The sequence below is a fragment of the Paenibacillus sp. F411 genome (assembly GCF_017582705.1).
In the GTDB taxonomy this organism is placed as follows: Bacteria; Bacillota; Bacilli; order Paenibacillales; family Paenibacillaceae; genus Paenibacillus_AQ; species Paenibacillus_AQ algicola.
Window position 1 is genome coordinate 1 of the sequence record NZ_JAGFIP010000006.1, and the last position, 57,671, is coordinate 57,671.

General features: G+C 52.5%; 54 protein-coding genes, 2 tRNA genes and 1 rRNA gene (1 of these 57 running past the window's edge). 4 read left to right on the forward strand and 53 right to left on the reverse strand.

Translation table 11 applies throughout. The features are described 5' to 3' along the window. The 46 genes from JJQ72_RS08085 to JJQ72_RS08310 form a co-directional block, all read right to left on the reverse strand. Positions 1–109: ribosomal RNA gene (locus tag JJQ72_RS08085) — 16S ribosomal RNA — on the reverse strand; the annotation flags it as partial. Positions 110–491: 382 nt separating this feature from the next. Further along, complete coding sequence (locus JJQ72_RS08090) at positions 492–1,949, reverse strand: LysM peptidoglycan-binding domain-containing protein (protein WP_208203332.1); 1,458 nt, start codon at positions 1,947–1,949, stop codon at positions 492–494. Positions 1,950–2,095: 146 nt separating this feature from the next. Then, positions 2,096–2,986 carry a prephenate dehydratase gene (gene pheA / locus JJQ72_RS08095; protein WP_208203333.1) on the reverse strand — a complete coding sequence of 297 codons (891 nt, stop codon included), beginning with the start codon at positions 2,984–2,986 and terminating at the stop codon, positions 2,096–2,098. Next, positions 2,983–3,951: a homoserine kinase gene (thrB, locus tag JJQ72_RS08100; protein ID WP_208203334.1), complete on the reverse strand. Its 969-nt coding sequence runs from the start codon at positions 3,949–3,951 to the stop codon at positions 2,983–2,985. The genes pheA and thrB overlap by 4 nt, the downstream gene beginning before the upstream one ends. Further along, positions 3,948–5,021: a threonine synthase gene (gene thrC / locus JJQ72_RS08105; protein ID WP_138225083.1), complete on the reverse strand. Its 1,074-nt coding sequence runs from the start codon at positions 5,019–5,021 to the stop codon at positions 3,948–3,950. The genes thrB and thrC overlap by 4 nt, the downstream gene beginning before the upstream one ends. 73 nt (positions 5,022–5,094) lie before the next feature. Then, positions 5,095–6,381, reverse strand: coding sequence for a homoserine dehydrogenase (locus JJQ72_RS08110; protein ID WP_208203335.1), 1,287 nt, complete (start codon positions 6,379–6,381; stop codon positions 5,095–5,097). 62 nt (positions 6,382–6,443) lie between these two features. Further along, positions 6,444–6,881 (reverse strand): ACT domain-containing protein, encoded by a 438-nt coding sequence (locus tag JJQ72_RS08115; RefSeq protein ID WP_138225082.1) that lies wholly within the window; start codon positions 6,879–6,881, stop codon positions 6,444–6,446. Between the two features lie 223 nt (positions 6,882–7,104). Continuing rightward, positions 7,105–8,415, reverse strand: a complete 1,311-nt coding sequence (gene obgE, locus JJQ72_RS08120) for a GTPase ObgE (protein WP_138225081.1) — start codon at positions 8,413–8,415, stop codon at positions 7,105–7,107. Positions 8,416–8,433: 18 nt separating this feature from the next. Beyond that, positions 8,434–9,189, reverse strand: coding sequence for a Spo0B domain-containing protein (locus tag JJQ72_RS08125; protein WP_208203336.1), 756 nt, complete (start codon positions 9,187–9,189; stop codon positions 8,434–8,436). Between the two features lie 169 nt (positions 9,190–9,358). Then, positions 9,359–9,670 (reverse strand): 50S ribosomal protein L27, encoded by a 312-nt coding sequence (gene rpmA, locus JJQ72_RS08130; RefSeq protein ID WP_138225079.1) that lies wholly within the window; start codon positions 9,668–9,670, stop codon positions 9,359–9,361. Between the two features lie 6 nt (positions 9,671–9,676). Then, positions 9,677–10,021 carry a ribosomal-processing cysteine protease Prp gene (locus JJQ72_RS08135; protein ID WP_208203337.1) on the reverse strand — a complete coding sequence of 115 codons (345 nt, stop codon included), beginning with the start codon at positions 10,019–10,021 and terminating at the stop codon, positions 9,677–9,679. 13 nt (positions 10,022–10,034) lie between these two features. After that, positions 10,035–10,346 carry a 50S ribosomal protein L21 gene (gene rplU, locus JJQ72_RS08140; protein WP_138225077.1) on the reverse strand — a complete coding sequence of 104 codons (312 nt, stop codon included), beginning with the start codon at positions 10,344–10,346 and terminating at the stop codon, positions 10,035–10,037. Between the two features lie 166 nt (positions 10,347–10,512). Beyond that, positions 10,513–11,742 carry an Rne/Rng family ribonuclease gene (locus tag JJQ72_RS08145; protein WP_208203338.1) on the reverse strand — a complete coding sequence of 410 codons (1,230 nt, stop codon included), beginning with the start codon at positions 11,740–11,742 and terminating at the stop codon, positions 10,513–10,515. 100 nt (positions 11,743–11,842) lie between these two features. Further along, entirely contained in the window at positions 11,843–12,697 is an 855-nt protein-coding gene (locus JJQ72_RS08150) for a M50 family metallopeptidase (protein WP_208203339.1), read from the reverse strand. Continuing rightward, entirely contained in the window at positions 12,694–13,572 is an 879-nt protein-coding gene (locus JJQ72_RS08155; RefSeq protein ID WP_208203340.1) for a M23 family metallopeptidase, read from the reverse strand. The genes JJQ72_RS08150 and JJQ72_RS08155 overlap by 4 nt, the downstream gene beginning before the upstream one ends. A gap of 170 nt (positions 13,573–13,742) precedes the next feature. Then, positions 13,743–14,537: a septum site-determining protein MinD gene (minD, locus tag JJQ72_RS08160; protein ID WP_138225073.1), complete on the reverse strand. Its 795-nt coding sequence runs from the start codon at positions 14,535–14,537 to the stop codon at positions 13,743–13,745. Positions 14,538–14,540: 3 nt separating this feature from the next. Next, complete coding sequence (minC, locus tag JJQ72_RS08165; protein ID WP_138225072.1) at positions 14,541–15,203, reverse strand: septum site-determining protein MinC; 663 nt, start codon at positions 15,201–15,203, stop codon at positions 14,541–14,543. Between the two features lie 84 nt (positions 15,204–15,287). Beyond that, positions 15,288–15,815: a rod shape-determining protein MreD gene (mreD, locus tag JJQ72_RS08170; RefSeq protein WP_208203341.1), complete on the reverse strand. Its 528-nt coding sequence runs from the start codon at positions 15,813–15,815 to the stop codon at positions 15,288–15,290. Next, positions 15,812–16,639: a rod shape-determining protein MreC gene (gene mreC, locus JJQ72_RS08175; protein ID WP_138225070.1), complete on the reverse strand. Its 828-nt coding sequence runs from the start codon at positions 16,637–16,639 to the stop codon at positions 15,812–15,814. Before mreC ends, mreD begins: the two co-directional genes overlap by 4 nt. Positions 16,640–16,744: 105 nt before the next feature. Next, positions 16,745–17,779 (reverse strand): rod shape-determining protein, encoded by a 1,035-nt coding sequence (locus JJQ72_RS08180; RefSeq protein ID WP_138225069.1) that lies wholly within the window; start codon positions 17,777–17,779, stop codon positions 16,745–16,747. Positions 17,780–17,818: 39 nt separating this feature from the next. Continuing rightward, complete coding sequence (gene radC / locus JJQ72_RS08185) at positions 17,819–18,508, reverse strand: RadC family protein (RefSeq protein WP_138225068.1); 690 nt, start codon at positions 18,506–18,508, stop codon at positions 17,819–17,821. Between the two features lie 23 nt (positions 18,509–18,531). Further along, entirely contained in the window at positions 18,532–19,185 is a 654-nt protein-coding gene (locus JJQ72_RS08190) for a Maf family protein (RefSeq protein ID WP_208203342.1), read from the reverse strand. 16 nt (positions 19,186–19,201) lie between these two features. Beyond that, positions 19,202–19,444 carry a DUF4321 domain-containing protein gene (locus tag JJQ72_RS08195; protein WP_138225066.1) on the reverse strand — a complete coding sequence of 81 codons (243 nt, stop codon included), beginning with the start codon at positions 19,442–19,444 and terminating at the stop codon, positions 19,202–19,204. Between the two features lie 138 nt (positions 19,445–19,582). Then, entirely contained in the window at positions 19,583–20,545 is a 963-nt protein-coding gene (locus JJQ72_RS08200; RefSeq protein ID WP_208203343.1) for an SPOR domain-containing protein, read from the reverse strand. 151 nt (positions 20,546–20,696) lie between these two features. Next, on the reverse strand, positions 20,697–22,070 hold the full coding sequence (gene murC, locus JJQ72_RS08205) for a UDP-N-acetylmuramate--L-alanine ligase (RefSeq protein ID WP_138225064.1): 1,374 nt from the start codon (positions 22,068–22,070) through the stop codon (positions 20,697–20,699). Between the two features lie 6 nt (positions 22,071–22,076). Beyond that, positions 22,077–23,444 carry a bifunctional folylpolyglutamate synthase/dihydrofolate synthase gene (locus JJQ72_RS08210; RefSeq protein ID WP_208203344.1) on the reverse strand — a complete coding sequence of 456 codons (1,368 nt, stop codon included), beginning with the start codon at positions 23,442–23,444 and terminating at the stop codon, positions 22,077–22,079. A gap of 31 nt (positions 23,445–23,475) precedes the next feature. Further along, complete coding sequence (locus JJQ72_RS08215; protein WP_208203345.1) at positions 23,476–26,142, reverse strand: valine--tRNA ligase; 2,667 nt, start codon at positions 26,140–26,142, stop codon at positions 23,476–23,478. 636 nt (positions 26,143–26,778) lie between these two features. After that, entirely contained in the window at positions 26,779–28,014 is a 1,236-nt protein-coding gene (locus tag JJQ72_RS08220; RefSeq protein WP_208203346.1) for a LysM peptidoglycan-binding domain-containing protein, read from the reverse strand. Positions 28,015–28,182: 168 nt separating this feature from the next. After that, the gene (locus tag JJQ72_RS08225; RefSeq protein ID WP_208203347.1) at positions 28,183–29,091 is read right to left on the reverse strand and encodes an RluA family pseudouridine synthase; all 909 of its coding nucleotides are present in this window, start codon (positions 29,089–29,091) and stop codon (positions 28,183–28,185) included. Further along, complete coding sequence (gene hemL, locus JJQ72_RS08230) at positions 29,088–30,383, reverse strand: glutamate-1-semialdehyde 2,1-aminomutase (RefSeq protein WP_208203348.1); 1,296 nt, start codon at positions 30,381–30,383, stop codon at positions 29,088–29,090. The genes JJQ72_RS08225 and hemL overlap by 4 nt, the downstream gene beginning before the upstream one ends. Positions 30,384–30,437: 54 nt before the next feature. Continuing rightward, positions 30,438–31,439: a porphobilinogen synthase gene (gene hemB, locus JJQ72_RS08235; protein WP_208203349.1), complete on the reverse strand. Its 1,002-nt coding sequence runs from the start codon at positions 31,437–31,439 to the stop codon at positions 30,438–30,440. 24 nt (positions 31,440–31,463) lie between these two features. After that, positions 31,464–33,017, reverse strand: coding sequence for a uroporphyrinogen-III C-methyltransferase (cobA, locus tag JJQ72_RS08240; protein ID WP_208203350.1), 1,554 nt, complete (start codon positions 33,015–33,017; stop codon positions 31,464–31,466). A gap of 6 nt (positions 33,018–33,023) precedes the next feature. Then, positions 33,024–33,980, reverse strand: a complete 957-nt coding sequence (gene hemC / locus JJQ72_RS08245) for a hydroxymethylbilane synthase (RefSeq protein WP_208203444.1) — start codon at positions 33,978–33,980, stop codon at positions 33,024–33,026. Beyond that, positions 33,980–34,630 carry a precorrin-2 dehydrogenase/sirohydrochlorin ferrochelatase family protein gene (locus JJQ72_RS08250; RefSeq protein WP_243895958.1) on the reverse strand — a complete coding sequence of 217 codons (651 nt, stop codon included), beginning with the start codon at positions 34,628–34,630 and terminating at the stop codon, positions 33,980–33,982. Before JJQ72_RS08250 ends, hemC begins: the two co-directional genes overlap by 1 nt. Positions 34,631–34,636: 6 nt before the next feature. Beyond that, on the reverse strand, positions 34,637–35,470 hold the full coding sequence (gene ccsA / locus JJQ72_RS08255) for a cytochrome c biogenesis protein CcsA (protein ID WP_138225056.1): 834 nt from the start codon (positions 35,468–35,470) through the stop codon (positions 34,637–34,639). A 14-nt stretch (positions 35,471–35,484) separates the two neighbouring features. Further along, positions 35,485–36,894: a glutamyl-tRNA reductase gene (gene hemA, locus JJQ72_RS08260; protein WP_208203351.1), complete on the reverse strand. Its 1,410-nt coding sequence runs from the start codon at positions 36,892–36,894 to the stop codon at positions 35,485–35,487. A gap of 281 nt (positions 36,895–37,175) precedes the next feature. Next, positions 37,176–37,574 carry an adenosylmethionine decarboxylase gene (gene speD, locus JJQ72_RS08265; RefSeq protein ID WP_138225054.1) on the reverse strand — a complete coding sequence of 133 codons (399 nt, stop codon included), beginning with the start codon at positions 37,572–37,574 and terminating at the stop codon, positions 37,176–37,178. Positions 37,575–37,919: 345 nt separating this feature from the next. Further along, a complete protein-coding gene (locus JJQ72_RS08270; protein ID WP_243895959.1) occupies positions 37,920–38,366 on the reverse strand; it encodes a non-ribosomal peptide synthetase module in 447 nt (148 codons plus the stop codon). A gap of 323 nt (positions 38,367–38,689) precedes the next feature. Continuing rightward, positions 38,690–39,277, reverse strand: a complete 588-nt coding sequence (gene yihA / locus JJQ72_RS08275; RefSeq protein ID WP_138225052.1) for a ribosome biogenesis GTP-binding protein YihA/YsxC — start codon at positions 39,275–39,277, stop codon at positions 38,690–38,692. A gap of 17 nt (positions 39,278–39,294) precedes the next feature. Continuing rightward, entirely contained in the window at positions 39,295–41,631 is a 2,337-nt protein-coding gene (gene lon / locus JJQ72_RS08280; protein ID WP_138225051.1) for an endopeptidase La, read from the reverse strand. An 84-nt stretch (positions 41,632–41,715) separates the two neighbouring features. Beyond that, positions 41,716–43,443 carry an ATP-dependent protease LonB gene (gene lonB, locus JJQ72_RS08285; protein ID WP_208203352.1) on the reverse strand — a complete coding sequence of 576 codons (1,728 nt, stop codon included), beginning with the start codon at positions 43,441–43,443 and terminating at the stop codon, positions 41,716–41,718. Between the two features lie 156 nt (positions 43,444–43,599). Then, on the reverse strand, positions 43,600–44,709 hold the full coding sequence (ispG, locus tag JJQ72_RS08290; RefSeq protein ID WP_138225049.1) for a flavodoxin-dependent (E)-4-hydroxy-3-methylbut-2-enyl-diphosphate synthase: 1,110 nt from the start codon (positions 44,707–44,709) through the stop codon (positions 43,600–43,602). Between the two features lie 119 nt (positions 44,710–44,828). Then, positions 44,829–46,088 carry an ATP-dependent protease ATP-binding subunit ClpX gene (gene clpX, locus JJQ72_RS08295; RefSeq protein WP_138225048.1) on the reverse strand — a complete coding sequence of 420 codons (1,260 nt, stop codon included), beginning with the start codon at positions 46,086–46,088 and terminating at the stop codon, positions 44,829–44,831. A gap of 14 nt (positions 46,089–46,102) precedes the next feature. Continuing rightward, positions 46,103–46,693, reverse strand: coding sequence for an ATP-dependent Clp endopeptidase proteolytic subunit ClpP (gene clpP / locus JJQ72_RS08300; protein WP_138225047.1), 591 nt, complete (start codon positions 46,691–46,693; stop codon positions 46,103–46,105). 282 nt (positions 46,694–46,975) lie between these two features. Then, positions 46,976–48,301, reverse strand: coding sequence for a trigger factor (tig, locus tag JJQ72_RS08305; protein ID WP_138225046.1), 1,326 nt, complete (start codon positions 48,299–48,301; stop codon positions 46,976–46,978). A 140-nt stretch (positions 48,302–48,441) separates the two neighbouring features. Beyond that, the gene (locus JJQ72_RS08310) at positions 48,442–49,269 is read right to left on the reverse strand and encodes a hypothetical protein (protein WP_208203353.1); all 828 of its coding nucleotides are present in this window, start codon (positions 49,267–49,269) and stop codon (positions 48,442–48,444) included. A gap of 310 nt (positions 49,270–49,579) precedes the next feature. Between JJQ72_RS08310 and JJQ72_RS08315 the strand changes: the two genes are divergently transcribed. Further along, positions 49,580–49,653 (forward strand) — tRNA-Arg (locus JJQ72_RS08315). An 860-nt stretch (positions 49,654–50,513) separates the two neighbouring features. Then, on the forward strand, positions 50,514–51,284 hold the full coding sequence (locus tag JJQ72_RS08320) for a class I SAM-dependent methyltransferase (RefSeq protein ID WP_208203445.1): 771 nt from the start codon (positions 50,514–50,516) through the stop codon (positions 51,282–51,284). 206 nt (positions 51,285–51,490) lie between these two features. Here JJQ72_RS08320 and JJQ72_RS08325 read toward each other — a convergent pair whose 3' ends face one another. After that, positions 51,491–51,946 carry a hypothetical protein gene (locus JJQ72_RS08325; protein WP_138225043.1) on the reverse strand — a complete coding sequence of 152 codons (456 nt, stop codon included), beginning with the start codon at positions 51,944–51,946 and terminating at the stop codon, positions 51,491–51,493. 62 nt (positions 51,947–52,008) lie between these two features. Continuing rightward, positions 52,009–52,082 (reverse strand) — tRNA-Arg (locus JJQ72_RS08330). 175 nt (positions 52,083–52,257) lie between these two features. Here JJQ72_RS08330 and JJQ72_RS08335 point away from each other — a divergent pair. After that, a complete protein-coding gene (locus JJQ72_RS08335; RefSeq protein WP_208203354.1) occupies positions 52,258–52,545 on the forward strand; it encodes a magnetosome magnetite crystal formation protein family in 288 nt (95 codons plus the stop codon). A 104-nt stretch (positions 52,546–52,649) separates the two neighbouring features. Here JJQ72_RS08335 and JJQ72_RS08340 read toward each other — a convergent pair whose 3' ends face one another. Further along, positions 52,650–53,018, reverse strand: coding sequence for a hypothetical protein (locus JJQ72_RS08340; RefSeq protein ID WP_208203355.1), 369 nt, complete (start codon positions 53,016–53,018; stop codon positions 52,650–52,652). 65 nt (positions 53,019–53,083) lie between these two features. Beyond that, complete coding sequence (locus JJQ72_RS08345; RefSeq protein WP_138225040.1) at positions 53,084–53,413, reverse strand: hypothetical protein; 330 nt, start codon at positions 53,411–53,413, stop codon at positions 53,084–53,086. A gap of 157 nt (positions 53,414–53,570) precedes the next feature. Here JJQ72_RS08345 and asnB point away from each other — a divergent pair, with 157 nt between their 5' ends. Beyond that, positions 53,571–55,415, forward strand: coding sequence for an asparagine synthase (glutamine-hydrolyzing) (gene asnB, locus JJQ72_RS08350; protein WP_208203356.1), 1,845 nt, complete (start codon positions 53,571–53,573; stop codon positions 55,413–55,415). A gap of 75 nt (positions 55,416–55,490) precedes the next feature. On the opposite strand, the gene JJQ72_RS08355 is transcribed toward asnB, so the two are convergent. From JJQ72_RS08355 to JJQ72_RS08365, 3 genes are all read right to left on the reverse strand, one after another. After that, positions 55,491–56,123 carry an XTP/dITP diphosphatase gene (locus tag JJQ72_RS08355; RefSeq protein ID WP_208203357.1) on the reverse strand — a complete coding sequence of 211 codons (633 nt, stop codon included), beginning with the start codon at positions 56,121–56,123 and terminating at the stop codon, positions 55,491–55,493. 3 nt (positions 56,124–56,126) lie between these two features. Then, positions 56,127–56,885 (reverse strand): ribonuclease PH, encoded by a 759-nt coding sequence (gene rph, locus JJQ72_RS08360; RefSeq protein WP_208203358.1) that lies wholly within the window; start codon positions 56,883–56,885, stop codon positions 56,127–56,129. 82 nt (positions 56,886–56,967) lie between these two features. Continuing rightward, a protein-coding gene (locus JJQ72_RS08365) for a GerMN domain-containing protein (protein ID WP_208203359.1) crosses the window boundary here: on the reverse strand, positions 56,968–57,671 show its 3' portion. The gene runs 364 nt beyond the window's last position; only the last 704 of its 1,068 coding nucleotides appear in the window; the start codon falls outside the window, past its right edge; the stop codon is at positions 56,968–56,970.

Here is a 57,671-nt window from a genome sequence, read left to right on the forward strand (position 1 = left end):
TCCGCCGCTAACTTTCAGAGGAGCAAGCTCCTCATCAAGTCCGCTCGACTTGCATGTATTAGGCACGCCGCCAGCGTTCGTCCTGAGCCAGGATCAAACTCTCCATGAAAGTTGAGTTCCATTGCTCATTTCAAAACTGACGAGATTACATAATCTCATTGTCGATCTCACCCGAAGGCAAGATCGGTTTAACTCACTCGTTGTTCAGTTTTCAAAGATCAATTCTGTTTCTGTCGCTTCGACAACCTCTCGTCTCAGCAACTTTTATAGTATATCATGTCTCCCAGGTCATTGCAAGCACTAATTTCAGAAGTTTCTCGGTCATTCTGTCTTCTTCTTAAATTGAGTTACTTAGCTCTTCCCCGCCAGCTGCATTTTCGCGACTGGACTCATAATATATCATGATTCACTTCTTTATAGCAACTCATAATTATTTCCAAATACAAAAAGCAAAAGCAGAAGGGTTACCCCTCCCGCTTTTGCCGCTGTTACTATCGATTAATCCACGGATTTTTTCGATCACGCTTGCCGCTGCCGCTTTTGCCGGGTGTACTTGTTGTACTTGTTGTTTTGCTGCGACCACTCTGTTTGGAAACCTTCGCTGCCGGCTTTGCAGCTTTCGGTCTCACTGCAGTCACTGAGTTGCCTTCGCTCATTTCGGAAGCCGCTTCTTGGATCGTGCTCTGGCTCGGAGCATCCTCTTCACGAAGTCCATGGCAGCCGCAGTCTTTTTGCGGGCCGTGTAGCGGGAGGGGACTCATATCGGCTCCATATGTTGACCATGGCTGGCACGGCTGAGATGGCATTCCCATGACCATTCCTTGCTGTTGACCATGCATCGGTTGATGATACATGGAACCAGCGCCCGCAATCGCCTGACCTCCCCACATCATTTGTCCGTAGGGTACCCCGCCGTAATAATCTGGTGCTATAGCCATCGGTGAAGACTGCATCTTGTGCTGGGCCGCTTCATGAGGCTGTGGATATACACTGCCTGATGCTGTTGGATATTCAGACACTCCAGCATACATCATCTCATGCCCCCCTGCATTCATGCTCATTGGAGAGCCATAAGGCATAGGATAGGCCGCTGGATGACCCATGCCCCCATCAAACCACATCGGATATGGAGACAATGGCGATCCCTCATTGCAGCCACAAGGCATTTCAGGCAGCATGCTATAGGATGCTGTGGGCGCCCATGGTGCCGGCATCCCTCCGTACATCGGATTTACCATAGACTGGGAGAAGTCTCCTGGAGCACAAGGCATAGGAAAATGAGGCATAGCCTCACTGGCTTCCGTATACGGTTCAGGGCAGGCTGGCATGGACGGATGCATGTCAGGCAGGCATTCTTTCTCAATGATCACAGTCTTCTCTACAACCTCTGGGCTTACGGTAATCTCTGGCTTTACCACGATTTCAGGTGCAATCTCCACTTCGATCTCCAGTTCTTCCGGCATATCAGGGGCTTCTGGCATGTCAGGAACCAAGGGGAGTGAAGGCGCCGTCATCTGTTCTTTGGGACCTGTGTAGGTTTTGCTCCCAGGTGCGGTTTTGCCAAGGAGGTCCGGTGCTGCTTCCATTTCCTTCTTCTCGACAGCTCCTGCCGGTGAAGGTGCCGGTATATTAACGATTTCTCCGACCAAAAGAGCATTGGGATTCTTCAGCTGCGGATTAGCCTCAATCATGTTCTTAAGGGGAACTCCCCATGCTTTGGACAGCTTCCACAGTGAATCTCCCTGCTTCACCGTATGCTTATGGATAGACGTGCTTGAGCCGTCCGGCACGGTAACGGGTTCTGCCGGAATTTTAATTTTGGCACCGATGTCCAGCTGATCAGGGTCCACCAGCTGCGGATTGGCATCCATAATCTTGGCCAATGAAACCCCATACTTTTGTGACAACTCATATAAGGTGTCGCCCTGTTTGACGATGTGGATTTTCACGCTGTACAAACCTCCTATACTCCTCTTTTAGGCCACCGTTAGGTTATCGCCCGCATTGAATAATACATCCTATGCAGGCAATGGGCGATTGACCTCCCTAAAAGCAAAAAAAATCCCTGTCACAGTAGCGACGGGATCTTTTCAAGCTATGTTGCTGCCGGGGATTGCTGTTTATTATAAGCAAAGCCGGGATAGGAGCCGAGCACTCGAACCTGACAGCCCAGCGCTTCGATCTCTCCAATAGCTGCTGTCAGCAGCACAGATTCAGCCGATTCCATAACATCAATGTAGAAGTAGTAGTTACCCAGCTTTTTTTTGGTTGGACGAGACTCAATTCGGGACAGGTTCAACCGGCGCCATGCAAAAGCGGAAAGCACCTGATGCAGGGCTCCTGGCACATCCTCCGGGAGCGTAACCAGAACACTTGTCTTGACATACACCGATGTACGCGGAATGGATATCGAATGGCCTCCAACTAGCACAAATCGGGTGTAGTTATTGTCGTGATCCGTAATTGACGGGGACAGGATATCCAGCCCATGCGTCTCAGCACCCAGCGAGGTACCGATGGCCGCCCAGCCTTTCCCCGGGTTCTGCTTCACAATGTGTACCCCTTCAGAAGTGCTGCCTACCGGCTCCAGCTCCGCACCAGGTACATTGCGTGAGAGAAACTGCCGACATTGAGCAGTCGCTACAGGATGAGAGTAAATTTTCGTAATCTGTTGAAAATTAATGCTCCCGTCTGCCCGCTCAAACTCAGCTCGGCTGCCGATCAGATTCTGTTTCGAAGGGTACACCCACTCCGCCTGCATCGGGATCTCAACTTCATTCACAAGCCAATCCATATGAAGACTGACCGAGCCCTCAATCGTGTTCTCAATCGGAATGACGCTGTAATCGGTTCTGCCTTCTACGGTAGACATGAACACATCAGAAATCAGCTTATGATGAACCAATTCTGCCAGCTCGCCGTTCAACAGATACAACAGTGCTTCATGCGATACAGATCCTGAGGGTAGAAGTGCGATTCGGTTCATATTGTAACTTCCCCTTTAACGATATCCATCAGGGTAGTGCCCCGGTTCATGCCCAGAACAGTAACACCCTCTTTATCGGGCTTCAGCAGCTGGGCTGACGCCTGAATTCCCTGCTCCTTCATCGTCTCCAAAAGATAGCTCTTCAGCATCTCGGTTCCCTCATCACCGCGGCGCACGAATGCAATCATCGTCGGCCCAGCTCCGCTTAAAGCAATGCCCAAAGCCCCTCGCCCTGTAGCTTCCTTCAGGATGCGGTCCATTCCAGGCACGAGACTCGCCCGGTAAGGCTGATGCAGGCGGTCCTGCATCGCGGCAGAAATCAGGTCCAGCTGCCCCGAGGAGAGCGCTGCGGTGAGAAGTGAAGACCGGCTAATATTAAATACGGCATCTGTTAATGACACATGCTGCGGCAATACGTCCCGAGCCTTGGTCGTGGCCAGCTGAAAGTCTGGTATGACCACTAGCGTCTCCAGCTCTTCGGGAGGCTCAATCCGCACGTAGTCCGCATGCTGGCCGTCCCAGGCAGACGCAATAATTCCCCCGAACATGGAAGCTCCTACATTGTCAGGATGACGCTCCAAGTCTGTGGCCATGTCAAATAGCTTATGATCCGGCAGCGGCGAGCCTGCAACAGCATTGGCTGCCGCCAGCGCACCAACGATGGCTGAAGCACTGCTTCCCAAGCCGCGCGTCAGCGGGATGTCTGAATACATTCCGATGTGGAGCTCCGGAATTGAAATCCCGGCCTCCTGAAATACCAGCTGCGCTACCTTGTACAGCAGATTTTCCTTATTTTGCGGAAGGCCCTTCATTTCGTCACCGTGCAGCTCGAATACGGTCCGATCATGCGGTCTCATTTCAATCCAGGCGTACAGCGATAGCGCCATGCCCAAGGTGTCAAAGCCGGGTCCCAGGTTTGCCGTACTGGCAGGAACCCTGATCCGTACGCCGTCGTTCAAGATCATACCTGCGCAGCCCCTTCAAGGGTAGCGATCGCATCCATAACGGCAGCTTCGTTGTCCGAGACTACGAGCGGCTCGGCGTTGACTGTTTTGATCGCAATGTTCGGATCCTTCAAGCCGTGGCCTGTCAGCACACAGACTACGGATTCTCCGCCCTTGAAATATCCTTCGCGCTTCATTTTGTAAACTCCAGCGATCGATGCGGCAGAGCCCGGCTCAGCGAATACTCCTTCCCGGGAAGCAATCGTACGATAGGCCTCCAGAATCTCATCATCGGTTACATAGTTAATCTGACCTTGAGATTCTTCAGCAGCTATTACCGCCGTCTTCCAGCTGGCTGGATTACCGATACGAATCGCCGTCGCAACGGTTTCAGGATTAGCAATCGGCTCACCTTTTACGATCGCCATTGCACCCTCAGCCTCAAAGCCGAGCATACGAGGCAAGGTCGAGGACTTACCCGCTTCCTTATATTCCTTGAAGCCCTTCCAGTATGCGGAGATGTTTCCGGCATTACCAACAGGAATTGCCAATACATCCGGAGCTTTGCCCAGCTGATCCACCACCTCAAAGGCTGCAGTCTTCTGTCCTTCGATACGATACGGATTCACAGAGTTCACCAGCGTAATCGGATGCTTCGCTGTAATTTCACGGACGATTTCAAGCGCACGGTCAAAGTTGCCGTCAATCGCAATGACTTTGGCTCCATAAATGATCGCTTGTGCCAGCTTGCCGAGGGCAATATTGTTGTTTGGAATCAACACAATACAGTTCAGCCCCCCACGTGCAGCATACGCTGCTGCCGCGGCGGAGGTGTTCCCGGTGGACGCGCACATAATCGTCTTGCTTCCTTCTTCCATCGCTTTCGCTACAGCCATGACCATACCGCGGTCCTTAAAGGAACCGGTTGGATTCAAGCCTTCAAACTTGAAATACAAATCAAGATCCAGATCCTTGGACAGATTCTCCGCACGGATCAGAGGGGTATTCCCTTCCTTCAGCGTCAACAATGGTGTGTTCTCATTTACAGGCAGATAATTTTTATAAGTTTGGATTAAGCCTTCGTATGGCATAGCAATACTCTCCTCGTATTCATTCAAATAAGTGATATTTAACTAGCATGACTCCAACGGACACACGGCCTGATTAGCCTTCGACCCGATACACGCTTTTAATCTCGCGGATAACTTCCAAGCCTTCAAAATGATCCAGCACCTTATCCATACTCGCTTTGCTGGCATTGTGGGTTACGATAATGATTTCTGCCTGAGGTGTCTGATCATTCGGCTGCTGAACAACCGACTCCAGGCTCACCCCGTATTCTGCAAACACCTGTGTAATCTGTGCCAATACCCCAGCCTTGTCATCTACGTGAAGCAAAATGAAATTCTTAAACATAATCTGATCATCGGTCTTCAGCACCTTCGCCTTATAAGGAGCAATCGCCTGAAGCCCGTTGACTCCGAGCTTAAGATTCTTAACCACAGCTACCAGATCGGCAACCACTGACGTAGCTGTAGGCATCTCACCTGCCCCTGGTCCGTAAAACATGGTCTCGCCCACAGCTTCTCCATACACATAGACCGCGTTGAACACACCGTTTACGGCGGCCATCGGGTGACTGGTGCGGACCATTGTTGGCTGCACACTAATGCTGACCTGCTCCTGCTCCCGATCCGCGATGCCGAGCAGCTTCATTTCATAGCCGAGACGTTTAGCGTACTGGATATCCTCTTTCGTTACCTGGGAGATCCCCTTCACACTTACATCCTGCAGCTCCACGTTCGTACGGAAGCCGAGCGTTCCCATAATGGCCATTTTGCGTGCCGCATCCAGACCTTCTACATCCGAGGTGGGATCTGCTTCTGCATATCCGAGCTCCTGAGCTTCAGCCAAAACATCCTCGTAGGATGCTCCTTCCTGGCTCATTTTGGTCAAAATATAGTTCGTTGTTCCGTTCACAATGCCCATGATCTTCGTAATCCGGTCCGAGGAGAAGCCCTCGATCAGCGTCCGTATAATCGGAATGCCGCCGGCCACACTCGCTTCATAAAACACATCGCACTGCTTCTCTTGAGCTTTAGCCAAAATTTCCGCCCCATGCAAAGCCATCAAATCCTTATTGGCTGTTACAATATGCTTGCCCTGCTCAAGCGCCTCCAGGATATACTCCTTCGTCTGCTCAATCCCGCCCATCACCTCTACAATGACGTCGATCTCCGGGTCACGGATAACTTCCCATGGGTCAGATGTCATCTTGCTGCTGTCAACCGAAATACTGCGTTCTTTCTCTGTATTCTTAACAGCAATCTTGCCGATCGTAATCGGTGAGCCCACCTGACTGCTCAAATCCTCCTGATGTCCTTCCACAATCCGAACCACACCTGTTCCTACAGTCCCTAATCCCAACAAACCTACCTTAACCGGCTTCATCTACACATTCCCTCCTGTATTCTAGCATCAATCTCTTCTTTCCCTATGTGAATCCATCCCTGTTATCCCTGTCCAATCATCTGGACCCGCCGGACTCCCTGGATGCGCCGAATGCCGACCAATAAATCGTCCAGCTCCTCATTCAGCCTTGAAACCTCTACGGAAATAACGACGTTGGCAATGCCCTGCAGCGGGATGCTCTGATGAATGGTCAGCACGTTTCCGCCTTCCCCAGCGACCAGTCCCAGAACTCCTGACAGCATGCCCGAGCGATGTTCCATATCAATGGAGATGGTTACAATTTCGTCCCGCTCCAGCTGGTTAATGGGATGAATACCGTCTTTGTATTTGTAAAAAGCGCTCCGGCTTAATCCCACCTGCTCCACAGCATCGTGCACGGTCTTGGCCTCTCCGGCCGCCAGCAGTCTCTTGACCTGCATCGTCTTGACGACAGCTTCCGGTAAAATATCCTCTCGGACCAAATAATAACGTTCTTTCACAAAACGTCCTCTCCCCAAAGACTACTGTATTCGTATAGTGGACATTATAAGGGATATTGAACAGGAGGGCAATACATTCACGTCTATTTTTTGTAATGCGTGTTGCTGCCTTTCCCCACTATACCTTAAAACGGCTATGAATTGAGGGTTTGCAGTAATAAAAAAAACGCCGATTTCATAACATGAAATCTGGCGTTCTTCATAGTGGCTCTGTTGCAGGGCACTAGTAATAGCTGCTTCCCTCAACAAACTCAAACTCAAAATCCGCAATACGTACAATCGTTCCGTCCACAGCCCCCCGGCGGCGAAGCTCATCGTCAATGCCCATATGTCTCATCGTCCGCGCAAGCTTCAGAATCGCATCATGGGAATTCATCTGCATCCGCTTGAGCATGCGCTCAATGCGCTCACTGTGCACCACGTACGCCTCATTGTCCCGGGTAATTGTAAAGGAATTGTCCTCCTGCTGCTCGAATCGGTACACCTTGCGCTCTGCTACCTCCGGCACTTCTTCTACTGCAACCTCCTCCGGAATTTCATCCAGTACAGCAGCGGCTTTGTACAGAAGCTCTTTAATGCCTTGGCGCGTCAAGGATGAGATCGGCAGAATCTCAAGATCCGGACGGACTGCTGCAGTCTTCTCACGGAACACGCTTAGATTCTCCTCCGACTCCGGCATGTCCATTTTATTAGCTGCTACGATCTGAGGGCGCTCGGCCAAAACCGGATTGTACAGCCTGAGTTCTTCGTTAATTTTTACCCAGTCTTCAAACGGGTCCCGACCCTCAGAGCCCGACATGTCCACCACGTGAATAATGACACGCGTACGCTCAACATGACGCAGGAATTCGTGTCCCAGTCCGATTCCCTCATGAGCACCTTCAATCAGACCCGGCAGGTCTGCCATAACAAAGCTACGGTCATCTCCTACTTCCACCATCCCCAGGTTCGGAGTTATCGTTGTGAAATGATACGCCCCGATCTTCGGCTGGGCAGCAGATACTACGGAGAGCAACGTTGATTTGCCGACACTTGGAAAGCCGACAAGACCGACATCTGCCATCACCTTGAGCTCCATCGTAATGTACCGCTCCTGCCCCTCTTCTCCGTTCTCTGCAAGCTCCGGAGCAGGATTATTCGGTGTTGCAAAACGGATATTTCCCCGTCCGCCCCGTCCGCCGCGAGCGACGACAACCTGCTGGCCGTTACGTGTCAAATCGGCAATGATCTCGCCGGAATCATCATCAATAAGCACTGTTCCCGGAGGAATCCGAACAATCATATCCTCGGCGCCGGCACCGTGCTGACTTTTATTTCTGCCCTTTTCGCCACGCTTGGCTTTAAAATGGCGCTGGTAACGGAAATCCATCAGGGTTCTCAAGCCTTCATCTACCCGAAAAATAACGTCTCCGCCTCTTCCGCCATCCCCGCCGGCAGGTCCGCCGTTAGGAACGTATTTCTCCCGCCGGAACGAAATCAAGCCGTCTCCGCCGTCTCCGCCCTTTACAAACACTTTCGCTTTATCTACGAACATCGGTTATCTTCACCTTCCTCAAGTCACATACGGGATATACAGACGGTAGGTCATATGATCCGTATCGACCTGCTCTACCCGTAATTCTGTATGCTCCGTCACGCGCTTCAATTGCTGCTCCAAAGCACGGCGGTCTCCAAAAGCTCCTTCTCCTTCAAGCTCGGCTATGCAGTGATCCTCCTGATCCCAGAAGGTAATAATCAGCTGTCTTTCTTCCTCTGGGGAACTGTCTTCTCCCGCCTTCTCATAGATGTCTACAGCAGCAATAATGACTTCCGTCAAAGCCTCCTGCCGCAGCGGGGACAGCTTCTCATTCAAGTGCAGCTGGTCCACGACCTCGATCTCAAGCTGCAGCGGCACATTAAAGGTTCGATACGCCTGAAAGTAAAACACGAGTGAAGGAATGCCCAGCTTCGACACTTTGCTTTCCTGAAGCATCCGTTCTTTTATTCTTTCCACACATTGCACCGATTTATCATGCTTGCCCAACTGGATATAGCCGTACATAATTTGCAGCTCGTTCATCCAATCATGACGGTGATGATTCAGTGCCTGCACCGCCCGCTCCTTCAGCTGCTCCTCGGACACTCTTTGCTGCTCAGCCATAGATCTCTCCTGCTCCCGCAGCACCATCCTTACCGCGAACAGCGTTGCGGCAACAGACCAGATTACTGTCCCAAGAGCTGCCAGAAGGCCAGGCATCCACAGCAGCCAGATGACAGGAAGCAGTATTGATCCCCCGGCCCCAGCCGCAATCCATTTCCAGGACTTCATGAACTCTCCCCGTTCCCTATACTGGTTAGTTTCACCAAAACCAAGTATACCATAGACGTTATTCGGGATTCATCCGTGATCCATAAATAGTTCTGCCTTGATCCCTAAAAAAAGAAGCCCCCGGCATACTGCCGGAGACCTCTTCATCTGTATGCCGGATTGAGGACAATTAAGCCTCAACTGCTGCCGCTACAGGAGCGACCTCAACCGGGTAGACGCTCACTTTCTTGCGATCACGACCCCAACGTTCAAATTTCACAACGCCATCGACTTTCGCAAACAGAGTGTCGTCTTTACCAATGCCCACGTTCGTGCCTGGGTGAATCTTGGTTCCGCGTTGGCGAACCAGAATGCTTCCGCCCGTAACGGTTTGACCGTCTGCACGCTTCGTGCCGAGACGCTTGGAAATACTGTCACGACCGTTCTTCGTGGAGCCTACACCTTTTTTGGATGCGAATAACTGAAGATCCAATTTCAACATGTTAGCCTACCTCCTTCTTTTAATAATCTTAACCTGTATTTGAATATACTCATCGTATGAATCTGCAATACTCTGCAGCATCAGCACCATCGATTCCAGGAGCAACTGAACTTGTTCCGAGGAGGCATGATGTCCTTCATGCGGCAGCACCGCACTCAGAAATCCACCTTTCATCTCGGCCTCCATGACTGTGCCGGTTAACGCCTCGATCGAGTTGACCGTGCCAACAGTGACAGCGGAAACCCCAGCGCAAACGATATCCTGTCCCGGATCTGCATAACCTGCATGACCCTTGACTTCAAAGCCATGAATTCTTCCGTCGTCCCGACGGGAGATCTGTACAGTAATCAATTACCGCACCCTCTTACGCCTGAATCTTCTCGATTGTTACTTTCGTGAAAGGCTGACGATGACCTTGCTTCTTGTGGTAGTTCTTCTTCGGCTTGTATTTGTATACAACGACCTTGCGGCCTTTACCGTGCTTCTCTACCTTTGCAGTTACAGAAGCTCCGGATACTACCGGTGTTCCTGCTACCAGGCCTTCACCATTGGATACGGCCAGTACACGGTCGAAAGTCACGCTTTCGCCGTCACCTGCATTCAGCTTCTCGATGAACAACACATCGCCCTCTTGGACTTTGTATTGCTTACCACCTGTTTCGATAATAGCGTACATTTGCTTGCACCTCCTCATGTCTCAGACTCGCCTGATTCAGGTGTCCAGCCGAGCAGTCTCGACCGTCCTTGTCAACCTGACCGGAGCGGTTACAGCATGTGCAGCAAATTGTTCGCTGAACACATACCAAGAGATGATAACACAGAATGAAAGTGTCGTCAATCCATCAACTCGTAATTCCTTTGCCAGAGCAGGCTTTGCAGATTCTGCGATAGGGGTTAGCCGCAGGATCCCGTTCCATCTTCCGTGTAATTTCGAGCAGTCCCAGCCGCGTCCAGCCCAGCACAACGCATTTGGTGCGGTCCTTGCTAATAATCTCCTCCATGGCAGACAGCACCAGCTCCCGGCTATGCTCTTCCTCCATATCAATGAAGTCAACAATAATGATGCCGCCCATATCCCTCAAACGGAGCAGGCGTGCAATCTCCCTGGCAGCACTGACATTGGTGCGCGTGACCGTTTCCTCCAGACTGCTGCCCCCCGTATAGCTGGCCGTATTGACATCAATCACCGTCAGGGCCTCCGTCTCATCAATGACAATCGTACCGCCGTCTGCAAGCTGGATCTGTCTCGAAAAAGCCTGCTTTAGCTGCTCCTCTACGCCATATGCCTCAAAAAGAGTCCGGTCCCCTTCGTAAACCTTGATGCAGGGCTTGCTCCCAGGAAGCAGCTCCTGCAAATAAGCACGGATTTCGTTTGCTTCAGTCGGCCTTGCTACAATCAATTCATCCTGCTCCGGGCTAAATACATCGCGAATAAATCGGTGGACCATGCCCCGCTCCCGGTGCAGCAGTGCCGGTGAACTTTGCTTGATCGCCTGCTCCAGAATACGCGACCAAAGAAATCGCAGCCACTCCAGATCGCTGCGCACAGCAGCTTCTTGTTCCCCCTCTGACACAGTCCTGATAATCAGGCCCTCTTCCTTACCTATCAGGCCTTCTCCCAGCTGCTTCAGACGCGATCGTTCATTCTCCCGGGAAATTTTCTTGGATACAGCGACATATCCAGCCTTAGGCATATAGACCATAAACCGCCCGGGGAGAGAATAATGAGTCGTCACCCGAGCGCCTTTTCCGCCCATCGGCTCCTTCACGACTTGTACAATCAACTCCTGGCCTGCACTTAGCAATGCTTCAATAGACGGCTTGGTGTCGGGCTGCTTCTCCAGATGGGGAGAGAGCACATCATCCACGTACAAAAAGGCATTCTTCCTCAGTCCGATGTCAACAAAGGCGGCCTGCATGCCTGGAATGACATTAACGACCCTACCTTTATAAAAATTGCCGGCCGCGCCGGGGTGCTCACCCCGTTCGGAGGCATACTCCAGAAGGATACGGTTGTCCAGAAGAGCGAGCTGAACAATGTCTGCTTCGCTCTGAACGATAAGCTGCTTCATGGCCTCACCTCTTTAAGCGGATACTGTCTGTTGATTATACCATTTCAACAGCTCACGCTGGGCCGATTTGGAGCACAGTGCTGCTGAAATGATAGATATGCTAGTCACGCACCGGGGGTTCTTTGACTGCAAAGTAGGAAGAGATCACCTGCTGTTCAGGAAGAACAGCCATGACGCCCCCGCCCCGATTCATGACATAAATCAGATGAACCTTTTCTCTCCTAAATAAACGCACAATCTCATCTAAAGGTTTCGAAGCATCTGCTACAATAGCTTGAGCTTCTCCACTCTGCTCTCCTGCATAGCTGCTTCGCTGGACTAGAAAACGTACGAAACGGTAAGGCACATTCCGATAATCCTCGAAATTGGAATATGCCAGAAACAAGCCGATCATCATGATATTCAGCTGCAGCGTCTCTCCGGTGAACAATGGCTGGACGCCGATCGCGAGCATGACGAGGCTGCAGAAGCATCCCGCCCGCGAGGTCCAGATCAGTGTAGCGTGATAAGGAGCGAACAGACTGATCAGCGCCTGCAGCAATTTTCCACCATCCAGCGGCAGAATCGGCAGCAAATTGAACAGGGCAATCATCAGATTAGCCTGGATCATGTATTCCAGAAAGCTGGCGTCTCCCCAGCCAATGTACAGCAGCAGCTTTGCCATGCCAATCATAATTACATTCTGCAGAGGTCCTGCTAGCGCAATGACGATCTCCTTGTATGCATTCATCCTTCCCTGCTCTTCAATGACCGCCACGCCTCCAAACGGCAGCAGCTGGATGGACCTAACCTTGAAGCCCATAGCAGCAGCTGCAGCAGCATGGCCTAATTCATGGATGAACACAATAATGAAGAGCGTCAGCAGCTCCAGAAAGCCACCAGTGATCACCGAAACCAGCATAATCATGACAAATAGCGGGTGCAAAGACAGGATTGTGCCCCGAATGGTAATCAAAACGGAATCACATCCGCCGGATCGACAGGCATGCTCCCTTCTTTCAGCATAAAGTAAAGCACAGGCTCTTCACCGGAAGAAACCGATAACGGAACCACTCCCAGTACATCCCCGCCCTGCACCCAGTCCTCGGCCCTCAGTGTGACATGGCTTAATCCGCTGTACTGCGCGTAGCGGCCGTTTCTGTGCTGCACCTCAAGCGTATACAGTCCATCCGGGAGCGGACGCACCTTCATAACTCTGCCGGCCTCAATACTGTGTACCTCCCGAGAGGATTGCTGCTCGCTCTGAGGAACGATTTTGATCCCCTTCATATCTACAACAAACGGCTGCAGTACCGTCCCGCTAAGGGGCGGTACGAGCATTTCTCCGTTCACCTTGGTAGATTCCTGTGGATCCTGTCCAAAAATCGGAATAAAGGATGGCGCACCGCCAAAATGCTCTTCATACCAGGCCTGGGCTGCTGCAAAATCCATCTCTCGACTTAGCCCGTCCAGCACAAACCATTGCACACGGGCTGCCCAAGGCTGATCGGTAGAAAAAACACCCCAAACCGCTCCAAACAAAAGCGCACTGATAACGATTCTCCGAAGCAGGCCTGTCATCAGCCGCGGCGGACCTGAAGCGGGCGGAGTCGGCACCGGCTCCTCCCAGCCTCTATAGCCCTGCTTCCAGAGCTTTTCCGGGTCACGCTCCGACACAGAGTCTTGCAGCGGTGAAGCTAAAGAGCCTGTAAAGTGCTTCTTATTGAACTCCGCAGCCTGCAGCAGAGCTTCAGATTCCTGCCTCGTTGCTGATGCCGGATTTGCCTTTTCCTCCAGCAGCTCCCGAATTCGAGCTTCTCTTCTATTTCTGACCGATGTGCGGATGTCCATACGAATTCTCCCCCAGAGCTTGTTTTACCTTATCCTATGTGCCATAAAAAGCGGTTTAGAACAAGCCTTACGAGAGCGAACATCCACACAACGAAAAAAAGCACCTTCTGAGCCAAAGCGTCTCAGAGGTGCCGGGTTGCTGCGGGGCCTAATCATGTCGGGCTTTCCTGCTAGCCCATGCCAAAAAATTTCTTAAAGCGGGTAAACATGCCTTTTTTCTGATGGATTTGCATTAAAGGCACGGTATCTCCCAGAATCCGCCGGGCGATATTGCGGTAAGCAATTGCCGCTTGGGAGTCCGGGTTCATTACCGTCGGCTCGCCGATGTTCGCTGCTTTAATGACCATTTCGTCATCCGGTACAATTCCGATCAGGTCAATGTTCAGCACCTGAAGAACGTCCTCAATTTCCAGCATGTCTCCCGACTTGACCATATTCGGCCGAATCCGGTTTACGACCAGCTTCGGTGACTCCACTTCCGAATTCTCCAGGAGCCCGATAATCCGATCGGCGTCACGGACTGCCGCATGCTCAGGAGTCGTCACTACAATTGCTTTATCCGCACCTGCAATCGCGTTCTTGAAGCCCTGCTCAATACCTGCCGGACAGTCGATAATAACGTATTCGTATTCCTTCTTCAGTTCCAGAACAATATCCCTCACCTGTTCCGGTGAAACGGCGTTCTTGTCCTTAGTCTGGGCGGCAGGCAGCATATACAGCTCGTCAAAGCGCTTATCCTTGATTAGCGCTTGATTAAGGCGGCATCGTCCTTCCGCAACGTCGCAAAGATCATATATGATCCGGTTCTCCAGACCCATAACGACATCCAGATTTCGCAGGCCGATATCGGTATCTACCAGGCATACCTTCTTGCCCAGCAGTGCCAGGGCCGTTCCGATGTTGGCCGAGGTCGTCGTTTTGCCGACTCCGCCTTTGCCTGATGTGACGACAATTGCCTCTCCCATGTTCTACACTCCTTTAAACACATTAAAATCCCGGCCCAAACGAGCAATGTTGCTAATCTTGTCAATCTTCATGACATCATCCTGCAGATAGGCAAACTCCATCACCGTCTCCCGGGTTTCCCATTCGTCCGGCGGCCTGCTAATCTTCTCCGAGATTCGAAGCTGCGTTGGAGCCAGGTAGGATGCAGCAATAATCGCGTCCTGATTCCCTTCAGAACCAGCGTGCGCCGTTCCCCTCAGCGCCCCTACAATGTAAATATCTCCGGTGGCCACGATGGTACCGCCGGGATTCACATCGCCCAGGAAGAGCAGGTCCCCGCGATGATGCAGCACCTGTCCGGAACGCACCATGCCTGCTTTCACTGACGGTCCCTTCTCAGGCTCACTCTCCGGGCTGACCGGAGGAGATTCCACGGAACGGATCAGCAGATTCCCCTTCTGCTTCAAAATATCTAGAATACTCTGCTTCTCATCATCATTAATTCTCCGGGAGCCCAGCTTCACATCCACGTGAATAATCGGCCCGGTCAGTATATTCTGATGGCTATGCTCCAGCTTGTAACGAAGCTCGCTGAGCAGCTCTTCAAAATCACATTGATCATCAAGCAGGAAAACCAGGCCATCTTTGATGCCCTTAATCGTAACGTGATTGGATTTTACAGCCATAAGCCTGTCCCTCCCATCTACATACATTTCGCGGTCACAGCCTGTAGTTCCTGCCGGCCTCTCACCAAAATGTCGAAATTAGATTCAAGAAGCCTTGCTTCGCCGTGGCGCCTTCGCAACCAGATCGAGCTGTTTGCGGACAGGCACATAAATGAGCAGGGCAAACGCGAAATGAATCAGAAGATCGGGCAGCATTTGATGCAGCAAAGCCCAATTGTACGAATCCGGATTAATCCGGAACAGCTTGTAGATGCCGAACAGCATACTGTCCAGCAGCAGGCTCCCCAGGATGACAGCGGTCAGCATGACCGGCAGAGGAGATCGCGGCTTGTTAAATATCATTCCGATGATATATGCCGAGACCCCCATCCCAAAGGAGTAGGTACCGATCATTTCGCCGTAATAGATAATGTCATGTACAATTCCGAAAATAAGTCCCAGCACAAGCCCGGTATGGCGGTGATGATAAATTGTCGCGAATAAAATAGCAACAAACACGAGATTTGGAGAAATGATTCCCTGCAGTGCAGGCGGTGTCAGCCAAAATCCAATGGTTCCCTGAAATATAAACAGCAGAAACAGCAGCAGGATCAGCACTTGATAACGCTTCATTCCTGAGGCTCCTCCGGCGTAAATACAACCAGGAGTGTCTTCCAATCCTGGAAGTTTGCCGCGGGTTCAATGGTGGCGGTTCGGGTCAGGCCAAATTCCCCGGTCTCTACCTCTACCACTTTACCGATAATCATGCCGCGAGGAATAACGCCTCCGTTACCAGAGGATACAATGAGATCCTGAGGAGCAACCGGATCGTCTTCCGGAATGCGCGTCATTTTCAGCATCCTGGTTTTCTTGTCATAGCTCTCAATGATGCCAAAGGTGTCCTTATTCGAGACCGTGGCCGCGATCTGCTGCCGCTTGGCATCCTGCGGGTCCAGGGTGGTAAGCAGCTTCACGGTCGAGGTGAAGTTGCCGACCTGGCTGATCACACCGACCATCCCTTCTACCGAGATGACCGTCATGTTCTGCCTTACGCCATCCTTTTCTCCCAGGTCAATGACGAGCGTATGATTATTGGGATCCTGATTCACGCTGAGCACATTGGCCGGCCGGTAATCATAATCGTATTTGTTCTTCTGGGCCTCTGTGAACTTGAGCATGTTCATGTAGTCTTCATTCTCGGCTTTAATCCGGTGATACTCCGCACTTTCACGGGCATACTGGGCCACGGCCATCTTCAGGCGCTCATTCTCGCTGTAGACTTCTTTCATATTCCTAACATCTTCAAAGAAGCCCGCTATATAAGAAGCGGGCTTATAAAATACGCCTTGCACAAATCCAACGGTGTCTCTCATGAACTTTTCGGGCCAGGTCAGTCCCACACGAGGTCCCAGTGTAAAGCCCATGAGTGCTATAAACGTGACAAGTCCGATCAGCATAATAAACAGTCGTTTGTTGCCTAGCAGCTTAAACAGTTTCTAACACCTTCTAACGTTACTGTTATATTCCCGAATCCTTTGTTCAATCAGGGTCTGCTCTCCAGACTACCGCTTGGAACGGCTGGCTGAGCTGCTGCGGGATTTGAACAGATGAATATTGTCAAGCGCTTTGCCTGTGCCAATAGCTACGCAATCCAGCGGATTCTCGGCCACAATGACCGGCATTCCGGTTTCTTCTGCAAGCAGCTTATCCAGGTTACGGAGCAGCGCACCGCCACCGGTGAGCACAATGCCGCGGTCCATAATATCTGCTGCGAGCTCCGGCGGACATTTCTCCAGCGTAACCTTTACAGCTTCAACGATGGCATTGATCGTATCTGCCAGCGCTTCACTGATCTCATCGGACGTAATCGAGATCGTCTTCGGCAGTCCGGTCACGAGATCCCGGCCGCGAATTTCCATGGTTTCTACGGATTCCAGCGGCATGGCGGAGCCTACTTCCATCTTCAGCTGTTCTGCCGTCCGCTCTCCGATCATTAAATTATACTGGCGTTTGATATAAGAGATGATGGATTCATCCATTTCATCGCCGGCAACGCGAACCGAGCGGCTCGTTACGATTCCGCCCAACGAAATAACAGCTACCTCTGTCGTTCCTCCGCCGATATCTACTACCATGCTGCCCGTCGGCTCCCATACCGGTAGATCCGCTCCGATTGCCGCTGCGAACGGCTCCTCAATCGTGTAGGCTTCACGTGCACCGGCTTGCTTCGTTGCGTCCTCTACAGCGCGCTGTTCTACCGCTGTAATACCGGAAGGCACACACACCATGACATTCGGATGACGCTGAAAGAACGAGCGCTGCTTCTGCGCCTGACGGATGAAATATTTAATCATCGTCGCCGTAGTGTCAAAATCGGCGATGACGCCGTCCTTCATTGGCCGGATTGCCCGGATGTTGCCGGGGGTGCGTCCAATCATTTTCTTGGCAGATTCACCGACCGCCTCAATGCTCTTCGTATCTGTACGCAGGGCAACCACCGAGGGCTCCCGAACGACAATACCTTTACCACGGACATAAACGAGTGTATTCGCTGTCCCCAAATCAATTCCTAAATCCTTCGTGAATCCACCAAACATGCTGTAAACTCCCTTTCTTCCTCAATCTGGACTATTATATTACATCAAACCGCGTTCCTTCAAACTGACAAAGCTTCCATCTCCAATAATGATGTGATCCAGTACGTCAATCCCGATAATGCTCCCCGCCTCGACCAGGCGTGTTGTAAGCGCAATATCCTCCGGGCTTGGTGTAGGATCCCCGCTAGGATGATTGTGCGCACAGACGAGCGAAGCGCAGCTGCTCTTGATGGCAGCCCGGAAGACCTCCCTGGGATGCACGACCGCTGCGTTCAAGCTGCCAATGGACAGCGTCTCCTGAGCAATCACATGATTCTTGGTATTTAAAAAAAGACAAACAAAGTGTTCTTTATGCAGAGAGCGCAGCTCCTCGCTAAGCAGATCTGCAGCATCGCGCGGACTCCGGATAATGACCGGCTCGCCTCGCTTAAAACCGGACATTCTTCGTCCCAGCTCAATCCCGGCCTTTAGCTGAACCGCCTTGGCTGGCCCGATCCCTTTAATCTGCGTCAATTCGGTAATGCTTAAATCTGACAGCTCCCGAATGCTGCCTGCCTGTTGCAATATCCGCTGGGCTACGTGCACCGCCGATTCCTGGCGGGTTCCGGTCCGCAGCAGTATCGCGAGCAGCTCAGCATGACTCAAAGCGCTTGCCCCATAAGCCATCATGCGCTCTCTAGGTCGTTCATCATGGGGGATATCGCGCAGCATAAATGCGTGCGACTCCATGCCTTCCCCTACTTTCTATAAGTTCAACGCGTCATGTTCCTGCCGCCCTGGCTGCTGCTCTGCAAGCATCCGTTGAGCACGGAAATCCCCAGCTCCAGCAGCATATCGGACAGCATAGAGATCGAGAGGCCCACGACATTGAAGTAATCGCCCTCGATGCTCTCCACCAGAACAGCACCCAATCCTTGAATGCCATATGCCCCTGCCTTGTCCATCGGCTCGCCGGTTCTTACATAGCTCTCAATCTGAGTCTCCAGAAGCGGCTTCATCGCTACAGTTGTGACGCGATGCCGGAGCAGGCTTGTCCCTGTGGATAGATCCACGCAGGCAATGCCAGTATATACGGCATGTCTTCTTCCCTGAAGCCGGGAGAGCATTGAAACAGCCTCCTCCGGGTTCCGGGGCTTGCCCAGAATCTCCCCATCCAGCACGACTACCGTATCACTCCCGACAATAACAGCTGCCGGTGCAGCAAGTCTACAGCGCTCTAACACAGCCTCAGCCTTGCGGAGAGCCAGACTCTCCACAACCTGCTCAGGCTTCCATCCTGCAGGCGTGTCTTCGTCAGCGCCGCTAGGCATAACTTCAACCGGAAGACCAAGCATTTGAATCAGCTCCTGTCTTCGAGGAGAGGTTGAGGCAAGCACAATCTGCCGCCGAGATCTGTTGTCCGTCACGGGCTGTTCTCCTTGTCTAGAGCCTGCGATACAGCCAGACCGCTGTAATAATACCGATCAGTCCGAGCAGGCTAAGCTTGATTTCAATGTTTATATTATAATTGATAATATCCAATTGTGCCTCCGGCCTCCAGCCGATATAGGTCGAGGTTGTTAAAAAAGAAAGGGCCTTGACGGACATCAGCGCTTTGGCAAGCCAGGTTCCTGTCAGCCACCCCAGCAGTATGAACAAAATCAGCACTCCTGCGTTTTTCTTCATCTCTCATCGTCCCTCGCCATTTTTTGACACCTACATTATTATACGGTGTAACAGTTAGCAATACAAATACAAAAACAGCAGGGACAACTGGAAATAGTTGCCCCTGCTGTGAGGTATTTCTGACCCGGGAAATAAGGGCTATAGCAGTGAAATGAGCTTTTTTTGACCCATGATATAGTTCATCATGCCTGATTGGATTTCCCACAAATGCCCCTTGGCCTGGTTTTTGTTATATTCTGCGAGTGCCGTAACCGCGCTGTTCATCTGCTGCGCCATCCCCTTTAGCTGAGACTCCGCCTCGGGACTCATACCCTGAAGCAGCTCCAGCGCCTCCGTCCATTGTAAATGCAGCCCGGTTATACGGTTCATCGTTTCTGCATCGGCAGCAGTCCCGGTCTCCCGCCCCAGCATAAGGGCAGAAAACGCGCTGAGCTCTGAAGCCAGCCCTCCGCCCGTTTCTATGAACAGGCTCCATGGCAATCCAGAGACAGCCAGAACCGTCGTCTGTGGTCCCGCAGACACCACCTCTTTTACATAGAGCTCGATTCCGCTATGCTTCAGCTGACTGCTGAGCAGCTTCGCTCCCTCCCGGTCGGGAGATATTCCCGCATAGACACGGTAAGCCCCATCCATGTCCCCGTAGGCGGCCAGCCCAGACTGCAGCAGCTCCTTCTCTGCTTGCTTGGCCCCTTCCTCCGAGCTGAACATGCCGTATTGAAGCAAATAGTAGGTTTTATCAGGAACAAGGACGGCCTCGCTTCCAGGCTGCACTCCCGCTGCATCATGCTGCTGTGACTGGGCCGCTTCCGGTACAGGTACGGAATCGACAGGCTTAGTATGTTCAGATGCACGAGGCTCCCCGCCAAATGAATTCAAGACCGCAAAGCCGAACAGCAGACCGGTCAGCACAGCGGCTGTGATGGAGCCGATCAGCTTCCATAGTGAAGCTTTCGGCGCGCGCGGGCGATAATAGCTGCCAAGATCCACTTCAATATTGTGATCCTCTGTCTTCGGAACTCCGGATAGCCGCACACTTCGCTCTTCTATCGTCCCCCGCGGCGGCTCTTGATCCAGACGAATCGTCATTCGGGATTTGCTCATGGACTCCCCTCCTTGGTTGTCACCTCTCGTACTACCCATATTTATGAGGATGTCCATCTCGTTATGTCCCGCTGCCGTGCCAGATGTAAATGAAAAAAAGAGCCATGCCCTGAAGGAAAGCCTCCTTCATAACATGACCCTGGTATTCACCTTATTTACTCTTCAGCACTTCTGCCAGAGCAGCTCCAACCTTCCAAATGTCACCTGCACCCATCGTAAGTACCAGATCTCCGGGAGCCACGCGTCCCTTCAGATCCTCCAGCACCTCATCCTTCGTCGAAAGGTATCTTGCTCCTGCATTGCTGTTCTGTACGATCAGCTCCGCGAGCTTCGCTGAGGTAATGCCTTCGATTTGCTTCTCGCCGGCCGGTGCGTAAATGTCGGTAATAATGACCTCATCGGCATCGCCGAAAGCGCGGCTAAACGCGTCCAGCAGGAAGAAGGTCCGCGAGTAGCGCTGCGGCTGAAATACGGCTACAATTCTTTTTCCGGTTGCCTTTGCGGCGCTGATGGTCGCTTCAATCTCGGTCGGATGATGCGCATAATCGTCAATGACCAGAATATCATTGATTTCACCAAGCACCTGGAAGCGCCTTTTGGCTCCGTTAAATTTGATGATAGACTGGGCAATCTCTTCGAACGGGACGCCTGCCTTCATGCAGGTAATAACGGTAGCCATGGCGTTGTATACATTATGCTTGCCGGGAACCGAGAGCCGGATGGTACCCATGACCTCTTCACCATGCAGCATCGTAAAGCTAACCTGCCGGTCTCCGAGCACAAGATCCCGCGCTGAGTATTCAGCATCATGGTGAATTCCATATGTGGTAGCCTGGTATTTCAGCTCCGGCAAAATAGCTCTGATATTCTCGTCATCCGCACACACAACGGCTGTTCCGTCCTCACGGATCTGGCTCAAAAATTGCACATAAGCCGCCTTGAGCTGGTTAAAATCTCCGTCATAATTCTCAAGATGATCAGCCTCAATGTTAAGCACTACCCCGAGCCACGGGTAGTACTGCAGGAACGAGCCGTCGCTTTCATCTGCTTCAGCTACGACATACTCCCCCTGTCCGGCCTTCGCATTCGTACCGACATTCATAATCTCTCCGCCGATAATAAAGGTCGGGTCTACGCCGCAATCCTCCAGCACCGTTGAGATCATGGATGAGGTCGTCGTCTTGCCGTGCGCCCCTGCTACCGCAATGCCCTTGCGCTCATTCAGCAGTCTCGCCAGCATTTGGGCACGGTGCAGCACGGGAATGTTCTGCTCCTCTGCCGCTACCCGCTCCACATTATCGCGAGAAAGCGCAGTCGAATAAACGACCAGGTCCGCTCCTTGAATCTGCTCGGCCGTATGGCCGATATATATTTGGGCGCCTTTGGCTGCCAGCTTTTCAGTCAGCTCCTGGGAGGCTACATCCGAGCCCGTAACCTTGTATCCCATCTCCAGCATCACTCTTGCAATGGCACTCATGCCATAACCGCCAATTCCTATAAAATGAACATGTTCCGAAGTATTCAACAATTTTCACCAACCTTTTTCAGCATCGGAAAGGCCAAGGAGGTCTGAACGCACGTCGGCAATCAGGTACAACGTGCCTGACACGACCCCGAGATCCTCCGCTTCCGTCCGTGACTTCAATGCTTCAAGCGCTTTTCTCCAGTCTGGTTCTATGATGATTTGAAGGGATGGTTTAGCGTATGACTCCCTGATCCGTTCAGCAACGTCTGCCAAGGCGTTGGCGTCCATTTTTCTCCGGAAATCCGGTTCAGTGATGATCAATGTATCCACTATAGGAAGTATATGCTTCAAATAGTCTTCATGATGCTTATTTGAGAGCATTCCCATCATCAGGTTCAGCTTTCGGTAGCGGTAGGTTCCAGGAAGGCTCTTCGCGAGCGATTCGGCTCCTTCCGGATTATGAGCTCCGTCGAGAATCAGTCGTGGCATTTGACTCACCTGTTCAAGGCGTCCAGCCCAGCGAGTGCTTGTAAAGCCCTTCTGCAAGTCATCAGGCTCAATGACAAACGCCATGTAATGGCGGAGAATGTCTATCGCCATCATGGCACAGGCCGCATTCTGGCATTGATGCTCGCCCTGCATGCCAATCTCCAGCTCCAGCTCCCGGAAAGGCCCCGAGAAGCGAAGCTTCTGGCTGTTTTCGTCCCCGGACAACCGCTCGTAGCTGAACTGCTCTCCTGCTGCATACAGTGTTGCGCGCTTGGAGGCTGCCGTCTGGCGGATAACCTCCAGAGCCTCCGGCTGGGAAACCGCCGTGACCACAGGTACCCCCGGCTTGATAATACCGGCTTTTTCCACAGCAATCTCCTGAATGGTCTCCCCAAGAATATCGGTATGATCCATTCCTATGTTCGTAATCACCGATACGACAGGGTGAACGACGTTCGTCACATCCATTCTGCCGCCAAGCCCTGTCTCCCACACGACCACATCCGGTACCCGTTCCCGGGAATAGAACAGGATCGCCAGCGCTGTGGACACCTCAAACATGGTCGGAGAGCCAAGCTCACTGTCTGCAATCTCCTGTACAAGCGGATACAGCTGGTTTGCAAGCTTCAGCAATACCTCTTCCTCAATATCCTCACCGTCAATCTGAAAGCGATTCGTGAACTTCGTAATGTAGGGCGAGGTAAAGGTCCCGACGGAATATCCGCCCTGCAGCAGCACGCGTGTCAAGAACGCACAGGTGGAGCCTTTACCGTTCGTGCCCGCCACATGAACAAACTTCAGTCGGCGTTCAGGATGACCCAGGCGCTCAAGCAGCAGCTCAATCCGCTCCAGACCGGGCCTGATCCCGAATGGGATCAAGCCGTTAATCCAGTTCACCGCTTCTGTATACGTCTCAAAGGGGGCTGCCGGGACCTTATTCATCATATCTTCACCTACGGATCCGGTTTGTCCCATATCAGCCTCTCAGCTCCGCGATACGGGCAATCACTTTATCCCGCTTGTCGCTGTAATCAGCCTGCTTGGCCTTCTCTTCCTCGATCACCTTCGCCGGCGCTTTGGCCACAAATCCCTCATTACCCAGCTTCTTGTCTACCCGGGATACCTCGCTATTGAGATGCTGCAGCTCCTTCTCCAGGCGGGCAATCTCCTGATCGATATCGATCAGGCCGGCAAGCGGAAGGTACAGCTCCGCCCCTGTTACAATTGCAGTCATCGCTTTATCCGGCGTGGACAGGCTCAGACCCGCTTCGTATTGGGAAGTGTTGCAGAAGCGGCGGATGTACACTTCGTTGCGCTGAACAATGCTTAAGCCTTTGGCGTCCGAAGCTTGAAGGAGCAGCTCGATTTTCTTGCTCATCGGTACGTTCACCTCGGCCCGGATGTTCCGGACTGCACGGATCACGTCCATAAGCATATCCATTTCAGCAACAGCCTCCGGGTTCTCCAGAGCGGCATCATAGGTCGGCCATTCTGCCAGCATAACGGTATCCCCGTCATGAGGAAGATGCTGCCAGATTTCCTCGGAAATAAACGGCATGAACGGGTGAATCAAACGCATCGTGCGATCCAGGACATAGACGAGCACGGACTGGGTGTTCTTTTTGGCAGCCTCATCCTCGCCGTACAGTGTCAGCTTCGCAAACTCAATATACCAGTCACACAGATCATCCCAGATGAAGTTATAGAGCAATCGGCCTGTTTCGCCGAACTCGTAGCTGTCTATTAGACGCGTAATGTCGCGTGAAGTTTCGTTCAGGCGATGCAGAATCCAGCGGTCGGCTGTACCCAGATCCCCGCTGATGTCGATATCGCTGTATTGTACGCCCTCCAGATTCATCAAGGCAAAGCGGGAGGCGTTCCAGATCTTGTTGGCGAAGTTCCGCGCCTGCTCTACCTTCTCCCAGCGGAAGCGCAGATCCTGTCCCGGCGTAATTCCTGTAGAGATCATATAGCGCATGGCATCTGTGCCATACTTCTCGATGACTTCCAGCGGATCCACGCCGTTGCCAAGCGACTTGGACATTTTCTTGCCGTCCGCATCCCGCACCAGTCCGTGCATCAGCACATCCTTAAACGGCTTCTCGCCGGTAAACTCCAGCGCAGTGAAGATCATCCGGGCTACCCAGAAATAAATAATGTCATAGCCGGTCACGAGAACATTCGTTGGGTAGTAACGCTTGAAGTCCTCACTGTCCTCCGGCCAGCCCAGTGTCGAGAACGGCCAGAGCGCGGAGCTGAACCAAGTGTCCAGAACGTCCTCATCCTGCTTCAGCTGATGACTTCCGCACGCGCTGCACACGTCCAGCTCGTCATGCGATACATGCACTTCGCCGCACTGCTCACAGTACCAGGCTGGAATCCGGTGTCCCCACCACAGCTGCCGGGAAATGCACCAGTCCCGCACATTCTCGATCCAGTGAAGATAGGTTTTCTCAAAGCGCTCCGGCACGAAGTTTACACCGTCTCCGGATTTTTGCGCCTCGATGGCGGCATCGGCGAGCGGCTTCATTTTGACAAACCACTGTGTCGACAAATACGGCTCAACGACCGCGCCGCTGCGCTCACTGTGCCCGACCTGATGAACATGGTCCTCGATGCGGACCAGGACGCCGGCTTCCTGCAGATCGCTGACAATCTGCTTGCGGCATTCGCTGCGGTCAAGCCCTTCATATTTGCCGGCGAAGCCATTCATGGTGCCGGACTCATCCATCACCGTGATCTGCGGAAGATCGTGGCGCAGGCCCATCTCAAAATCGTTCGGGTCATGGGAAGGGGTGATCTTCACCGCACCGCTACCGAAGTCCTTCTCTACATACTCGTCTGCGATGACCGGAATTTCCCGGCCTACAACCGGAAGCACCAGCATTTTGCCGATCATATCCTGATAACGCTCATCTTCCGGATGCACCGCTACCGCTGTATCTCCCAGCATCGTTTCCGGACGGGTCGTCGCGACCGTAATAAACCCGCTGCCATCCTTTAACGGATATTTCAGATGATACAGATGGCCCTGTACCTCTTTATATTCCACCTCAATATCAGACAGGGCTGTCCGCGCTGCCGGGTCCCAGTTAATAATTCGCTTACCGCGATAAATGAGACCCTTGTTGTACAAGTTCACGAACACTTCCCGTACTGCACGGGACAGTCCCTCATCCAGTGTGAAGCGCTCGCGGGAATAATCCAGGGAAAGCCCCATCTTCGCCCACTGCTCGCGGATGGTATTCGCGTATTGCTCTTTCCACTCCCACACCTTCTCCAGAAACTTCTCGCGCCCCAGATCATAACGGGTCACACCCTGCTCGCGCAGCTTCTGCTCGACCTTGGTCTGTGTAGCAATGCCGGCATGGTCCGAGCCCGGTAGCCATAAGGCATCATAGCCCTGCATGCGCTTGACCCGGATAATGATGTCCTGAAGGGTAAAATCCAGAGTATGGCCGATGTGCAGCATACCGGTCACATTCGGCGGCGGAATGACGATCGTAAAAGGCTCTGCCTCCGGTCGCTTCCCGGCGTTAAAAAAGCCTCCGTCCTTCCAGTAGCTGTACCATTTCTGTTCTGCAGCTTTGGGATCATAGGTGGTCGGCATCTGAGCCGAGCCTGTCGTTTCTTTGGATTCCATATTCATTTACCTCCGTTACTTAGTCAGCATTTCCATACTATAGGGTTTTAGCCGTACCGCTGCGGGAGGGCCGCGCAGTCCGGAACAACAAAAAAAGCCCCTCGTCCTCAAAGGACGAAAGACTTTGGTTCTCTCGCGGTACCACCTTTGTTTCGCAATCCACCAGGAGCACTTCTACGCTCACGGCAATCCTGATCACACTGCGACACTCTGCACAGATAACGGCTGCAGCCGGCCTGCTCTAACTGGGTCCTCACATCGGTGTGTGTCACAGCTCAAGCAAGCAACTCACGGGCGACTTTGGGAATGCTGGTTCCTGCGGAATCTCTCAGCGCTGCAACTCCGCTCTCTTTAGGCCACACATCCTACTCTTCCCGCTCCTCGTTGATGATGGTATGGGGTTACTGCTTTTTGAATTTGGCTATAGATACTATAACCTTTTTAAGGCATGACCGTCAATCTTTGCAGGTACCGCCGCTGTGAGAAAACGGCAGGGCCGCTTTATGACGAAGCAGCACCGAATTAAACCGTCCTAACACAGCAAAAAGCTGTTCCCCACCAGGCATAAAAATCCCCAGGGAAACAGCTTTTAATAAGCAACTGCCGCATAAGCATTCCATCAACGGTTCAGGCCAGCTATGGGATGTACAAAATTTGCCCCTCTTCGACACTCTGCTCCGACAAGCGGTTATATAGCAGCAGCTCGCGCGGACTCAGCTGGTAGCGCTCTGCAATGCCCTCCAGCGTCTCTTCCCTCTGCACAATGCATAAGCGAACCTTTCGGAACGGCGTTTCTTCCTGCCGTGCTCCCAGGAACAAGGACTTCCATTGCACGTCCTCTCCTGCTTGCCGCTCAGGCTCATTCGCTGCTGGCTCTTCTGCAGGAATGGAAGCCGCTTCTCCTTCCGAAGTCAGACGGCCGGGATGCAGCAATGAGGAGAAGCCTGCACTGCCAGCGCTGCTAACCGTACTGTTTTTGCTGCTGAAGGCCACCTTAAGCTCCGGCTTCGCGGGCACTTCTTCCTCCTGCAGCTCTGCGCTTTCCTGAATGCCTCCCTCCAGCGCGATCGTTTCCGGCTGTTCAGCCTCGGTTTCCAAGGTATCTGGAGTATGTTCTACAGTCTCCGCAGCCTGCTCCGGCTCGGCAGTTTCTTTCTCATCCTGCCGTTCCTCGTCCTGAAGCTCCTCCGGCCAGCCGGATTGCTGACGCTCAAAGCTCCATACACTCGGCACCGGCGCTGCAGCGTCAGCCTGAGTGCTCTCTGCCGTCAGGGGAGTGGAGTCCGCCTTTGATTCGTTTGTGGTCTCTGCCGCCCCTCTCGGGACAACCTCAAGCTCAGGCTCCGCTGCTGCAGGCTCGTTCACTGCCTCAAAAGAATTGGCCGTATACACCTCCTGTGAGGCTTCACGGCGTGCTTCTTCCTCCTGCTGTTGCGAATCTGCAGGAGCATGTACGACCGAAATTTCTTCATCCTGCCAGGCTTGGTCGCTGCCGTAGCCCTGCACCCCGCCTTGGATTCCTTTTAAGGACAACACACCGGTAATGTTTAACCCTCGCTTGGACAGCACATCAACATCAAAATTCTCAATCTCGACGGCAATGTCCTCCAGCGAGGAAACCCGATTCATCGGAACCGTGATCTCAACGGGAATCCAATGCTCCAGCGGCTCGGTTTCCTGCTCCGGGGTGTCCCCCTTGTACAGTCCGGCTAACAGCAGATGACCCCGCAGGGCAGCTTGCTCTCCCTGGTGAATCACCTGGATATGAGGAATCAGCTCAGCCTCCTCCAGCTCTTCAATTCCCGGCAGATCTTCCGCTAAAATGATGCGCTCGTAAATATCAAACCGCAATCCGTAGGACTGGTCGAACACGGGAATGTCCTCCTTTTTGGCGTATACTATCCGCGGCAATTCCGCGGCATGAGCCCGTTATGGTCACTCCCTTAATCTATATGCCGTGAACGGGCGGGCATGCCTGTTTTGAGCGAGATGGAAGCCAGAACATAAAAAAAGACCGCCGCAGCGGTCTCAAACCATCATTCATCTCTCCTGCTGAACAAGCTCCTTCAGCTCCATTAAATCCTGCGGCCAGGGTGCCTCCAGAAGCAGCTCTTCTCCGGTTAACGGATGCCTGAAGGAAAGCTCCGCTCCATGAAGCGCCTGACGCTGGAAGCTGCCAAACGAGGCACCATACAGCGGATCGCCCAAAATAGGATGTCCCATATGGCTGAGATGCACCCGAAGCTGGTGGGTCCGCCCCGTCTCCAGACTCAAGAACAGGAGGCTTGCTTGCCGATACGGCTCTACCGAGAGGATTCGCGTCACGGCATGCTGTCCGGTCAGTGATACTCTGCGCCGCTTGGGATGATGCCGGTCTTTGCCGATAGGCAGATCAATAACCTTCAGCTTGTGAGACACGACTCCCTGCACCAGTGCAGCATATCTGCGTACGATTTCTTTGTTCCGCATCGCCTCATCCAGCTTCAGGAGAGCAAATTCATTCTTGCCGTACAGCACCGGCCCCGTGGTATCCTTATCCAGTCGATGGACATGACGGACAGCGGCCTTGGTGCCATGGGTATGAAAATGCCAGGCTACCGCGTGATTCAAGGTCAGCTCCGAGCTCGAGGAGTCCGGATGGACTGCCATCCCGGCCGGCTTGTTGACCACCAGGCAGAAATCATCCTCATACAAAATGTCGAGCTCTGCGCACCGCGGCTCAATCCCGGCCGCAACGGCAGGAAACAGCTGCAGACGGAGACGGTCTCCGCGCCACTGAAGCGCACCCTCACTTCTCAGGCGGCGTATCAGCTTCTCAGGCATCCCGAGCTGCTCCTTGAGCCAAGCCTCCGTTGCCGATTCACGGTCACTTGCAGCCGTTAGCACCTTGCCAGGTGTCAGCTCCAGCCATTCGCCCCGGCGCAGCCAGGCGCCTTGGTAGAGGCTCACAGGCTTTGCAGCGCGCGGTAGTTGGCTTCAATAGTAGCGTCAATATCCTCCACGCTGTGCGCAGCCGAAATGAACATGCCTTCAAACTGGGAAGGAGGTACACTGATGCCCTCATGCACCATACCGGCAAAGTATGAGGTGAATCTCGACAAGTCGCTTGTCTTCGCGGTGTCGAAATTTACGACCTCCTTCTCCGTAAAGAACGGACATACCATCGAACCTACCCGGTTAATCGTCAATGGAATGCCAAGCTCCCGGCTATTGCGCTCGAAGCCAGCTTGCAGACGTGCTCCCCGCTCTTCAAGCTGGGCATATACTTCAGGGGTAAGCAGCGACAGTGTCGTATACCCGGCTGCCATAGCCAGCGGATTGCCGCTCAACGTCCCGGCCTGATAGATCGGCCCCGCCGGTGCGATCTGCTCCATAATCTCTCTGCGGCCGCCGTACGCGCCTACAGGCAGTCCACCGCCAATGACCTTGCCAAGGCAGGTCAGGTCCGGTGTGACTCCGTAACGCCCCTGCGCACAGTGAAGGTCTACCCGGAAGCCGGTCATCACTTCATCGAATATGAGCAGGCTGCCGTACTGGGAGGTCACCCTTCTCAAGCCTTCCAGAAAGCCTTCCGCCGGCGGAACGACACCCATGTTGCCCGCCACCGGCTCCACAATAATAGCGGCAATTTCTTCTCCAAACCGCTCAAACGCCAGCTCGATAGACTCCAGATCGTTGTAAGGGACGGCGATCGTGTTCGTAGCTACCGATTCCGGAACGCCCGGACTGTCCGGCAGCCCCAGGGTTGCAATGCCAGAGCCGGCCTTGATCAGAAGACTGTCGGCATGACCATGGTAGGAGCCTTCGAATTTGATAATTTTGGTACGTCCGGTATAGCCTCTCGCCAAGCGAATTGCGCTCATGGTCGCTTCCGTCCCGGAATTGACCATTCGAACTACCTCAATCGACGGCACCCGCTCACAGACGAGCTTCGCCATCTCGGTTTCCAGAAGCGTCGGCGCACCAAAGCTCGTGCCTTTTACTGCCGTATCCCGCAGGACATCGACAACGGCAGGATGCGCGTGCCCCATAATGAGCGGACCCCATGAGCCTACATAATCAATAAAAGAGTTGCCATCAATGTCATACACCCGGCTGCCTTCGCCGCGATCCATATAGATGGGCGTCAAGCCTACTGATTTAAAAGCCCGGACCGGACTGTTCACACCACCTGGGATGTATTGCTTCGCTTCCTCAAAAGCATTACGCGATGCTTCTTCCTTGCGTTGGTGTTGATTCATTTCAATTCACTCCTAACTGTCTGAAGACGATTTGTGCCATTCATGCCAAGCCTCTTAACGCTGACGGAGCCAGCCTGCCGCCTGCTTGGAAAAATACGTAATGATCATATCCGCACCCGCGCGCTTCATGCCGGTCAGCTTTTCCATAACGATCGCCTTCTCATCAATCCAGCCCTGCATCGAGGCTGCCTTGACCATGGAATATTCTCCGCTCACATTGTACACCACCAGCGGCAGGTCGAATTGATCCCGAAGCTGGCGAACGATGTCCAGATAGGCGAGGCCCGGCTTCACCATCAGCATATCTGCACCTTCAAGCACATCGGTCTCTGCTTCCCGCAGTGCTTCACGGCTATTAGCCGGATCCATCTGATACGTCTTTCGATCGCCAAACTGCGGAGCTGAATCCGCCGCCTCCCGGAACGGGCCGTAAAACGCAGAGGCATACTTGACCGAATACGACATGATTGGAATATGCTCAAAGCCCTCTTCATCCAGTGCCGATCGGATGGCCTGAACAAAGCCGTCCATCATATTGGATGGAGCAATAATGTCCGCCCCTGCCTTCGCCTGGGAGACGGCCGTTCGCGCAAGCAGCTCCAGCGATTCATCATTCATGACATCTCCGCACAGCTGTCCTTCACGTTCATAGGTGTGCACCATGCCGCAGTGACCGTGATCCGTAAACTCACACAGACAGGTGTCGGTAATGACCATCAGATCCGGATACCACGACTTGATCAGACGAGTCGCCTCCTGGACAATGCCCTGCTCGTCAAAGCCGGAGCTGCCCACCTCGTCCTTGCTCTCCGGAATGCCGAACAGCAACACCGCCGGGATTCCCAGCGCCGCAATCTCATCCACCTCTGGCTTCAAGGTGTCCAGAGAAAAGTGATACACGCCCGGCATGGAAGATATTTCATTCTTAATTCCGCTGCCGTGTGCAACGAATATCGGCTGGATCAAATCCTCCACATGAAGTACGTTCTCGCGGACCATACTGCGAATCGCAGCAGTCCGGCGCAAACGGCGATGCCTTACTATCGGAAAACTCATGTCCAATCCCTCCATAGCTGTATGTTAATCCCGAAATCGTCTCGGTTCATCTTTATTCCACTCACAGAGTGCCTCTACCAGGCTCTCGATGGTCGCTTCCTTAGCGAGAATTAATCCTTTCAGTCCCGCTTGCTGAGCCGTATCGGCCGTAATCGGTCCAATACAGGCGGCAGCTGCGCCCTCTAACAGCTGAACCGGGCTTTGGACACCCATGCGCTCCAGCATCGCCAGCAGATGAGTCACTGTGGATGAGCTGGTGAAGGTCACCGCATGAATGCCGCCTTCCTGCAGCAGCCGCAGCAGCTCCTCATCTTCCTCTTCGGGCATGACTGTCTCATAAATCGGAAGATCCGTCACCTGGAGCCCCATGTCTCGCAATTGGCCGGGAAGCCAGTCTCGGGCCAGATCACCCCGGGGGAGCAGCACCGCCTGTCCAGGCTGCAATTCCCCGGCAAAGGCGTCAATCAGTCCCTCAGCCTGGAAGCGGCTTTCCAGCACCTCTGCAGCAATGCCCCGCTCGCGAAGCGCGGCTCCCGTTGCCGGGCCGACTGCGGCAATCCGTGCTCCCGCGAGAGACCTGATATCTTGCCCGGAAGCATTAAGATGGCGGAAGAAATACTCTACTCCATTCACGCTTGTGAAAAACACCCAAGCATACGTCTGAAGCTGCTCCAAAGCGCGACTGATTTCCTGGAGCTTGCCGGGTGAAGGCATGACCGTCTCAATGACCGGAAATTCATACGGCTCTCCGCCCAGCTCTTCAATCCGCTTCACAAGCAGACTTTCCTGCTTCCGGGAACGGGTTACCAGAATGCGCTTGCCGAACAACGGAAGCTGCTCTGACCATTTCAAGCGGGAGCGCTGGTGTACAACTTCTCCGACCACAATAACAGCAGGAGGCTCAAACCGCAGTGCGTTCACCTTCTCTTCAATATCCTGAAGCGTTCCGACCAGGGTATCCTGCTCTGCCCTCGTTCCCCAGCGGATCAAGGCTACGGGCGTTTCCGGCGGCTTGCCATGAAGCATCAGCTGACGACTGATGTAACCGATCTTGGCAACGCCCATCATAAAGATGAGCGTTCCGGTTGCATGAGTCACCTTGTCCCATTGAATCATTCGGTCCAGCTTGTCCGGGCTTTCATGGCCGGTAATAATCGATAAAGATGAGGCCAGGTCCCGATGGGTCACAGGAATCCCGGCATATGCAGGAACACTGATCGAAGAAGTAATGCCGGGTACAATCTCGAAAGGGATTCCGTGCTTATATAACAGCTCGGCTTCTTCCCCCACGCGTCCGAAGATCGTGGGATCTCCTCCCTTGAGCCTCACCACCGTCTTCCCCTCCAGAGCCAAATCCACCAGCAGCTGGTTGATTTCCTCCTGCTTCATGGTATGGCGATCCGGAAGCTTGCCGACATAAATCTTTTGTACCCCCGGCTGCAGCCACCGTAACAACCGCGGAGAAGCTAACCGGTCATAGACAACGGCATCGGCCTGTTCCAGACAGTCCTTCCCTTTCACCGTAATCAAACGCGCATCGCCCGGTCCAGCTCCGACCAGATAAACCTTCCCCGTCATGCTTCTTCATCCCCTAACCTGTGACAATATCTCCTCGGCACCGCCAGATTTCAACAAATCTGCAACCTGGATGCCCAAGCTATCCGGCTCCACTCCCATAGAGCTTTCTTTCAAGATGCGCTCCCCGTCCGGCGAGCCGACCATTCCAGTCAATTGAATGATTCTTTGTCCCTCCTGCGCATGTCCCTCCGGGGCGTCCATCCAGACCGCATGCGCGCCAATCGGCACCTGGCATCCGCCGTTCAGCTCATACAAATATCTGCGCTCCGCTGCGACCGTTTGCGCTGTATCGTCATCATTGTAGAGCTTCAGCAATGCCAGTAGGTCTTCATCCTCTGTCCGGCATTCAATGCCGAGCGCGCCTTGGCCTACCGCAGGCAGGCAAATATCAGAGGGAAGATAAGCTGTAATGACATCCTCCCAGCCCATGCGCTGCAGACCGGCTGCCGCCAGAATAATCGCTTGGAACTCTCCGTTCTGGAGCTTCCGCAGGCGTGAATCAATATTCCCCCTGATCCATTCAATCTGCAGATCCGGGCGATACGCCTTCAGCTGGCTCGATCTTCTCAGGCTGCTTGTCCCTACCTTCGCGCCTTCAGGAAGCTCATCCAGGCTGCCCGCAATATGAGAAATCAGGCAGTCCCGAGGGTCCTTGCGTTTCGGGACCGCCCCTGTCGTTAAGCCCTCCGGAAGCACGGACGGCATGTCCTTCATGCTGTGCACTGCCATATCAATGCTGCCATCGATCAACGCCTGCTCGATTTCCTTAACGAACAGACCCTTCCCTCCAACCTTGGACAGCGTCACATCCAGGATGCGGTCGCCTTTGGTCACGATTTTCTGTACCTCAAATGTATATTCAAGCCCATTCTCCTTGCACAGCCGGGTCAAATCGTCGATCACCTGTCCCGTTTGCGTAAGTGCCAGAGCACTCTGTCTGCTTCCCACTACGATGGTTCTCATCATTCCGCCTCCTGATTGTCTGTAATCCAGTTTTGTATTTGCGCCGGAGTCCAGGGAATAAAATCTCCACGCTCAATGTCAAGCCATAGATCCTGCTCATGTATAGCCCGCATCAGGCGATGCCGCTCTGAAGGGGTCTTCACCTGCTTCTTGATTCCCTGACGAAGCTCATATAGAAACTCCAGATAAAGATCAAAGGAGCTCCCAAGCTCACTCTCTAAATGCCTGCATAGCTGAACAGAAGCGAGCGGGCCCGCCCCTGCTGTAGTTACGGCAAGCGTCAGCCGCCCCCGCCGGAGCACCGCCGGGCTGATGAAATCACCGGCCTCTCCATGATGGGCTATGTTTACCAGCGTTCCGAGGCTTCTTGCCTCCTCCGCAATCAGGTGGTTGACCTCTTCATGCTCTGTAGCCGCATATACCAGAAATGCGCCTTCCAGATCTCCGGGCTGATAAGCCCGCTCACTCCACCTCACGCTGCCTTCATCAGCCATTGCTGCCAGACGGGGCGTGACATCAGGACTAATAATATGTACGGAGGCACCGGCCTGCAGAAGGCTGCTCGCCTTTCGTTCCGCAACCGCTCCTCCACCTGCAATGACGCAGGACTTTCCTTCACAATTCAGCATTACCGGAACGTATCGGACCAAACCCCATTACACCCCCGACCATCCATGAAATCCCGACCAGGCATTCAGCAGAAAGTTAATAACGATAAAGACAAGACCGATCAAGGCCCATCTCGCTGTTTCCAGCCCTGATCTGCGCTGAATGGTCCTCCTTACGAAATAATTCAGATATACGCAGAGCACAATAAAGGTCGTTATCACTTTCAAATCCCAGAGCAACGACAGCTGCCCTTCCTGAATCAACGAGATGACCGCAATTGTTAGAGACAGCACGAGCAGTAAAATCCCGAACAGAATAGCCGCATAGGAATAGCGGTCGAGCATTTCCAGACTCGGGAGCCTGCGAATGAGGCTGTTCCATTTCTTCGTTTTGAGCCTGCTGTGCAAAAAAAGATACATCCCCGCAAAGGCCGCCCCAACCATAAGGGCAGTGAAGCTGACGCTTGCCAGTGTAATATGCAGCACCAGCAAGCCCTTCACCGAGCTCCACATGTCCCACATTTCCATCGGCTTGAAGCCTGTCGTAATGATCATGCGGTTAAACACGGTGACACAAAAGCCTGCTATGCCGAGTATGACAGGAGCCAGGTCTGCCCTTTTCATAAACGTAATGACCAGCGAGGTCAATGTCAGACTTAACGAACAGAATAGCAAAAAGTCGAAGGTTGTCAGCACCGGCAGCGCTGAATCCCCGAACAGCCTCACGCCCGTCACCAGCAGCTGCACGGCAAAAGCAACGGCAAGAAGCCCCGCGCCGGTCCGCTTTGCTGTCCGATTGCGATGGACGCAATCCGAAATGTAAAACAGTAGGCTCAGGGCATAGATATAAATGCCAATATCATACATATAATTGAGCGGCATATGTCTTCACCGCCTTACAGAACAGCTGGAGCAAAAGGAGCCTGAATACTCTTGCGCTCCTTCACCAGCGGATCGTCCTTACGGACAACAGTGTCATTTTCCTTCACCTGTGCCTGAACCGGAGTCTTCCGCTTTGCCCCCTGCTCCTGCTCGTGAACCAGATCCTCCAGGGCAAAAATCTGGGTGAAATACTCCAGTGCCTCCGGAGCTTGCTTACCGCCTGTCATCTCTTTAATCCGGTTGATGGGATCATGCATCATCTGATTCACGATGCTCTTCGTCAGGCGCCGGATGACCTTACGCTGACGGTCGTCCAGCTCGGGAAGCTTGTTAAACAAGCTTTCCAGCGTCTCTTCATAGATGCCGGTAGACTTGTCTTGAAGAGCGCGGATCGCAGGTCTTACCCCAAGCGTCTTCAGCCATTGATAGAAATTGGCCATCTCTTCCTCAATCATCCGCTCGATCTTCACGGCTTCCGAACGCCGCATTTCGAGGTTGCTCTCCACGATTCCCTCCAGATCGTCAATGTCGTACAGAAATACGTTCTCTACGTCTCCGACAGAAGGATCAATGTCACGCGGTACCGCAATGTCAATCATAAACAAGGGCTTGGCCTTCCGCTTCATCATGCTCTGCTTGACGAGCGATGGACCCAGCACGTAATCATTGGCTCCAGTAGAGCTGATGATAATATCCACTTCACCCAGACGGCTCATGGCCTCCGTCATCGTGCATGGAGTGCCCTTGAAGCGATCAGCCAGCTCTTCAGCGCGAGCCAAAGTCCGGTTTGCTACAATCACCTCGGCAGCACCATTGGCATAAAGATGCTTTACCGTCAGCTCACTCATTTTGCCGGCGCCAAGAATCATGACCTTCTTATGGTGAAACGTGCCGAAAATCCGCTTGCCCAGCTCCACCGCTGCATAGCTGACCGAAACAGCACTCTCTCCGATGGAGGTTTCTGCGTGGGCTTTCTTGGCAAGCGTGATCGCCTGCTTGAACAGCATATTGAACCAAGTGCCTGTCGCCTTCTCCTCTTGAGCTTTCAGGAAGGCATTGCGGACCTGACCGAGAATCTGAGTTTCGCCGATCACCATGGAATCCAGGCCGGAGGTTACTTTAAACAAGTGCGAGATCGCCTGTTCTTCTTCGTATATATATAAGTGTTTCGTAAATTCCTCACGCGGGATGCCAAACCACTTCTCCATAAAGCTGCGAATAAAATATCCGCACATATGAAGACGGTCAACCACCACATAGATTTCTGTCCGGTTGCAGGTGGCGACAACGACGCCCTCCAGTACGCTCTTGGTCGATTTCAGCTGTGCAAGCGCCTCAGGGAGATCCTGCTCCGCGAAGGCAAAACGTTCTCTGACCGCAACAGGCGCCGTGCGGTAATTCAACCCAACAACGACGATGTGCATGGATGTTCACCTGCCTAATAAATGATGTGTTCCAGATCTTTTATAGCCATAAATAATTATATCATAGTATGTCGAATAGGCTTGTTGCTTTTATGAAATGTTTATGAAATCGCCATCTTCTTCATCTGCTGCCTAAATGCACTGACCTTTCTGTACTATTGTGGTATGTTTCAAGCCAAGATATGCAAGGTCAGGGAAATGGTCAGATCTGCTGCAGATTCCATAAAATAAATAACCATGGAATATTCCATGGTTATTTCTATACACATTTGGATGGTGATTTACACCAGTTCAGCCTGCTTCATATCAGGAGTTTCGACCTTCATCTCGCCCAGTCCGCGTACAAGCTTCTTGGCGTAGCATTTCTCAGGTTTCAGTGCGGATACCAGGTAATCAATGGCCAATTGCGGATCCACTGTTTCTCCGCAGGTATAACAGTCAATCGCAGCAAAACCTCTCTCAGGGTAAGTATGAATAGAGAGATGGCTTTCCGACAACAGCACAAGCACCGTTGCACCTTGTGGTTCAAATTGCTTGGACTGTACGGACAGTACCGTTGCTCCGCAGGCTTCAGCAGCTTCCACCATCTGAGACTGCAGGTATTCCGCATTGTTCAGTAGTTCGAAGTCAACTCCCCAAGTATCAACAGCAACGTGTCTTCCGAAAGTAGAGTATTCCATCTTCCGGTTTCCCCCTTCCTAGGAATAAAATGTTTGAAAAATTTCATCCGCTAGGACCTACGTCATTCACTTCCCGAGGGAATAATCTCTCGCAACATTACATGTCCTGAGTGAATCCTGGTTCCTATATTCTTTTCAACGAGATTAAAAATAACATCTATGACGGCGAATTGCAACACATTTCTTAAAAAAAGAAGAGATAATTATTTTACAGACCAGCATATGAATATTCCCGGTTCCTTGCTACACCGTCCATTAAAATTAACAAACCGCGTCAGAAAGTCAGAAATGTCTTTACATGGTCAAAGAAAATGCCCTGCGGTAAGCCGCAAGGCATAGTAAGTGTTAGGCTTCTAATATGAATAAACGATGATTATAAAGGCGTAGCTGCTCATCAATGTTCCGGGTATGTGTCATGGATGTAGACTTCAGCCGCTCATCCAACAGGGCATTCACCCGGTCCTGGATGACCTTGATCTCGACTTCTGCTGCGTGACTCTGAAACAGACGCTCCAGCTCTCCGGCTGTATCCTTGTGCTCATACACCAGGCTGCATTCTCCGTCTGCCAATTGGGCGATCCGTTGTACCGTGCCTTCATGGTAGTCATAGCTCATCGTAAATCCTCGGTAAATCCGGTTAACCCGTCCGCTGCCCTTGAATGCCGCAAACAGCTTGCGGACCTCGTTGGTCAGTTTAGGGGTTACCAGTCGGCACGATAACTCACAGACATACATGCCATTTCTGCGCTCAAAAGGCAAATGAACTTCTTCCCCGCTTTCATCTTCGAGCATGATTGCATGCCCTCCGCCTTCTAAGACCCCGACCCGCATTTGCAGGGTGGAACCTCTCTTTCCTTGGAGGAATTGATCCATTTGAACATCCGTCATTTGCATGGTGGCGTTAACATATTCTGTGGCTATCTTATGAGCCATAAAAATCTCCTCAATTCTTTTAACAATCCTTAGGTCCATTATACAGCAGACGCCAAAGATTTTCTTGTGATTGAACGGAGATTATTCATCATATTTCATAAAAAAACGCTTTTAGGTTCGTTTTACGCAGGAATTTCAGCGACATCCTTCAAATCCTACTGAAAATTCACCGTATCCCTGCCCTATTCGTGAATATGGGACTGAATAATACTCCATAATTCATCTTTACCCATCCCCGTCTCCGATGAAAACATGACCAGCTGATGATCCTTTCGAAAGCCCAGCGTTTCTTTCACAACCTTGATATGCTTCTGCCACCGGCTGCGCGGAATTTTATCCGCCTTGGTCGCTACCACACAGATCGGGCGGTCATAATGCTGCAGCCAATCATACATACTGACATCATCCTTGGAAGGCGGATGGCGGAGATCCACGACCAGCAGCACCAGCTTGAGCACATCGCGCTCCAGCATGTAACGCTCAATCATGGCTCCCCAGGCGGCCCGCTGGGTCTTGGACACTTTGGCGTAGCCATAACCCGGAACGTCGACGAAATAAAGGCCATTTTCAATCCGGTAATAGTTCAGATGCTGGGTTTTGCCTGGCGTTGAGCTTGTCCGGGCCAGGTTCTTTCTCGTGATCAAGGTATTGATCAAGGAAGACTTCCCCACATTGGAACGCCCTGCCAGAGCAATCTCTGGCAAGGCGTCATCAGGATACTGTTCAGGTCGGACAGCGCTGATTACAAATTCGGCTTGATTAACTTTCATATGCAGTAAATTCCTCTCTAGTGCAGTCCCGCCTGTTCAACAAGCGCATGCTGCAGCACTTGATCCATGTGAGATACCGGAACAAACTCCACATCATTCTTTACACTGTCCGGTATTTCACGCAGATCGCGTTCATTGTCTTTGGGGAGCAGAATCTTCTTGTAGCCTGCACGGTGAGCTGCCAGGGATTTCTCCTTCAGCCCTCCGATCGGCAATACCCGTCCGCGCAGGGTGATTTCTCCCGTCATCGCCACAGCGCGGTTGACGTGGCGCTTCGTTAAAGCGGAGATGAGTGCAGTCGCTATTGTAATGCCGGCTGAAGGTCCATCCTTCGGGATCGCTCCCTCCGGAATATGAATATGGACGTCCAGCTTCTCATGGAAATCATCTTGAATTCCGAGTTCTCCGGCCTTCGAGCGCGTATAGCTGAAGGCCGCTTGAGCAGATTCCTTCATAACGTCTCCCAGCTTGCCGGTCAGGGTCAGCTTACCGGAGCCCGGTACGACTGTAACCTCAATGGTTAGAGTGTCTCCGCCGACCTCGGTCCAGGCCAGCCCCGTTACGCTGCCGATCTGATCCTCCAGCTCAGCCATGCCATAGCGGAATTTCGGTACACCGAGGTATTCCTTGATGTCTTCTGCTGTAATTGTAATGACACCCGGCTCACTTGTCACGATCTTCTTGGCTGTTTTGCGGCACAGCGCTGCGATCTGCTGCTCCAGGTTACGCACGCCCGATTCCCGGGTATACTCCCGGATCACCTTCAGCAGCGCGTCTTCCTCCAGGTGCAGCTGGTCCGGCTCCAGGCCATGATCCCGCTTCTGCTTCGGCAGCAGATAACGCGTGGCGATTTGCTGCTTCTCAAGCTCAGTATAGCCCGGGATATACAGCACCTCCATCCGGTCCAGCAACGGACGCGGAATCGTATGCAGGGCATTGGCTGTCGTGACAAACATCACCTGGGACAGATCGAAAGGAAGCTCAACAAAATGGTCACTAAAGGTGTTGTTCTGCTCCGGATCCAGCACCTCCAGCAAAGCTGAAGCTGGATCTCCCCGGAAATCGCTGGCCATCTTATCAATCTCATCCAGCAGGAACACCGGATTTCTGGAGCCTGCCGTCTTCATGCCTTGAACAATACGTCCCGGCATGGCTCCTACATAAGTCCGGCGGTGACCGCGAATTTCGGCCTCGTCCCGTACGCCGCCCAGGGAAATACGAACAAACTTCCGCTCCAGTGAACGGGCGATGGAGCGCGCGAGGGACGTTTTACCTACGCCGGGAGGTCCGACCAGACAAAGAATGGGACCCTTCAGCTTTTTGACGAGCTTCTGCACGGCCAAATACTCCAGCACCCGCTCCTTCGGCTTCTCCAGTCCGTAGTGATCCTCATCCAGCACCTGCTCCGCCTTCTTGATGTCAAGGTCATCCTCGGTTTCGGAAGTCCACGGCAATGCCAGCAGCCAGTCCACATAGTTGCGGATTACTCCACCTTCTGCGGAGCTGGCAGGCATTTTTTCCAGACGGTCGATTTCCTTCTCCACCTTCTCGCGGACAGCCTCCGGCAGCTCCAAGTCCTGCAGCTGGCTGCGCAGCTCCTCAACCTCACCGGTGCGGCCTTCCTTGTCTCCGAGCTCCTTCTGGATCGCTTTCATCTGCTCCCGAAGGTAGTACTCCTTCTGCGTCTTCTCCATCTGCTTCTTGACGCGCTGGTTAATCTTCCGCTCGAGCTCCAGCACTTCCCGCTCATTATTGAGAATATCCAGCAGCTTCTCCAGCCGCTTACGTACATCAATCGTCTCCAGGATCTCCTGCTTATCCTTGATCTTCAAAGACAAGTGGCTCGTAATGACATCGGCCAGACGTCCGGGCTCATCAATGTCCGATACCGCGGCGAGCGTCTCCGGCGTCACCTTTTTGGAAAGATTGATATAATTCTCAAACTGGCTCAGCACCGTCCGCATGAGAGCGGAAACCTCGAAATCATCATTCTCTTCCTCCGGCAGCTCCCGTGCCAGAACCTCGTAGAACTCCTCGTTGTCCGTATATTCTATAATTTCCGCGCGCTCCATACCTTCAACCAGAACTCGTATGGTCCCGTTCGGAAGCTTCAGCATCTGCCTTACGTTGGCGATCGTGCCGATTCTGAATATGTCTTCCTGCGTAGGCTCTTCAATGTTCACTTCGGATTGAGAACAGAGGAGAATCAGATTATCTTCCACCATCGCCTTCTCCAGGGCCTTTACCGATTTCTCCCGCCCTACATCCAAATGAAGCACCATGCTTGGATAAACCAGCAGTCCTCGTAAAGGCAGCAAAGGAAAACGACGATCTTTCGACTTATGGGGTCCCATCGCTTTCACACCTCCAATGGCTCTCAATGTTGACACGAATCTTATTTTATCAAATGTTCATATAAAAAACCAACGGCGCGTCGCCTAACAGCCTCCTGCGTCTGTCACCTGGTTTGGACGCTGTACCGATGCCTGAAGCAGGGATGCAGCGGACGGAGGAAAGACCTCCACTGCCGGCTGATGGAGCATCTCCCGCGCCGCCTCTGCGCCAAAAATGTGTGCAAACACTTCATCCACCGTCTCCACCGGAATGACCCGCAGTCCGTCCAAATCCTCAAACAGGCTCTGCCAGTTATCCTTCGGAATAATGACCGTAGTGGCACCAGCCTGAAAAGCCGCCTCCACCTTGGCAATGACGCCGCCAATCGGCTTGACACTGCCATGAATACTGATTTCTCCCGTCATAGCGGTTTTGTTGTCTACCGGAATTCCTTTGATCGCAGATACGATGGCTGTAGCCATTGCAATGCCTGCCGAGGGGCCGTCAATCGGCGTGCCGCCCGGAAAATTAATATGCAGCTCATACGCTTTAGGCTGAAAGCCCATATAGCCCAGAACGGTCAGCACGTTCTCGATGGAGCCTTTCGCCATACTCTTGCGGCGCAGCTTCCGTGAGCCTCCTCCGAGCTCCTCTTCATCCACGACGCCTGTAATATTATATGTTCCGGCGCCTTTTTCGGCACGTACAGCAGACACCTCAATCTCCAGCAGCGCCCCCATATTGGGACCGTACACCGCAAGCCCGTTGACCAGCCCAATCTGTGGACGCTCCGGCACCTTGCGGTCCGGACGCGGCTGCAGCTGGCTGCTGCTGGCCACCCACTCGACGTCGGCAGCGCGAAGCGCATCCCTTTTTTCGGACATCGCAATGCCGCCTGCCATCTGAATCATATTCACAGCTTCCCGGCCGTTCGTGCAGTACCGCTTGACCACTTCCACCGCTTCCGGCGATGGCTGCAGTCCAATCTTCTGAATGGCATCCTCGCCGATCCGCCCGATCTCCTCCGGCAGCAGCGGACGGAAAAATATTTCCATACAGCGGGAGCGCAGCGCCGGCGCAATCTCCTCCGGAGAGCGGGTCGTCGCCCCAACAAGACGGAAGTCCGCCGGAAGTCCGTTCTGAAAAATATCGTGGATGTACGCCGGAGTGTTGACATCCTCCGAGTTGTAGTATGCGCTCTCCAGCAGCACTTTACGATCCTCGAGTACTTTTAACAGCTTATTCATCTGGATCGGGTGCAATTCGCCAATTTCATCCACAAATAAAATACCGCCGTGCGCCTTCGTCACCGCACCCGGCTTGGGCTGCGGAATGCCTGCTACTCCCATTGCCCCGGCGCCTTGGTAAATCGGGTCATGCACCGAGCCGATCAACGGGTCGGCAATACCCCTTTCATCGAATCGGGCTGTGGTAGCATCAATCTCTGTAAACTTGGCATCAAATTTAAAGGGTGACTGTGGATTTTTTTTGGCCTCCTCCAAAATTACCCGTGCTGCCGCCGTTTTACCCACCCCCGGTGGACCATAAACAATGACATGCTGAGGATTACCGCTGCACAAAGCAGCCTTTAAGGCGCGCAGCCCGTCCTTCTGACCCACAATATCGTCCATACTTTGCGGACGCGTCTTCTCTGCCAACGGCTTGGTCAGCGAAATGGAACGCAGCTTGCGGAGCTTATCCAGCTCCTTGCGCGATTCCCGGTCTACTGCCGTTTTACTGTTTTTTTGGCCTCGCAAAAGATTCCAGAAATAGACTCCGATGATCACAGCAAAAAACAATTGAATCATCATAATGATGATATTCAGATTCATGAGCACTTCCTCCTTTGTACTTTCAAAACAACAGCTTTTTATATGGTAGTATTGCCTGAATATTTGAAAGTAAAAGTAAACCACTTCATCAAATCTGTGAAAACATAAAAACCGCCTGAACCGGCGACTCCCGATTCAGGCGGCTATAGCGGCTGCTTATACACCCAATTTATGCTTGCGTCCCGGAATTTCTCCGGTTTGTTCATATACGGTAACGATATGGTCAATTTCCTTCTTCAGTTCCTCAACCATCGTCTCTTCCGGTACTTTGCGAATCATTTCTCCATAGCGGAACAGCAGGCCTTCGCCCCGTGCTCCGGCAATACCGATATCGGCTTCTCTTGCTTCGCCCGGGCCGTTTACGGCACAGCCCAAGACAGACACCTTAATCGGAACCTTCAGCTTGGAAATATACTCCTCCACCTCTGCGGCGATCGAGAACAGATCAATATCCAGCCTTCCGCAGGTTGGACAAGAGATCAGTGTTGGCGCATCAGAAATGAGACCGAAGGTCTTGAGCAGTTCCCGCCCTACCTTGATTTCTTCTACAGGATCTGCGCTGAGCGAGATGCGCACCGTGTTCCCGATGCCCATAGCCAGCAGCGCCCCCAATCCGGCCGCACTCTTCACGGTGCCGGAGAACAGCGTACCTGCTTCGGTAATTCCCAGGTGAAGCGGATAAGGAATGACCTCCGCAGCCTTGGTGTAAGCCGCAATAGCCATCGGAACGTCTGAAGCCTTCAAAGAAACAATAATGTCGTGGAAATCCAGCTCCTCCAAAATACCGATATGGTACAGGGCGCTCTCCACCATTGCTTCCGGAGTCGGATAGCCGTACTTCTCCAGTAAATGGTTCTCCAGAGAGCCGGCATTAACACCGATTCGAATAGGAATACCCTTGGCTTTGCAGGCTTTGACTACCTCTTCCACTTTGGAGCGCTTACCGATATTACCCGGGTTAATCCGAACCTTATCAATCCCGTTCTCAATTGCCAGAAGCGCGAGCTTGTAATTAAAATGAATATCTGCCACTAACGGAATATGAATGCGCTTCTTGATCTCCTTGATCGCTTCCGCCGCTTCCTCATTGTTAACGGTGACCCGGACTACCTGACAGCCCGCTTCCTCCAGACGAAGAATTTCGGCAACGGTTGCTTCGACGTCCGCAGTTTTGGTCGTGCACATGCTTTGGATAACGACTTCGTTACTCCCGCCAATTGTGAGATTCCCCACTTTTACGGGCCTGGTGTCCTGTCTCAAAAACATGGATCAATCTCTCCCATAGAACGGCAAAGCTCCACTCCTCAACTCGGCGTAGTAATCGGTGCCAAGAGTGGAAGTGGAGAATTGTCGTTTAATTGATTGTCAAGTGAGGGGCACCCGGATTAGGCGCTCTCTTCCTGCTTCTTGTCACTGCTGCTTTGCAGCTCCGGCACAACCTTGTCCTTCACGACCTGCTCTGTAATGACACAGTCTGCAATATCGTCACGGGACGGCACCTCGTACATAACCTCCAGCATAATGCCTTCAATAATGGAACGCAGGCCGCGGGCCCCTGTATTACGCTTGATCGCTTCACGGGCAATGGCCTCCAGCGCTTCCTGCTCGAACTTCAGATTGACGTTATCCAGCTCCAGAAGCTTCTGGTACTGCTTCGTCAACGCATTCTTCGGCTCCGAGAGGATACGAACCAGAGTCTGCTCATCCAACGGCTCTAGGGTAGAGATTACTGGAAGACGACCGACAAACTCCGGAATCAAGCCAAATTTCAGAAGATCCTCCGGCAATGCCATCGTCAGGTACTCGCCAGCCTTGAGCTCCTTCTGACCTTCCGTCGTAGTGGCATTGAAGCCAATGACCTTCTTGCCGATCCGGCGCTTGATGTACTGCTCCAGGCCATCAAAGGCACCGCCGCAAATAAACAGAATGTTCGTAGTATCAATCTGAATAAATTCCTGATGCGGATGCTTGCGGCCACCTTGAGGCGGAACCGATGCGACCGTGCCCTCCAGAATTTTCAGCAGTGCCTGCTGTACACCTTCCCCGGAAACGTCCCGGGTAATGGAAGGATTCTCGGATTTACGGGCCACTTTATCAATCTCATCAATATAGATGATGCCGCGCTCCGCCTTCTCTACATCAAAGTCCGCAGCCTGAATCAGCTTCAGGAGGATGTTCTCTACATCTTCCCCTACATAACCCGCTTCAGTTAGCGAGGTAGCATCCGCAATAGCAAAGGGTACATTCAGAATCTTCGCCATCGTTTGAGCAAGCAGAGTCTTACCAGAGCCTGTAGGTCCCAGCAAGAGAATGTTACTCTTCTGCAATTCTACGTCCTCAATCTTGCTCTGGGTGTTGATGCGCTTGTAATGGTTATATACAGCGACAGCAAGAGATTTCTTGGCTGCTTCCTGTCCAATTACATATTGATCCAGAATTCCGCGGATTTCCCGAGGCTTCGGAATATCCTTCAGATCTACTTCTTCTTCATGCCCCAGCTCTTCCTCTACGATCTCGGAGCACAGGTCGATACACTCGTCACATATATAAACGCCGGGCCCAGCTACCAGCTTGCGCACCTGCTCCTGCGACTTCCCGCAGAAGGAGCATTTCAGCTGCCCTTTGTCATCATTGAATTTAAACATCTTATTACCACCTCTTAAGATTTGATCGGCGAAGACAATACATCATCAATAATCCCGTAGGATTTGGCTTCTTCCGCACTCATGAAAAAGTCACGGTCTGTATCGCGTTCAATTTTTTCAAGGGGCTGTCCTGTCCGCTCCACATAGATTTGGTTCAGCTTCTGTCTCGTCTTGATGATCCAGTCAGCGTGGATTTGAATATCGGAGGCCTGGCCTTGAATGCCGCCCAGCGGCTGATGAATCATGACCTCACTGTTCTGAAGCGCATAGCGTTTGCCCGGCGCTCCCGCCGTTAACAGAAGTGAGCCCATGCTTGCTGCCATACCTACACAAATCGTAGACACGTCAGGCTTGATAAATTGCATTGTATCATATATACCCATACCGGCTGTCACAGAACCACCGGGTGAATTGATGTACAGATGAATGTCTTTCTCCGGATCCTCGGCAGCCAGAAAGAGCAGCTGAGCCATCACCAGATTCGCTACATCATCATCGATCGCATTGCTGAGGAAGATGATACGATCCTTTAGCAGCCGGGAGTATATGTCATACGAACGCTCTCCCCGACTGGTTTGTTCCACAACCATAGGCACAAGACTCATGCGACCAACCTCATTTCCTTGAAAAATTATACTTCAGCGTTACAAAAGATATTCTAACATGTTCAACGTCTCATGTCATTTTTTAACCATGTATACATTGTATGAACATGCCGCTCAAAATATCCTGATCGAAAACTTGCAATATGTATGGAGCTGCTGTTGTCAATAGATGACCAATTGATGTCATATTTAGTATGTTTTTGGATGTTAAAGGGTAGAAATAAGGCACGTCTTTATACAAAGCACGTGCCTCATCGTATCCTTAACTGCGATAAGCAGTTCCTATTCTTCTGTGGACTCTTCTTCTTTCGGTGCTGGAGGACCCTCAACGCTGTTCTCGATCAGGAAATCAATCGTCTTGCGGAGAACCAGCTCTTCACGCAGGTTGTCCAGGGAACCGTTCGCGGAAAGGATGCTGCGGATTTCTTCAACCGGACGCTTGTAGGTTTCAGCCATGTTGCCAAGCTCCTCGTTGATTTCTTCTTCGCTCACTTCCAGGTTCTCTTCCTTCGCGATTTGCTCCAGAACCAGGTTGTTACGAACGCGCTTCTCAGCATCGTCCTTCATTTGACCTTCCAGATCGGACTTGGATTGTCCGGAGAAGCTCAGGAACATATCCAGGTTCATACCCTGCTGACGCAGACGGTTGTCGAAGTCACGCATCATGTTCTGTACTTCGGACTGAATCATCGCTTCTGGAATTTCGATCTCTGCATTAGCAGACGCCTTCTCCACAGCTTCGTTCTCGCGAACGCCTTGAGCATCTTGCTCTTTACGCTTCATCAGCTGGGATTTCAGGTCAGCCTGGTATTCTTCCAGCGTGTCAAACTCGCTGACGTCTTTAGCGAATTCGTCGTCCAGCTCTGGCAGCTGCTTGCGCTTAATTTCATGTACCTTCACCTTGAAGACAGCAACTTTACCTGCAAGCTCTTCAGCATGATACTCTTCTGGGAAGGTCACCTCTACGTCCTTGAAATCGCCAGTCGCCATGCCGATGACCTGCTCTTCGAAGCCAGGGATAAAGCTGTTGCTTCCAAGCTCCAAGGAGTAACGCTCAGCTTGTCCGCCTTCGAAAGGAACACCGTCAACCGATCCGTCGAAATCAATAACCGCGATGTCGCCGGACTCTGCTTGTCCTTCTTCAAGAACAGCCAGCTCCGCATGACGCTCCTGCATACGCTTCAGCTCTTCGTTCAGCTCGTCCTCTGTAACCTCTACAGGTACAGCGGCAACCTCGATCCCTTTGTAGTCGCCCAGCTTCACTTCAGGCTTCACAATTACTCTCGCCTTGAATTTGAACGACTCACCTTTGGAGAATTGCTCAATATCGATTTCAGGACGGTCTACAGGGAAGATGTCTGCTTGCTCTACAGCTTCGCCGTACACTTCAGGAAGAAGGATATCGATGGCATCCTGATACAGGCTTTCCACACCGTAACGCGCTTCAAAAATCGGCCGTGGCACTTTACCTTTACGGAAACCAGGTACGTTCGCTTTCTTTGACACTTTATTAAAAGCCTTGTCAAGCGCAGCCGCGACGCGGTCCGCTTCTACCTCAACGTCTAGAACGCCGAGGTTCTTCTCTATTTTTTCCCAAGTTGCTTTCATTTATGCTTTCCCCTCCAAAATTCACGTGGTCGGCGCAGATCAAATCTCACGTCCCGAATAACCACTATAGTATAAACAACATTAATTCCTTTTTCAAGGGTAAACCCTTGCAGACGGTAAGAGGAAGCGTTTCCTCTGCCCTAATTCTCCATTCCTGCGGATACAAACTGGCGGATCGCCCGGCATGCCTGCTCGTAGCGGAAGCGCATCGTGTCTGTCACTCCATACGCGGAGCGGATGCTCTCTTCGTCCCGAACGCCCTTCAGGCTCTCCGATACCGTATCTTGAAGGGCGGCCGCCCAGATGTCAAGGGTCGATTCCTCATTATCCAGCATGGAATAATAATCCTTGGTCCCGTATACCGCCATAATAAACTGCGACCACAGCTCCTGCGCAAAATAATACAGCGTCGGCTCATGCACTTCTGTCTTCTCCGCAACCCGCTCCAGCACCTGCTGGATGACTTCCGGATATTCACCGGGGCCCAATGGAATATGCTCTACTTCCACGCTCACAGTCTCGCTGCCACGGATCAGAGACACCGTTCCGGTCGCGCCTCTTCGTCTCATGGTCTGCAGCACCCTGAACTGCAGCAGCGGATGCAGCGGCCGTTCCTTCATCCACGCCGCCAGGGCATCATCCACTTCCGGCCGGTCCAGATAAGCCAGCTGCTCCAGCGCCAGCACGGTCTGTTCCGTCAGCGGACCGTTCATCACTGTATCCAGGAGCTTATCTGCGTATCCTGCATCCTGCGCCATTTTGTCCTGGACCATGCGCCTGGTCATCTCGGCTTCATCTCCATCTTCTTCAGGGTCATCACCGTTGCCTGCATCTGAGGATGGAAAAGCCGCCTCCAGCCACTCCAGCAAGGCCTGCCACTCTTCATAGTGGCGTTGATCCTGCCCCTCGCAGCGAAGAAGAAAGGCGAGCAGCTCCTTGGCTTCCCCGTACCGCTCGTTCTCAAGCATCACGGTCAGCTGGATCTGGTAGTAATCGAGGGTTTTGGGGAACAGAATAACATTTCTTGCGTCTTGGTCTGTGGAGTTGGAGTCCTTTATAAGGACACCTCCTTTCGCACCGATTTCATATTTGTTGATTATAGCATAACCCTGATCGCTAAAAAAATAAGGCCTGCGAGGTGAGCAGCCCGATGTCATGATCTCAAATTATAACGGCGATCCGCATGCCTATTTCCAGTTACAACTACCACAAAGCTGAAATAAAGGTTGAACTCACTTTCTGTTTATGATATTATAATTTTTGCTTGAAAAAATACGTGTCCCAGTAGCTCAGCTGGATAGAGCAACGGCCTTCTAAGCCGTCGGTCAGGGGTTCGAATCCCTTCTGGGACGTACATAGAGAAACCGCCCTCGGGCGGTTTTTCGCGTTCCAGAGGGATAAGAACCCCGTTGGTTCGTCGAAGCTGACGCTTCGAAAGCATATTCTTCGCAGTCCGCCCAAACGGGCGGCATCCCTTCTGGGACGTACATAGAGAAACCGCCCTCGGGCGGTTTTTCGCGTTCCAGAGGGATGAGAACCCGTTGGTTCGTCGAAGCTGACGCTTCGAAAGCATATTCTTCGCAGTCCGCCTGCAACATGCTGTTCTGTTCGGTTTTTCGCATTCATTCGGCTTTTGCGCCATTTACTGCACCATCGTGTTCGGTTTTTCGCACACATTCGTCTCTTACACCATTTACTGCACCATCGTGTTCGATTTTTCGCATTCATTCGGCTCTTGCGCCATCCACTGCACCATCATGTTCGGTTTTTCGCACACATTCGTCTCTTACACCATTTACTGCACCATTGTGTTCGGTTTTTCGCATTCATTCGCCTTTTGCGCCATTTGCTGCACCATTGTGTTCGGTTTTTCGCATTCATTTGCCTCTTACGCCGCTCTCGACACCTATCGTATTCGGTTTTTTCATACACATCTCACTACTTCACCTCACGCGAAGTTTGCTGGATCTAATGACACGATTAATGGTCAAACTCAAAAGTTTCGCATGGTCTCAGAGCTGTGGATGGTCGAAGTCGCTGTGCGATTTTTTTTGCATCCGAAAGGGATAAGAGGATTCCGGGTTCCAATGCTTTTCCAGCCTTTTATAGATTCAACCTATAAGATGGATAATTATTTAGTATTTCTATTTATAACACTCTAAGAGTAATAATAAGTGCAACATAACAAGTCTTTTGTTGGGAGGAATTGTCCATGACAGATTCTCAGAGATGGAGCCCAGAAGAATATGACCGCTCTATGAGTTTTGTATCCGGATTCGGCAAGGGTCTGATCGACTGGCTATCTCCGCAGGAAGGTGAATCGATTTTGGATTGGGGCTGTGGAACCGGCGATCTGGCTTACAGCATTTCACGCTCCGGTGCTGAAGTAACGGGAATGGATTTCTCGCACGATATGGTCCGGGCTGCATCCGTCAAATACCCCGAACTTCACTTTATACAAGGCAACGGAGAAAATTACACCTCCGATATTTCGTATGATGCAATATTCTCTAATGCTGCACTGCACTGGATGAAAGACGCAAAAAGCGCCGCATTGTCGATCCACCGCTGCTTGAAGCCTGGAGGACGATTCATTGCTGAATTTGGCGGGCAGGGCAATATTGAGATGATCCTGAAGGCTGCATTGGACACGTTAAAAACAGATTACGGGATCGAAGCCGCAGGTCGAAATCCATGGTATTTTCCAACCCTTGGCCAGTACACTTTATTGCTGGAGGAAGCAGGCTTTCGGGTTACACAGGCGCTGCATTATGAGCGCCCCACTCCTCTTCCAGATGGGGAAAAGGGAGTACAGCATTGGCTCTCTCACTTTGGACAAATGCTTTTCTCGGGAATGAACCCGCAGGACAAGAAGGATGCCTACCATAAAATAAGTGAGCGAGTAAAACCCGCCTTATGGAACGGGGAATGGTACAGCGCTGACTATACGCGCCTTCGTATCGCTGCTATAAAATGTAGTTGATTACGTATAAAGTGTCCTAGTGTGTTTAGACCAGCAACAAAAGTGGTACCGCTAGCAAAAATCCTCGTCTCTTATAAGAGGCGAGGATTTTTTATTTTATCCTAGGCGGAAAGCATAATGCTGAGTTAGTTTATTACATCATCTGTTTTAACCGCAGTTCAGGACATCTTATCCTTATCGGGCCTGCTGGAGCATCTCGCCCAAGCTTAGGACGACTGAAGGCCGCGGAGCATGAGCCGGACGATTACAGCGGTGCCCTCAACCTTAACGTCTGCAATCATCCAGTTGACGGCCAGGCGCTGCTCCAGCAGCTTTAGCTGAGACTCTGACAGGGTCAGCCCCTCGATCATTCCTTCGCCAACCGTAAAGTCGGTTTCGGAATTCAGGCCGAACGTCTGCTCCAGCCATATTTTGAGACCGTTGCGGGTATTGAAGGTGATCCGGTAGCCCTCTTGAATGGCTTTTTGCAGATCCTCTCCATGCTCTTCGGCATAGCTGAACCATTCTTCGTAGCGGTAATGCTCATGCTGAGCCGGTGCAAACACCTGGAGTGACTGCTCTCTTACCCCCTGCAGCAGCTCTTCGGCAGACAGGCCGCAGCGACGGGCACGCTCCAGAAGAATGGCGGAATGCTGGGATATTTTTGGAATAGATACGGACATCTTGGAACCCCCCTTTGGGTTATAAAAAAACCGCCAAATCGGCGGTTTCATCTTTACTAATACGTCCCAGAAGGGATTCGAACCCCTGACCGACGGCTTAGAAGGCCGTTGCTCTATCCAGCTGAGCTACTGGGACATGAGCTATGTAATGGTATATCCATCAAAACAGTGACGAAGATTATTATAACGTAAGTTTATTCTTTTTCAAACTATTTTTTTGCATTAGCTTCATGCTCTCCATAGCAATGCACCTCCACCCAGGGTAATAAAAGAGTAAACCGCACCATATCATCCACATGGGAGGGATTTGCATGCGCCAGCTGTTGTCTTCGCTATCGTATTTCAGCATTTTTTTTGCTCCATTTCTGTTACCGATTGCCGTCTGGATTCTCGCCGGGGACCGCTTTGTAAGGGGGCATGCCAAAAGAGCACTCCTCTCGCATCTGTTTCCTGTAGCCGCAGGCATTCTGTTGCTGATTATGGCCTTTAGTGCCGGGTCCTTCGGCGCAGTCATAGGATATGTCATTTTGTTCGCGATCATTTACTTCGGCACCTTCGTGTACAACATCATTCAAGGCATCCAGGTTCTCAGGGATTAAGGAAAAGCCGGACTGCTCACGCAGCCGGCTTTTTTTTTCGCTGCACTTACTCTCTTTCGAAAAGATAAACTTGGTGTTCATAACCAGCTGCTTCGCTCCCTGGCCTACATCCTATTGCCGCCGCCGCCAAAAAACCGCTCATTCAGCTGCTGCTGAAGCGAGCCTGTGGACAGCAGCTGCTGCCTGAAGCTGTCGCGCTCCTCCTCCGCCGTCGCCATCAGGCTGCTTTCAAAAGCCGTATCTGTCGCATCCACAAACGCTTCGTGAAAGCTGTTGTCGTACCAGTCATACTCTAATGAGGCGTCGCTGCGGACGAGCTTGACCAGCTCGTAGCCTCCAACGGGTGCAGATGGTGACAGGTACGCCAGCACCGTAACGTCTCCGCTGCTTGCAGGGTACACTTCAATCTCCGCGCAAGGAGCTCCGTTGACCTCTGTCATTCTGCGAATCTTGGCATCCTTGATCTGATACATAATCCATCTCTCCTTCTTCTTTATAGATCCACCACAGGCTAGGCTGTTTTATCATCACGGTCTTCCTAGTCATCCCTATTCCCGCTCCGGGGCATGAGCCTGTATTCTTCAATCAGGGCGCGTGTCTGTGCTGATCCCAATCGGTGAATACTCCGGTATACTTCATCCAAAGTGCCCTGAAAGCGAGCATTGGTCTCTGCTTCCGGCGTATCCGGCCAGGGGAAGACGAAGCCGGTAAAGTCCTCCTCTTCCTGCTCCTGCAGCAGCTCCAGCTGCATTCTTAGCTGCTCTGCTTCCTCTGAAGTCGCTTGAATCTCCCACTCATAGGCGCTCGCACCCTGTTCATTCAGGACCGAGCGGCCGTGAACGGACACATAGTATGTGGATTTATTCAACAGTCATCCCACTCCTTCGCTGGCGTGCTCCTCTTGTAGTTTTCGTTTAAGGACAGACATTTTATGCCTCCCTTCGGCATATATCTTTATCACTTTGGCGATTTTAGTCCCATGGAGAAGGTCAGCGGAGATCACATACAAAGAGAGGATGAACTACATGTGCGGAATAACCGGCTTTATACAATGGAATGGCGACCTGACCCAGGATTCCAGACTGCTGGTCAAAATGACAGAAACGTTAGCGCATCGCGGACCTGACGGCTCGGGAACCTGGATATCGGGCCCTTGTGCCTTTGGACATCGGCGCCTCAGTGTCATCGATCCCGAGAACGGAGCGCAGCCGATGATTATTCATCGGGAAGAAGAGGTTTATGCCATTGTGTATAACGGAGAACTATATAATGCAGGCGAATTAAAAAAAGAGCTGTCCAGCCGCGGTCACTCCTTCAGGACCACATGCGATACAGAGGTGCTGCTAGTGTCCTACATGGAGTGGGGGCCGGACTGTCTGGAGCGGCTTAACGGCATCTTTGCCTTTGCGATCTGGGACAGCGTTCAGGAGCAGGTATTTCTTGCGCGAGATCGCGTCGGGGTAAAGCCGCTATTCTACAGCTATGTGGATGGGACGCTTGTGTTCGGCTCCGAGCCGAAAGCGATTTTGCAGCATCCTAAAGTGGAGCCTGTCGTAGGTCCGGAAGGCTTGGCCGAGGTCTTCATCGTAGGCCCCGCGCGGACACCGGGCCACGGTGTATTCCGCGATCTGGCCGAGCTTCGTCCCGGACGCGCCATGATCTTCAATCGGGAAGGGCTGCGCACCTACACATACTGGAAGCTTGAAAGCCGGCCTCACGAGGATGACGAAGCCCGGACAGCGGCTTATTTGAGAGAGCTGATTCAGGATACGGTCGAGCGTCAGCTTGTTTCGGACGTCCCGGTGTGCTCCCTGCTCTCCGGTGGTCTGGATTCCAGTGCCCTGTCCGCCCTGGCGGTGCAGTACTATACCCGCATAGGACAAGGGCAGGTCCATACGTATTCTGTCGATTATGTCGATAACGACAAGCATTTCAAATCCCACGCCTTTCAGCCGGGTGCCGATGCGCCCTGGATTCAGCGAATGCAGGAAGAGCTCAAATCCAAGCATCACTGGATTGAATTTGACACACCGGAGCTTGTCAATACACTGGAGCTGTCAACCGAGAAACGGGATTTGCCGGGAATGGCGGATGTGGATGCTTCTCTGCTGCTCTTCTGCCAGGAAATCAAGAAGGGCGCAACGGTTGCGATTTCTGGCGAGGCCGCAGATGAAATTTTTGGCGGCTACCCTTGGTTCCACCGCGAGGAGGCTCTTCAATCCGGAACGTTCCCCTGGTCTGTTGCTCCCCAGCTGCGCAGTGAGCTGCTATCTCCGGAAATCCGGGATTGGATCTCACCGCTTGAATATCTTGCTGACCGGTACAGCGATGCGGTGGCGGAGGTGCCGCTGCTGGAAGGCGAGGATGCCGGGCAGGCCAGAATGCGCGTCATGTCGTATCTGAACATTACACGCTTCATGCCTACTCTGCTGGACCGGAAGGACCGTATGAGCATGGGGGCGGGACTGGAGGTCCGCGTACCGTACACGGATCATCGCCTGATCGATTACGTGTTTAATATTCCGTGGAGCATCAAGACCGCAGGCGGACGGGAAAAGGGTATTCTCCGCAAGGCGCTGGAAGGCGTGCTGCCCCAGGATGTCCTGTACCGCAAGAAAAGCCCCTATCCAAAGACCCATAATCCGAATTATCTTTCCGCTGTCAGGCAGCGCATGCTCCATGTGCTGGAGGATTCTTCTTCGCCGATTCTTCCGCTCATTGATGCCGCTAAAATAAGGGAGCTCGCCGCTTCGTCAGAAGCCTCGTCTAATCTCCCCTGGTTTGGCCAGCTGATGTCCGGCCCTCAGCTGTTTGCCTACTTAACTCAAGTGAATCATTGGCTCAAAGCCTACAAAATTTCTATTAAATAAGAAGTCTGCAGCCCTAGATATGACAAAAAGCCCGCGCCCCGGAGGATCTCGATCCCGGGGCGCGGGCCCTCATGCTTATGACTGAAATTCCCGAAGTCTGTCCGTCAACGCCCGCAGGGCGTGACCCCGGTGGCTGATTTCCTGCTTCTCCGCAAGCGTCAGCTCCGCCATCGTCTTGCCGTACGACTTCAGATAGAACAGGGGATCGTAGCCGAAGCCGCCCTCTCCATGAGGCTTGGCGGTAATCCAGCCGTCTATCGTGCCTCGGGTCTCTATATGCTCGCCGCTGTGCGGATCATACAGGACCAGGACACATACAAACTGAGCTTGGCTTAGCAGAGGCTCTCCGGCATCGTCTGCCGTGCGCAGACGCTCCAGCTCGGTCAGCAGCTTGCGGTTGTTTGCTTCATCGTCCCCATGGGTTCCTGCATAACGTGCCGAATATACCCCGGGATCTCCGCCCAGCGCATCCACACACAAGCCCGAGTCATCCGCGAGCACAGGCAGATTCAGGGCATCTCCGATGATTTTTGCTTTCTTGATAGCATTATCGGCGAAGGTCGTTCCATCCTCAATGACATCCGGCAGATCCGGATAATCGAACATGCTCTGTACAGACCACCCGAAGGCCGCAAAAGCATGGGCAAACTCCTTCACCTTTCCCGGGTTCCGCGTTGCGACAATAATACTATTTCCGGTCAGCTTCATATCTTACACCCCGCTTCTGGAGCCCGCTGTGCCAATCTTATCTGCAATCGGTCCCAGAATTTCCCGCTGGCGGGCAATCAGCTCTGAAATCCCTTTCTCGCCCAGCTCCAGCATGTCATTCAGCTCGGAGCGCGAATACGGAGCTTCTTCCCCGGTGCCCTGAACCTCCACGAATTTGCCGCTGCCGGTCATCACAAGGTTCATATCCACCTTCGCCTTGGAATCCTCTTCATAGTTCAAATCCAGCAGCGCCCGGCCTCCTGCAATGCCGACGCTGACCGAGGCCAGATAGTCGGTAATGGGGAATACATTCAGCTTGTGCTGCTCAGCGATCTTGTTGACTGCAATGCTGAGCGCTATAAAGGCCCCCGTGATGGAGGTAGTCCGCGTACCGCCGTCCGCCTGGATGACATCACAATCCAACGTAATGGTACGCTCGCCTAAAGCATGCAGATTCACAACAGAGCGCAATGCCCGACCGATCAGCCGCTGAATTTCCATCGTCCGGCCGCTGAGCTTGCCGCGGTTGGCTTCACGCTGGTTACGGGAATGTGTCGCCCGAGGCAGCATGGAGTACTCGGCAGTGACCCAGCCTTTTCCTTGTCCTTTCAGAAACGGAGGAACCTTCTCGTCCACCGTTGCGGTGACCAGCACTTTGGTTTCTCCCATTTCGATGTACACGGAGCCTTCTGCATATTTATTGACATGAGTTGATAAATTCAAGGGCCGAAGCTCGTCGTTCTTGCGTCCGTTAGATCTCATCTTTTTGCCTCCTACTTTATCGCAATACTGGTTAGCTTCCTTTATTTTAACAAAGGTGACGCATAAAAGCACCCTGCCGGAATTAGATCGGAATCTCGTTGATATGCTCCGGACGGCTGACCGGCTGGCTGTAGCTCACACTGTCCGTACCGGTTACCTCAGCCAGATCATTCATTTTGATCTTTACTTTAGTGGCTCCGGCATTCTCTGTCACCGTCAGGACGACAGCCTGCAGCAGCTCCGCCGGGATGTGATCACCCTGCTGGAACATGCTGTCGCTTAAAGCCACGGTCAGCGATCCGTCTTCTCCCTGCTCTACGCCTGTCAGTGTCGTTCCTCCCGTCATCACCATCGCGAGCCCGTCACCAAACTGCGGTCCGCGGATCAGCTCATGCACAGCCGCCTGAACAGCATCCTGTCCGGCAGGCACCAGGCGCGTTACCGGAACATAATACTGTACTCCTCCTGGCGTCACTCCAGAAAAGTACACCGTCACCGGTGAGGACTGACTGTACTGGGTATCATCCGCTTTCTGCAGATTAATGCCCATGGTGCGGGACAATGGGCGATCCAGCGGGGTGCGGTTTAGCGGCATCTCGGTCAGCTTCTCCCCCGCTACCCACAGCTCCGCCTTCTCGACTCCCTTTTGCCCTGTGAGCGTCCAGGTCAGGGCTTCCAGAATCCGCCGTTCCTCCTTGTGATCGTACTTCTTGAATGCTTCGTTAAACTCTACCATGGCGAGCTTGCGTTCTGCGTCTACAGTCACATTCGTCACTTCTGTGCCTG

Excerpts from the sequence above, each read along its gene's own strand:
- JJQ72_RS08215 (WP_208203345.1), bottom strand. The coding sequence starts at position 26,142 with ATGGAATCCAAAGAAACGACAGGCTCGGCTCAGATGCCGACCACCTAT.
- thrC (WP_138225083.1), bottom strand. The coding sequence starts at position 5,021 with ATGCCATACGAAGGCTTAATCCAAACTTATAAAAATTATCTGCCTGTA.
- thrB (WP_208203334.1), bottom strand. The coding sequence starts at position 3,951 with ATGATCTTGAACGACGGCGTACGGATCAGGGTTCCTGCCAGTACGGCA.
- rph (WP_208203358.1), bottom strand. The coding sequence starts at position 56,885 with ATGAGATCTAACGGACGCAAGAACGACGAGCTTCGGCCCTTGAATTTA.
- cobA (WP_208203350.1), bottom strand. The coding sequence starts at position 33,017 with ATGACGGGGAAGGTTTATCTGGTCGGAGCTGGACCGGGCGATGCGCGT.
- JJQ72_RS08200 (WP_208203343.1), bottom strand. The coding sequence starts at position 20,545 with ATGAGCAAATCCCGAATGACGATTCGTCTGGATCAAGAGCCGCCGCGG.
- hemC (WP_208203444.1), bottom strand. The coding sequence starts at position 33,980 with ATGAGAACCATCGTAGTGGGAAGCAGACAGAGTGCTCTGGCACTTACG.
- hemB (WP_208203349.1), bottom strand. The coding sequence starts at position 31,439 with ATGAGTTTTCCGATAGTAAGGCATCGCCGTTTGCGCCGGACTGCTGCG.
- lonB (WP_208203352.1), bottom strand. The coding sequence starts at position 43,443 with ATGAATCTGAATATCATCATTATGATGATTCAATTGTTTTTTGCTGTG.
- mreC (WP_138225070.1), bottom strand. The coding sequence starts at position 16,639 with ATGCTGATCGGACTTGTCACGTTTATAGCACTCATGGGCTTTACACTG.
- JJQ72_RS08145 (WP_208203338.1), bottom strand. The coding sequence starts at position 11,742 with ATGAAGCAGCTTATCGTTCAGAGCGAAGCAGACATTGTTCAGCTCGCT.
- obgE (WP_138225081.1), bottom strand. The coding sequence starts at position 8,415 with ATGTTCGTAGATAAAGCGAAAGTGTTTGTAAAGGGCGGAGACGGCGGA.
- JJQ72_RS08320 (WP_208203445.1), top strand. The coding sequence starts at position 50,514 with ATGACAGATTCTCAGAGATGGAGCCCAGAAGAATATGACCGCTCTATG.
- minC (WP_138225072.1), bottom strand. The coding sequence starts at position 15,203 with ATGGCTGTAAAATCCAATCACGTTACGATTAAGGGCATCAAAGATGGC.
- speD (WP_138225054.1), bottom strand. The coding sequence starts at position 37,574 with ATGGAATACTCTACTTTCGGAAGACACGTTGCTGTTGATACTTGGGGA.
- rpmA (WP_138225079.1), bottom strand. The coding sequence starts at position 9,670 with ATGTTGAAATTGGATCTTCAGTTATTCGCATCCAAAAAAGGTGTAGGC.
- JJQ72_RS08155 (WP_208203340.1), bottom strand. The coding sequence starts at position 13,572 with ATGGACATCCGCACATCGGTCAGAAATAGAAGAGAAGCTCGAATTCGG.
- hemA (WP_208203351.1), bottom strand. The coding sequence starts at position 36,894 with ATGCACATCGTCGTTGTTGGGTTGAATTACCGCACGGCGCCTGTTGCG.
- minD (WP_138225073.1), bottom strand. The coding sequence starts at position 14,537 with ATGGGAGAGGCAATTGTCGTCACATCAGGCAAAGGCGGAGTCGGCAAA.
- tig (WP_138225046.1), bottom strand. The coding sequence starts at position 48,301 with ATGAAAGCAACTTGGGAAAAAATAGAGAAGAACCTCGGCGTTCTAGAC.
- radC (WP_138225068.1), bottom strand. The coding sequence starts at position 18,508 with ATGGAGTCGCACGCATTTATGCTGCGCGATATCCCCCATGATGAACGA.
- hemL (WP_208203348.1), bottom strand. The coding sequence starts at position 30,383 with ATGAATCAACACCAACGCAAGGAAGAAGCATCGCGTAATGCTTTTGAG.
- JJQ72_RS08335 (WP_208203354.1), top strand. The coding sequence starts at position 52,258 with ATGCGCCAGCTGTTGTCTTCGCTATCGTATTTCAGCATTTTTTTTGCT.
- JJQ72_RS08325 (WP_138225043.1), bottom strand. The coding sequence starts at position 51,946 with ATGTCCGTATCTATTCCAAAAATATCCCAGCATTCCGCCATTCTTCTG.
- ispG (WP_138225049.1), bottom strand. The coding sequence starts at position 44,709 with ATGTTTTTGAGACAGGACACCAGGCCCGTAAAAGTGGGGAATCTCACA.
- JJQ72_RS08270 (WP_243895959.1), bottom strand. The coding sequence starts at position 38,366 with ATGCTCGAAGATGAAAGCGGGGAAGAAGTTCATTTGCCTTTTGAGCGC.
- mreD (WP_208203341.1), bottom strand. The coding sequence starts at position 15,815 with ATGAAGCGTTATCAAGTGCTGATCCTGCTGCTGTTTCTGCTGTTTATA.
- JJQ72_RS08125 (WP_208203336.1), bottom strand. The coding sequence starts at position 9,189 with ATGAAGTCCTGGAAATGGATTGCGGCTGGGGCCGGGGGATCAATACTG.
- JJQ72_RS08195 (WP_138225066.1), bottom strand. The coding sequence starts at position 19,444 with ATGAAGAAAAACGCAGGAGTGCTGATTTTGTTCATACTGCTGGGGTGG.
- yihA (WP_138225052.1), bottom strand. The coding sequence starts at position 39,277 with ATGAAAGTTAATCAAGCCGAATTTGTAATCAGCGCTGTCCGACCTGAA.
- clpX (WP_138225048.1), bottom strand. The coding sequence starts at position 46,088 with ATGTTTAAATTCAATGATGACAAAGGGCAGCTGAAATGCTCCTTCTGC.
- clpP (WP_138225047.1), bottom strand. The coding sequence starts at position 46,693 with ATGAGTCTTGTGCCTATGGTTGTGGAACAAACCAGTCGGGGAGAGCGT.
- JJQ72_RS08180 (WP_138225069.1), bottom strand. The coding sequence starts at position 17,779 with ATGTTTGGTGGATTCACGAAGGATTTAGGAATTGATTTGGGGACAGCG.
- lon (WP_138225051.1), bottom strand. The coding sequence starts at position 41,631 with ATGGGACCCCATAAGTCGAAAGATCGTCGTTTTCCTTTGCTGCCTTTA.
- JJQ72_RS08110 (WP_208203335.1), bottom strand. The coding sequence starts at position 6,381 with ATGAAGCCGGTTAAGGTAGGTTTGTTGGGATTAGGGACTGTAGGAACA.
- JJQ72_RS08310 (WP_208203353.1), bottom strand. The coding sequence starts at position 49,269 with ATGCTTGAGAACGAGCGGTACGGGGAAGCCAAGGAGCTGCTCGCCTTT.
- JJQ72_RS08210 (WP_208203344.1), bottom strand. The coding sequence starts at position 23,444 with ATGATGAATAAGGTCCCGGCAGCCCCCTTTGAGACGTATACAGAAGCG.
- ccsA (WP_138225056.1), bottom strand. The coding sequence starts at position 35,470 with ATGCCGCTCAATTATATGTATGATATTGGCATTTATATCTATGCCCTG.
- rplU (WP_138225077.1), bottom strand. The coding sequence starts at position 10,346 with ATGTACGCTATTATCGAAACAGGTGGTAAGCAATACAAAGTCCAAGAG.
- JJQ72_RS08340 (WP_208203355.1), bottom strand. The coding sequence starts at position 53,018 with ATGTATCAGATCAAGGATGCCAAGATTCGCAGAATGACAGAGGTCAAC.
- asnB (WP_208203356.1), top strand. The coding sequence starts at position 53,571 with ATGTGCGGAATAACCGGCTTTATACAATGGAATGGCGACCTGACCCAG.
- JJQ72_RS08355 (WP_208203357.1), bottom strand. The coding sequence starts at position 56,123 with ATGAAGCTGACCGGAAATAGTATTATTGTCGCAACGCGGAACCCGGGA.
- pheA (WP_208203333.1), bottom strand. The coding sequence starts at position 2,986 with ATGAACCGAATCGCACTTCTACCCTCAGGATCTGTATCGCATGAAGCA.